The following is a 47,117-nucleotide window of genomic DNA, read 5'->3' as shown; positions in this document are numbered from 1 at the left end:
CTTACTGTTTGCTACCACCGAGGCAAACGCTAATGCTCGCTGGTATGTAGTGAATGATTCGGTGATGGGTGGCATTTCTAATAGTCAGGTTTTGCAGGATGATGGCAATTTAGTGTTTACAGGCAATGTATCGCTTGCAAACAATGGAGGGTTTGCTTCTATAAGAACACCATTGGATGTAAAAAACCAAAACATCACTAAAATAGTGCTGCATGTTAAGGGTGATGGTCAAACCTACCAACTACGCTTAAGAACTAATAAGTACATGGATGGAGCAGCTTATACACGCTCGTTTAGTACCACACAGAGCGAGTGGCTTAATATTGAGTTTTTACCTGAGGATTTCCAACTTACTTATCGCGGGCGATTACTTGAGCAACAGCCTACAATTAGCTTTGAAGATATAAAGCAGCTTGGGTTTATGATTGCAGGTAAACAGGCGGGGGAATTTAAGCTTACTATTGGACAAATTAAATTTGCGAGTGAATAGCTAACAATGTAATGACCGCTTAGTTATATAAGCGATCATTAGCTACAATTTTCTAGGATTCAATTGCTAATAATTCTACCTCAAAAATAAGCAATGACGCAGGCGGGATGCTGCCTACTCGCTTTTCACCATAGGCGAGCTGATGCGGTATATAAAACTGAAATTTATCGCCCGGACTCATCAGTTGTAGGCCTTCGGTCCAACCTTTAATAACTTGATGTAAGCCAAAGCTAATCGGAGTTTTACGCTCTACTGAGCTGTCAAATACAGTGCCGTCGATTAAAGTGCCATGATAATGCACTTTCACCATACTCGTTGGGCTAGGTGTATTTTCGCTCTGTCCTTTATGGATTATTTTATATTGCAAGCCAGACGCGGTTTCTTGAATGCCTTCTACCTTTGCATTAGCAATTAAATAATCACTTTCAATTTGCGCGTTTGCGATTGCTTGCTGCTTGGCTTTTTTACTGTTTTTAAAAATTAAAACACAAAAAATCGCAATAACAATCAGTAAAATTATATTGATCATAACTCCCCTTTTTCATCTTCTGAGTCGTGGTCTTTTTCGTCGCTGTTATCGCCATTAACAATATCAGCAATGTCTTTTAAACGCGCTAATGCAATGCCATTGACCGAGTCTTCTGGGTAGTGTTCATCAACCATATCACCCGCTTCAATATCCATTAATAAGTTTAGCGCTTGGTCAACGGTTTCCACAGCGAAAATATTAAATTTACCTAACTCAACGGCATTGAGTATCTCGTCATCAAGCACTAAATTAACTTGGTTTGATTTTGGAATAATAACGCCTTGCTCGCCCGTTAAGCCGCGCATTTTACATAGCTTAAAGAAGCCTTCTATTTTCTCGTTTACACCACCAATTGCCTGCACATCACCATGCTGGTTGATTGAACCAGTTAGTGCAATAGACTGACTAATGGGTAGGCTGGTGATTGCTGAAATTAGCGCACAAAGTTCGGCTAATGAGGCGCTATCACCATCTATGTAGCCATAACTTTGTTCAATAGCAATATTCGCACTGAGTGTTAAGCTAAAGTGCTGCGCGTATTTGTTACCTAAATAACCGGTAAGCAGCATTACCCCCTTTGAGTGAATTGCTTTACCCAGCTCGGCTTCGCGTTCCACATCAATAACGCCGTCAGCGCCAGCATAAACGGTAGCAGTAATGCGTGCAGGTGTGCCAAATGAGGTATCACCAATGTGCAGTACCGTTAAACCATTAACTTTACCTACAGCTTGCCCGTCGGTTGCTATTAAAGTGTGCCCTTCTTTTATATCGCTGAGCATGTTTTCGCTAATTTGCCCCGTACGGTACTGCTTGCCTTCTATGGCTTCGTCAATATGGCGAGCATCAATCACCGTCAACTTATCTTGCTTAGCGTAAAAACTGGCCTCAGCCACAAGCTCTAGCACATCAGCAAAACGGGCAGAAAGTTTATTATGGTGCTCAGCTTGGCGATAACTAAATTTAAGTAATCGCACCATTGCTGATTCGTTTAACGTGCACTTTAATGTCTGCTCACAGTAATCGCTTACTTTAGTAATAAACTGATACTGCAGCTTATCGCTACTTGGTAAGTAATAATCAAAATCGGCAAGTACTCTAAATAACTCGGCAAACTCTTCATCGTATTCACCAATGGTGTAATAAAGTTCACGTGAACCTAGCAAAATAATTTTTACATCAAGTGGTATTAACTGCGGGCGAAGCGTAAAGCTGCTGCCAACAACACTGTCTTGGTAAGGTAAATCATTTTTAATTTGATGGGTTTTTAGCGATAGTTTTAACCCATCCCACACTTGGGGTTGAGCCATTACTTTTTCAGCGTCCATAATTAAATAGCCGCCATTGGCGCGGTGCAGCGCACCAGGCTGAATTGAGCGATAACTAGTAATTAACGACCCTTGCGATGTGGCATATTCAATTTTGCCAAAAATATTACCAAAGGTTGGGTTTGGCTCGTAAACAACCGGTGCCGCATCGCCTTCTTTGTATTCAACTAAAATATTTGGCGCAAAAAAGTCGGTAAGCATGCCTTTACGGTCAAAGTCTTCTTTGTTTTCTTCGCTTTCGCCTTCATCATCAAGCCATTCGAGCACGGCATCAATAATTTCTACACGTATATCTTTTAAATAACGCAGCACACCAATATGGCTGGCGTATTTATGTTCTAAATCTTTTAATAACGGTTTAGTGGCTTGCTCAGCAGTAGACTTTTTAAGATTACGGAGCTTTTCTTTGGATTCACGTTTCCAGCGCGGTAACTCAATAAGCGCTTCAATGAGGGCATCTTCTAATTTTTCTATGCGCTCAAAAAACATTTCGCGTAAATCATCTTCCAAATCAGAAAATTCATTATCGGTAAGTTGCTTACCATCAATTAACGGTGCAAACCCGACCACGCCTTTTTCTTCAATTAATGCCACGCTTTGCTCAAGCGCAGCTATTTCTACCGCGGTAATTGCGCCGTCGTAAGCATCGTTAAATTCACGGTCTATCGATTTTTTCTTACGCTGATAAGCAGGGTTATCAAATGCAGCAGGAAAAGTGTCGAGCACTTCATCAATAAATGAGTCAATATCATCGGCTAATTGTTTGCTTTGCCCTGCATGCATAAATAACGCAATAGGCTCACGGTGATCGTCGTAGTTATTAACATATAACCATTCATGCGGTGTTGTGCGCTCTTTAGCGTGTTGTTTTAATTTGTCTTTTACTAAAGTAAAACGCCCGTGTGCCGCCTCTCCCATTACATAAACATTATAACCGGGTAGGTCCATTCCTAAAGAGAAGTCCAAGGCACTTTGCGCACGTTGTTGGCCTATAAAGGTAAGTTGCTCTGGGTATGGGTTGCTCATGCAGGTGTTTACATGGCTCGATGAAATACTCGGTGCAAGATTTGATACGGGTAGTGGCAGCAATTTTTTCGTCATTCTAACTTCTTTTTTTACCAGCATATTCGCTAGGTTTTGGACATATTTAGTGGCTATATAAGCCACTCAATATTCATATTTAAGGTTGTAAAGCCTGGCGGCTAAAGTAGATGCCATCACACTGTGTACACGGAATAATTTGCGTCGCATGATAAACATCGTAGCTATGGTTGCAATTCTTACATACTAATGTGCCCATGGCTATCCATTCGCCTGCGTGATAAACACCATTATGCTTAAAATCTTCACTTAACGACTGCCATTCTAGCTGTGTTTTATCTTCAATATGAGAAAGCTCAAACCACAATGACTCTTTAAGCTCCTGCCATGCAAGCGAATTATAGTAGTTGTTATTTTCTTGTAGATGAGAAATGTCACGCATTAAGTAATTACGATAAAGCTGATATTTTTCTTCACCTAAATCTTTAAGTGCCTGCTCAGATTCAATAAATCGCTTTACTGCGGCTTTCACTTCATGCTCTTTGACATCTTTTAACCAATCGGTTAAATCACTAAGCCATGTTCTGTAATCTGCCATTTTATACTCCTTCAAAACGTCTGCTGATTTACTCTATATCATAGATAAGTATAGGTTAACCTGTACTGAAAACTAATTTACTCGCAAATTTACAAAAAGCGCCGCTTTGACGCTGTGAATAGCGCTTTATTTGGGGTATCCTATCGACAATTTTTTATTAGTATGCAAGAAGTTTGGAAACGTAAATGCAAGAGCAATATAACCCACAAGACATAGAGTCAAAAGTCCAACGCTACTGGGAAGAAAACCAAGTATTTAAAGCCACAGAAGATGAGAGCAAAGAAAAATACTATTGCCTCTCAATGTTTCCTTATCCAAGTGGTCGACTGCATATGGGTCATGTGCGTAACTACACCATTGGTGACGTGGTTTCTCGCTTCCAGCGCTTGCAAGGAAAAAACGTAATGCAGCCTATGGGTTGGGATGCGTTTGGTTTACCAGCAGAAAACGCGGCTATTAAAAATAAAACAGCCCCTGCAAAGTGGACTTACGAAAATATTGACTACATGCGTAACCAACTTAAGCAATTAGGTTTTGGTTACGATTGGGATCGCGAGATTGCGACTTGCCACCCAGAATATTACAAATGGGAACAATGGTTTTTTACTAAGCTTTACGAAAAAGGCCTAGTGTACAAAAAAATGTCAACGGTTAACTGGGATCCGGTCGATCAAACTGTACTAGCTAACGAGCAAGTAATTGACGGCCGCGGTTGGCGCTCAGGTGCGGTAGTGGAACAAAAAGAAATTCCACAGTGGTTTATTAAAATTACCGACTACGCACAAGAGCTATTAGACGATTTAGACAAATTAGAAGACTGGCCTGAACAAGTTAAAACCATGCAGCGCAACTGGATTGGTCGCTCTGAAGGCTTAGACATAGAATTTACACGTACCGATAACAACGAAAAATTTAGCGTATATACTACGCGCCCAGATACATTTATGGGCGTAACATACCTAGCCGTTGCCGGTGGCCACCCTATTGCACAAGAAGCGGCGAAAAATAGCGACGCGATAGCAATGTTTGTTGAAGAATGCAAAAACACTAAAGTTGCCGAAGCAGACATGGCAACCATGGAGAAAAAAGGCATTGCAACGGGCTTTTACGCTACTCATCCATTAACGGGCGAGCAACTACCAATTTGGGTTGCTAACTTTGTATTAATGCATTACGGCTCAGGTGCGGTAATGGCAGTACCTGCTCATGACCAACGTGACTTTGAATTTGCAACAGCTTACGGCCTAGATATTAAACAAGTTATTGCCCCTGCTGAAGGCTCTGAGCTTGAAGTAAACCTAGCTCAAGAAGCATTCACCGAAAAAGGGGTATTAGTAAACTCAGGTGAATTTGATGGCCTTGATTTTGAAAACGCCTTTAACGCTGTTGCCGACAAGCTAGAAGCATTAGGTGTGGGAGAGCGTAAAGTAAACTTCCGTCTACGCGATTGGGGTGTAAGCCGTCAGCGTTACTGGGGTTCGCCAATTCCAATGCTGAGTGATGAGAATGGTAATGAGCTTGCTGCCACTGAAGATATGCTACCAGTGCGTTTACCAGAAGATGTGGTAATGAATGGCGTTACCTCACCAATTAAAGCTGACCCAGAATGGGCTAAAACAACTGTAAATGGTGTACCTGCCACTCATGAAACTGATACTTTTGACACCTTTATGGAGTCATCATGGTATTACGCTCGCTACTGTAGCCCGCGCCATGACGAGGGTATGTTAGATCCAGCGGCAGCTAACTATTGGTTACCAGTAAACCAATACATTGGTGGTATTGAGCACGCAATTTTACATTTATTGTATTCGCGCTTTTTCCACAAATTATTACGTGACTTTGGTTTAGTTAATTCAGACGAGCCATTCGACCGCTTACTTTGTCAAGGTATGGTATTAGCTGAAACGTTTTATCGTAAAGATGAAAAAGGCGGCGATATATGGATTTCGCCAAGCGATGTTAATACCGAAACCGACGAAAAAGGCCGCGTAACCAAGGCATGGCATAAAAAAGACGGTGATCCTGTGTTCTCATCTGGCATGAGCAAAATGTCTAAGTCGAAAAACAACGGCATAGACCCGCAAGAAGTCATTGCCCAATACGGCGCAGATACCGTGCGTTTGTTTATGATGTTTACTGCACCACCAGAGCAAACGCTTGAATGGTCAGATTCAGGGGTTGAAGGCGCGCACCGTTTCTTAAAACGTGTATGGAAATACGCGGTAGATGTTAAAACGGTTGGCTTCCAAGCACTTGATAAATCGGCGCTTACAAATCCGCAAAAAGTACTTCGCCGTGAGCTACATAAAGCGATTGCAAAAGTGAGCGATGATGTTGAACGTCGTCAAACATTCAATACGGCAATTGCCGCAATTATGGAGCTATCTAATAAGTTATTAAAAGCGCCATTAAACGATACTCAAGATGTCGCCATTGCTAACGAGGCATTAGAAGCATTGCTTATTATGCTAGCACCAATAACACCGCATTTATCGCATCAGTTATGGCAAGATCTAGGTAAAGAAGGTGATATTTTAGATGCAGCATGGCCAAAAGTTGACGAATCTGCCCTAGTTGAAGATGAAAAATTAATCATCGTACAAGTAAACGGTAAATTACGTGCAAAACTAACGGTTGCAGCTGATGCAACGCAAGAGCAAGTAGAAGCACTTGCGTTTGCAGAATCTAACGTCACTAAATTTACTGATGGTGCAACAATCCGCAAAGTTATTTATGTACCCGGTAAATTACTTAACGTGGTAGCTAACTAATATGGCTGCTTTAAATGCCATTAAAAACGGACTAGCCTTAGTGCTAGTCTGTTTTTTGTTATCGAGCTGTGGCTTTCACCTTAAAAAAGCATCAAGCCTACCCGATGATTTAAAACAGCTAACCTTGGTGGGTGATGATCAAAAATCAGCGTTGTTTAGCTATTTGCAAACAGAGTTGACTATGAGCGATGTTACTTTAGTCCCTGCGAGTAAACAATCAGCGCAACTTTACTTATTTAAAGAGCAGCTAGAGCGTCAAACCTTATCGTTATTTCAAAACGGACAAGTGGCTGAATATGAATTGGCATACAGTGTAAGTTATGTTGTAAAACGCCCAAAACAAGCAGCCATTGAAAAACGTTTTGAGCTTTACCGTAATTACCAAGATGACCCTGACAACGCACTAGCCAAAGCAAAAGAGCTTGAACTGCTGATCAGCGAAATTCGTCAACAAGCAAGTCGTCGAATTGTTAGAGAGTTGTCGCAACTATAATGCGTTGTTATGCAAATCAGCTGCCTAGCGAATTAAAAAAGGGGTTAAAACCTTTTTATTTGGTTTTTGGTGAAGAGCCTTTTCAAGAAGCGCAATGTGTACAGCTCATACGCGATAGCGCAAAAGCGCAAGGTTTTGATGAAGTAATTAAATTCACTTTAGCCCAAGGCTTTGATTGGCAAGAAATCATAGCGCAATACCAAAGTATGTCGTTATTTAGTGCGCGTACGATTATTGAGCTTGATTTAAACCAGCAAAAACCCGGTACCCCCGGCGCAAACACCTTTAAAAAGGTCGTTGAGCTTGAAAACCCTGACACCATTTTAATTGTTAAAGGCGCCAAGGCCAGCCAAGATGTGCAACGCGGAGCATGGTTTAAAGCACTCGATAAGCAAGGGCTATTTGTACCCTGCTATCCGCTTAGTGGTAATCACTTAAAACGTTGGCTAGATGAACAATGCCAACGCTTGTCACTCAATTTACAAAACGAGGCTAAGCTTAGTTTAATTAATGCCACTGAAGGCAATTTACTAGCTTGTTTTCAAGAATTGGAAAAACTGTCGCTAATACATGGTAACGCTCTCATTACCCAACAATTGGTGATGCAAGGGCTGCTAAACCAATCTAAATTCGATATTTTTGATTTAAGTGATGCCCTGTTAAACGGCCATACTACACAAGCAATAAAAGTATTAAATAAGCTTGCCAGTGATAATACTGAAGTAATGAGTATTTTGTGGGCCATCAATAAAGATCTAAATACCTTACTCAGTGTACAGCAAGGGTTACTGCAAGGTGAGTCGTTAGCCACCCTGTTTAAACAAAAAGCGATATGGAAAAATCACCAAGCGCCGGTACAAACAGCGATAAACAGACTTAACATTGACACCCTTGAAAGCATTAGCAGTGAACTGGCATTATTTGATGCAAGCTACAAACAAGGCGCATTAATTGCCCCCTATCAAGCATTGGCACATATTTGTATTAAGTTTTGCCAACCGCTCGATATTCCACTGCCGTGTCATACTAACCGTCAGTAAAGGGAAAATATCATGATTGCAATTTTTGGTGGCACTTTTGACCCCGTTCATTTGGGGCACCTTAATATGGCGCAGCAATGTGTGGCTACTTTTGAATTACACTCACTTTATTTTATGCCCTGTGCAATACCCACACACAAAGCGGCACCGGGGATCAGCACCGAGCATCGTATAGCAATGCTTAAAGCGGCAATTACAGCTTACCCAGAGTTTAAGCTTGATTTACGGGAGCTACAACGCAGCGGGCCTTCTTATTCTTTATTAAGCTTGCAAGAGTTAAGAGCTGAAAATCCCGATACCCCTATTTTATTTTTGATTGGTATGGACTCATTCAACAACCTTGATAAATGGTATCAGTGGCAAACAATAACTCGTCTTTGCCATATAGTGGTGTATCAACGCCCAGGTCAAAACTGTGACGTACAAGGTGAACTTAAAGGCTACAAACAGCAGGCTGTGACCAAAGATATTTCCCTACTGAACGAAAAAAATGCCGGACACCTTTACTTTTTAGAAGGAGAACAGCTAGATGCCGCATCCAGCACTATCCGTCAAGCGCTTAAAAAAAGCATTAAAAAGAGTGAACTATTACCCGACACCGTGAGTCACTATATTGAGCAGCACCAGCTTTATCAAGAGTGATTGGTATAAACCCCTCAGCGTGTTAAAATGACCGCTATTAAATTTTAAATTGAGACAAAACCTTGGATTCGAAACAACTACTCGCTTTTGCACTAGACAAAATTGACGATATGAAAGCACGTGATGTGATTCAACTTGACGTAACTGGCACCTCAGACGTAACCGATTACATGATTGTATGTTCAGGCACATCAAGACGTCATGTACTGTCAATTGCTGATAACTTAGCAAAAGAAGCTCGTCACGCTGGTGAAGAGCCTATTGGCTATGAAGGCCAAAGCGATGGCGAATGGGCACTCGTTGATTTAGGTGATGTGATTGTTCACGTTATGCAAGATCAAGCACGTAGCTATTACGATCTAGAAAAGCTTTGGGGCTAATAGCTCCCTATTTTAGACAACGCTTGGAAGTAACGTCGTGAAAATACAAATGATTGCTGTTGGTACAAAAATGCCAGCATGGGTAGAAACAGGTTTTGCAGAATATCAGCGCCGCTTTCCCAAAGATATGGCACTGGAACTAATCGAAATACCTGCTGGTAAACGTGGCAAAAACGCAGATATAAAGCGTATTTTACACACCGAAGGTGAAAAAACCTTAGCCGCCATACCTAAAGGCAATCGTATTGTCACACTAGAAGTAACCGGTAAAGCACTGGATACTCATCAGCTAGCGAAAAACATGGAAAAGTGGCAACTAGATGGTCGCGATGTCAGTTTACTGATTGGCGGACCTGAAGGATTAGCCCCCGAGTGTATTGCAGCCTCTGAGCAGAAGTGGTCGTTATCAAATTTAACGCTTCCGCATCCCTTAGTACGCATTATTGTAGCTGAAAGTCTTTACAGAGGCTGGAGCTTAAATAACAACCACCCTTATCATCGCGAGTAGTTTCTTGCCATGCTAAAACGAAGACCCACTATTCGCGACCACTCAGCAGAAGCTAATTTATTTGCTCGGCGTGCATTTGTGGGTTTTATTTTTATATTAGCCTTAGTAGCCATATTATTGTCTAACTTGTACACCATTCAAGTTGACGACCACCAAGATTATCAAACTCGCTCTAACGATAACCGTATAAAAGTAATCCCTATTGCACCTAATCGCGGACTTATTTACGACCGCAACGGTGTTTTACTGGCTGAAAACAAGCCCGTTTATAACCTTGAAGTGATCCCCGAAGAAGTTGACGATTTAACTGCCTCATTGAAATCAGTCAGTAAAATTATTGATATTACCGAGCAGCAGCAAGCTGATTTCCTTGATGATATAAAGCACACTCGCCGCTTTAAAAGCCAAGTTCTTAAAGCTCGCTTAAATGAAAACGAAGTAGCGATGTTTTCAGTAAACCAACATAAATTCCCAGGGTTTAGTATTGAAGCGCGTTTAGCCCGTTATTACCCGTTTGGAGACACCTTAACCCATGCCTTAGGCTATGTTGCTAAGCTCAATAAAAAAGAATTAAACAAGCTTGAGCAACAAGATGAAGCCACCAATTATAGAGCGACCCATGATATTGGCAAACTGGGTATCGAAAAATACTACGAGCCATTACTTCATGGCCAGGTCGGCTCACAGCGAGTTGAAGTAAATAACCGTGGTCGTATTATTCGCACCTTGAGTATGGATCCACCGCAGCCGGGGGACGATTTAGTACTTACTCTCGATATTGGTTTACAACAAATAGCCCAACATTCACTTAAAGATATGCGCGGCGCTATTGTGGTTATGGATGCAAAAGATGGCGGCGTTTTAGCGCTGTATTCAAACCCAAGCTATGATCCTAATTTATTTGTGCACGGTATTAGCAGTAAAGACTATAAAGCCCTGCTTAACCCTGATCGCCCGCTTATAAACCGTACCACCCAGGGGCGCTACGCACCAGCATCGACTATTAAACCGCACATGGCTATTTTGGCATTAGAAGAAAACATAGTACAAGAGACCACCACCATGTGGGATCCCGGTTTTTTTCAAATACCCAATGTAGAGCATAGATGGCGAGACTGGCGACGTTGGGGCCATGGCCATGTTGATGTTTACAAAGCAATAGAAGAGTCATGCGATACTTATTTTTACGATGCAGCCTATCGCATGGGGATCACCAAAATAAGTAACTTTATGGCACGTTTTGGTTTTGGTGAGCTATCAGGCATTGATATTCATGAAGAAACAACCGCTATTTTGCCCTCAAAAGAGTGGAAAGAAGATCGTTTCAAAGAGTCATGGTGGCGTGGTGATACTATTTCTGTAGGGATTGGCCAAGGTTATTGGACTGCCACCCCAATTCAAATAGCCAACGCGACTAATATTCTAGTTAACCGGGGAATAAATCATCCTCCTCACTTAGTGCAAGTGGCTAAAAAAGAAGACCAGATCACCCAGCTCAATAATGAAGAAAAGCCACCTGTTGTTCTCAATAATGAGGATAACTGGCGCATCGCTATTGATGCAATGCATAACACGGTTAAAAAGACCACCGGTACAGCACACCGTGCGTTTAAAGGGGCTACCTACGACCCTGCAGGTAAAACCGGTACAGCCCAAGTGGTCAGTATTGCTCAGGGCGAGCGTTACGATGCCGATGCACTCAAAGAGCGCCAACGCGATAACGCCATTTACGTCGGTTTTGCCCCTTACAACAATCCACAAATTATAGTCTCTATTGTTGTAGAGAATACCGGCGGGGGTAGCTCTGTAGGTGCCCCCATTGCGCGCCAATTAATGGATTATTATTTTGCAGCTAACCCAATTCAATCCTCAGGGAGTAAAGTACCATGACGGCTTTACATAATAAGCGTTCTATTTGGCTGCGCCTGCATATCGACTTGCCACTGTTAATTGCTTTATTACTGATGATGGCTGGCAGTATCACCATAGTTTATAGTGCCTCGGGCCAAGATTCGGCCATGATGATCCGCCATATAACCCGTATGGCTGGCGCAATTATTGGCATGTTTGTTTTAGCGCAAATCCCACCTACGACCCTAAAACGCTTAGTCATTCCCATGTATTGCTTGGGACTACTTATGCTGGTTGGGGTACTTCTATTTGGTGTAAGTTCTAAAGGGGCTCAACGCTGGTTAGATTTAGGTATTACCCGCTTTCAACCCTCAGAATTAATGAAACTAGCGGTTCCAATGATGGTTGCTTGGTATATTGGTCGTAACCACTTACCACCGCGTCCACTTCATTTAATTATTGGCTTTGCCATTGTTATGCTGCCTACCCTACTTATTAAGGAACAACCTGATTTGGGCACCTCAATTTTGATTGCCAGCTCGGGTGTGTTTGTATTGTTTTTATCTGGTTTGAGTTGGCGTTTAATTGGCTTTTTAAGCTCTATTGTGGCCTTAGCTGCATGGCCTTTTTGGCACTATGGTATGCACGATTATCAAAAACAACGCGTTTTAACTTTTTTAGATCCTGAGAGCGATCCGCTTGGTTCTGGCTATCATATTATTCAATCAAAAATTGCTATTGGCTCAGGCGGTATCGAAGGCAAAGGCTGGTTGCAAGGCACACAATCACAACTGGAATTTTTACCTGAACGACATACCGATTTTATTTTTTCTGTACTGAGTGAAGAGTTTGGTTTATTTGGTGTGTGTATTTTACTTAGCCTGTACTTATTCATCATTGGCCGTGGATTATTTATTGCAGTTAATGCACAAGAAGCTTTTGGCAAGTTACTCGCAGGCTCTCTGACACTCACATTTTTCGTTTATATTTTTGTAAACATTGGTATGGTCTCGGGTTTATTACCTGTTGTAGGTGTTCCCTTACCATTAATTAGTTATGGCGGCACCTCAATGGTGACCTTGATGGCTGCATTTGGCATTATTATGTCGATTGCCACAGATAAAAGGATGCTCTTAAAATAATGCGCCTTTATAAACAACTTATAATTATTACACTCGTTAGCCTCTTTTTAAGTGCATGTAGCAGTTCAAATAGCCGTTACAGCATGCGCCATGATGCAGCGCCTCTGCGAGCACCAACTGAATTAGAAATGCAAGATGCTATTGTCACTAAAGTTATAAAAAGCGCGAGCACCACACGCCCTTACGAAGTGTTGGGCAAACGTTATACCCCTATGCTCGATGAAACAGGTTATTCAGAAACGGGCATTGCCTCATGGTATGGCCGAAAATTTCATGGTTATCACACCTCTAACGGCGAAATTTACGATATGTTCGCTATGACGGCAGCTCACAAAACCTTGCCCTTACCGAGTTTTGTGCGCGTAACAAATACAGCCAATGGCCAATCTGTTATAGTACGGGTTAACGATCGCGGGCCTTTTCATGACGATAGAATCATTGATCTTTCTTATGCTGCAGCCTATAAACTTGGCTACCATAAATACGGTACAGCACAGGTTAAGCTTGAAGCGATTACCCTTGCAGATACCCATGCACGAAAAACCTATGTTCAAGTAGCTGCAGGTAGTACGTTAGCCAACATAGAAGCATTGGCACACACACTACGAGAGCAATATAAATTACCAACAAATATCGTCGAAAAAGACGGTATTTATAGATTGCACTTAGGGCCGATAAAAGATGCCCAACACGCGCAACAAGTACTAAAAACATTAAAACAAAATCAATTTCAAAACGCGTTCTTGCTTTACACTCAGTAAGCCCTTTAGAATAGGGAGAATGCATATTTTTAACTTTAACCATTAATGAGTATGATGAAATCTATTAAACATAAAATTCTTACTGGTGTTTGCGGCTTAGTCTGTTCTGCCGCCGTCTTTTCAGCCACCGCACAAATTATTCCAGCCCCTCCTCAAGTTAATGCTAAAGGTTACTTTTTGGTGGACTTCACCACAGGTAAAGTGATTGCAGAAGGTGAAGCTGATACAAAACTTGCTCCTGCTAGCTTAACTAAAATGATGACTAGTTATGTAATTGGTACTGAAATAAATGCAGGTAATATCGCACCCACCGATATGGTAACTATCAGTGAAAAAGCGTGGGCAAAAAACTTTCCTGAATCATCTAAAATGTTCATTGAAGTGGGTAAGCAAGTAAGTGTAGATGAACTTAATCACGGTATTATTGTGCAATCAGGTAATGATGCCTGTGTTGCCATGGCTGAGCATATTGCTGGCAGCGAAAGTGCCTTTGCAGATTTAATGAATGCCCATGCTGAAAAGATAGGCATGACAAATACTCACTTTATTAATAGTCACGGTCTTGATACAGACGAGCACTACACAACGCCACGCGATATGGCCACACTTGGTGCAGCCTTAATCAGAGACGTGCCGGACGAATATGCACTATATAAAGAAAAGTCATTTACATACAATGGTATAAAGCAATATAACCGTAACTCGTTGTTATGGGATGAAAGCTTAGATGTTGATGGTATTAAAACAGGCCATACATCTGATGCGGGTTACAGCTTAGTCACCTCGGCAACGAAAAACGACATGCGTTTAATTGCGGTAGTTATGGGTACTTCAAGTGAGCGTGCGCGTAAAGTTGAAAGTAAAAAACTGCTTAACTACGGTTTCCGCTTTTTTTGAAACAATTACGCCTTACAAAGCTGGCGATAGTTTTGCAGAGCAACGCATCTGGATGGGTAACAAAGAGAATGTCTCTTTAGGTATTTTAGAAGACACCCCTATTACAATCCCTCGTGGCCAACATAAAAACCTGAAAGCAAACTTTGAGCTTGACGATACGCTTGAAGCACCTTTAGCTAAAGGCACTAAAGTAGGCACGCTGTTTTTACAACTTGAAGGCGAAGATATTGCACAATATCCGCTAGTTACGCTTGAAGAAATACAAGAAGGTAGCTTCTTCAGCAAAATATATGACTACTTACGCTTACAAATAATGTAAGCACGAGTAAAGTAATATGAACGCCTCTTCTGTGAGGCGTTTTTTTTTGCTTGAAAAGTGCTAGAATGCGCCCCATATATACCAATCGTATTGAATGACTATCGTTGGCTTAGGTCAAAAGTAACATCATTTCAAGATTGTCATTAGCCTGTCAGTTTTAAGCTTAACGTATAAGTTGAGCCAACACTTTTGTTTGAGGAGTTCCCGTCGTGGTTGAACCTGTTAAAAACACTAAATTTGATGAGTACCTAGAGTACCCTTGCCCGTTTACATTTAAAATTATGGGTTTAGCAAACGTAAACTTAACTGATCAAATTTTAGAAAAGTTACAACCTATCGCTCCGGGTGATTATGCGCCAAAAGTAAAACCGAGCAGTAAAGGTAACTATGAGTCAGTCACTTTAGTAGCCACAGTAACAAGCGGCAAACACATTGAAGAAATTTACAACGTGATCAGCAATATCGATGACGTGCGCCATATGCTTTAAGCTATAGTTGAGATTTGTTGTGAGCGAAAACACCCTAATCGTACGCCAACTGGGTCGTCAGCGTTACATGCCGATTTGGCAAAAAATGCAAGACTTTACCGACACCCGTGATGAAAATACGCCAGATGAAATTTGGTTAGTAGAGCATGAAAGTGTATTTACCCAAGGCCAAGCCGGTAAAGATGAGCACTTACTCGCCCCAGGTGACATTGAAGTGATTAAAGTTGACCGCGGTGGACAGGTGACTTACCACGGCCCTGGTCAGCAAATGATGTATGTATTATTTAATTTACGTCGTTTAAAAATTGGGGTGCGAGAGCTAGTTACTTGGCTTGAAGAGTGCATCATTGAGTCCCTTGCAGAGTTCGCCATAGATGCATACGCGAAAGCGGATGCCCCTGGTGTTTACGTTAACGACAGTAAAATTGCCTCTTTAGGTTTACGAGTTCGTCGTGGCTGCTCATTTCATGGCTTGGCATTAAATGTTAATATGGATCTAAGTCCATTTTTACGCATTAACCCATGTGGTTATGCGGGCATGAATATGGTGCAAACTAAAGAACTAAATGGCCCTCAAAACCTTGAAGCTGCAGGTGAAGGGCTGGTAAAACACATGATCAAGAAGCTTAATGCAACACAGGTTAAGCATACTGAAGGGTTTGAAAACGAATGAATAAACCAGTCAAAATGGAACCAGGTGTAAAACTACGCGACGCAGAAAAAATGGCGTTGATCCCCGTTAAAGTTTTACCAACAGAAAAAACCGAAATGCTCCGTAAGCCAGAGTGGCTTAAAATTCGCTTACCTAAGTCAACCGAGCGGATTGACGGCATAAAACAAGCAATGCGTAAACATGGCCTTCACTCTGTATGTGAAGAAGCTTCGTGTCCTAACTTATCAGAGTGTTTTAACCACGGTACAGCGACCTTTATGATTTTAGGGGCTATTTGTACACGTCGTTGTCCATTTTGTGACGTTGCACATGGTCGCCCATTAAAACCTGATGCCGCTGAGCCTGAAAAGCTGGCACTGACCATTAAAGACATGAAGTTAAGCTATGTGGTTATTACTTCTGTAGACCGTGATGATTTACGTGACGGTGGTGCTCAGCACTTTGCTGATTGTATCCGCGAAATTCGTAAGCATAATCCAGAAATTACCATTGAGATTTTAGTGCCCGATTTTCGTGGCCGTATGGACAGAGCGTTAGAAATTTTAATTGAAACGCCGCCAGATGTATTTAATCACAACCTAGAAACGGCGCCACGTTTATACAAACTTGCGCGCCCAGGTGCTGACTATAAATGGTCTCTTGAATTATTACGTCGCTTTAAAGAAGCCCATCCTGAGGTTAAAACAAAATCAGGCTTAATGGTTGGCCTTGGTGAAGAAATTAGCGAAATCGAGGAAGTACTTCGCGATTTACGTGCTCATAACGTTGATATGCTTACTGTAGGGCAATACCTACAACCGTCTAAGCATCACTTACCCGTTAAGCGTTACGTGCCACCAGCTGAATTTGACGCATTAAAAGAATATGCTGATGAAATTGGCTTTACACACGCCGCTTCAGGCCCGTTTGTACGTTCAAGCTATCATGCAGATCAACAAGCAGCGGGTAAAGAAGTAAAGTAATCTCTCGCAATGTATAAAAAACCGCCATTAGGCGGTTTTTTTGTTTTTTAATAGTTATTTTTACTGTTTATAAAATAACGTTAGGTTAAAGCAAGGTTACTTGAGATAATTATGCTTGAACCCATTATTTAGGTTATATATGAAATTATTAGTTCGTAACTTATCACGTGCCACTACTGAGCATGAACTTCGTACGTTATTTACGGCTCACGGTAAAGTGACCACCTGTAACTTGGTACTCGATAAAGAAACAGGCCAATCTAAAGGCTTTGCCTTTGTAGAAATGCCTAATGACATTGAAGTTAAGGGCGCAATAAAAGCGCTTAATCAAACCACAGTAGACAAAAGCAAAATCCGTGTAAAACTAGCAGATGCTTAATAAGTAAAAAATTGAGATGTTGGAAGTTAACACATACTTTCAATGTTTAACCTCAATTTATATTGCTCAAAGTTTTAGTTATAACGCTTTGAGCAATATAATTAATTGGGTTTATACCTGAGTCAAAATCTCCTTTAAGACCTGCTGCTTACTTACTATATCCTTGTATAAGGCAAATTGGTTTTTTGCGCGATCTAAGTTGTGTCTCTTATGCTTAACGCTAAAGTAATTATCACCATCTATATAATCAGTTAAAAAGCGTAAGCCAATCATAAAGGGCATTACTTTAGCACCTAACCAAAAGCTTTGTTTCTCGGCGGGTGTTAATACCCCCTTTAGTGGCTCAACATAGCCTTTAACAATCGCTGCAAAAATATCTTCACGAACACCTACCTTTTCAAGCGCCGTTGAATCTTCTTGCTCTGCAGAGCAAAATGTTCTGACCATATCGCCAAAATCATTAAGCCAATAACCAGGCATACAGGTATCTAAATCTATCACCGCTTTTGCATTATTAGAGTCTAAGCAAAATAGCATGTTGTTTATTTTAGTATCGTTATGGCACACACGAATAGGCACTTTTCCCTCAAGGGCATTAAGCTCATCGATAAGTGAAAGCTGCGACAGGCAAAAATCAACCTCTTCCTGACAATGAGCCAAACGTTTATGAGGATCGGTGCTAACCACTTGCTTGAAGACTTCTGCACGCATGGCCAAGTTATGAAAATTAGGAATAACCGCATGTAAATTGTTCGCGTCAAAGTCTTGTAGCGCTTGCGCAAATTGGCCAAATGCATTGGCCGCTGTTTGTGCCTGGCTAGCAGTATTAACCACATCTTCACTGTAGCTGCCACCAATAAACTCAAGTGCTCGCCAAGTATCATCATCATTATTAACTAAATAGTCATTCTGAGTCGTCGCTACATGGCGTACTATTGCTAGATTGAATTCACCTGCTTGTTGTTTTTTACTTAAGTGTTGCTCTATTAATCGCGCATTATCAACAAGTAACTGTGGTTTTGGAAACACCACCGTATTGAGCTTTTGTACAACCAGTGACCGCTTCGAAGTACTTAATAACATAGTAGTATTTATATGCCCACTGCCTATGGGTTTTATGCTCGCATGCTTCTCGTCAAGGCCAAAACTCTCAGATAAATAAACTTCTATAGGAACTGTATTCATTTTCTACTTCACTCTTTTCGCCCAAGGCGACAATAATTTTTAACGCATGTAGCGGGTTATTTAACATGCTAGATTGATCATATTTATAATAAAATTGGTACTACCATCTTTATGCTTGACGTAATGCGCACAAAGTAGCCGCAATGTTTGTCAGTTCTGATTTATAGGTAACACCAAACCAAGGCTCTTTTGCAGTGTATACAAATACAGGCTTTGCTTTTACATTAATAGCTTTCTGGATTTGATCAGGTAAGTAGTACTCTTGCTGAGTATTCACGTTATATTGCTGTAAAAACGTTTCAAAGCCTTGTTGCAAATAGTCAAACAAGCAAGGGGTTATCCCCCAAAAGCTCATAGAGCCAAGCGCATTTGGGCTAACTTTTTCACGTAAACCCTGTGGGTTATCGCCAAAAATATGCTCAGATTCTTGTTGAATATTCAAATACTCGGTTACGGCAACAAGCTTTCCATTCGCAATATTACATACCCCACGATTTACACCACCGTGCTCAGAAAGAGTATCAATAATCGGATACCCTACCATTGCCCATTCAGCGCTTTTTTTGAAATGCTCACTAAGCAATAAAAATGAAGACGCGCCATAATAATCGTCTGCAGTGATCACAATAGCGGGGTTATTAATGTGGGCTTTGGCACACAACAGAGCATGACCTGTGCCCCAAGGCTTTACTCGCTGGCAAAGTGTTGCTTTAAATTGTTCGGGCACCTGTTCAATGTGTTGCTCCACCAGCACCACATCAAGATCACTAGGTAATCGTGGCAAAATAGTACGCTCTATTTCACTACGTACCGCTTGGTTTATGATCAGCACCACCTGCGTCACGCCTGCAGCATGCGCATCAATAATACTCAGCTCCATAATAGTGCAATTTAGCCCTGGAATTTCTGCAATTTGTTTATTGCCACCAAAGCGACTACCTAAGCCACCCGCAAGCACAATTAAACTCAGTTTATATTTTTTCATTTAGAGTCTGCGCATTTAAGAGGATAATTTATCAAGCCAAGTTTGTAACCACGGCTCGGTGACAGGCCAAGGCTCAAAGTCTTCACAGGCATCAATTTCTAATCGATTACCCACAGGTTTGGCTTGTAAGTCACGTAATAGTTCATCAAAGCTACGCCCTGCACCGCAAAACGTATCACCATAACTTCTATCACCCATAGCCACAATGCCAAATGGCTTATTAGTTAACATTGGAAAGGTGCTGTTAAGCTGATTATAAAGCTCTGCCAAGTTAGCGGGTATATCGCCTTGTCCTGTTGTTGAGGTGACAATTAAAATATGCGATGCATTTTTTAGATCTTCTAAACTTGGCGCTGCAAATACGCTTACCTGATGGCCGGCTTGCTCAATGGTATCACTTATTTGCTCACTTAAACGTTCAGCACCACCATACACGCTGCCTACAAAAATACTAATATGTGCCATTAATAATCCTTTTCTTCGCTTGGCCACCCTAACTGGTTGCAAATACTCAACATTGCATCACCTAGTGGCGCTTTAATTATTATCGATTCATTACTGTAAGGATGTACAAAACGCAGTTCTGTGGCGAATAACATTAATCGCCTAAGAGAAAAGTGTTCTCTAAAAAACTGATTGTGCTGGTTATCACCATGATTTACATCGCCAATTATCGGTAACGACAAATGCTTTAAATGGCGACGAATTTGATGTTTACGTCCTGTTTTAGGGAAACACTCTACCAAAGAATACCTAACTGTTGGGTATTTTCCTATAGGGATAGGCAACGCAGCTTGATGCAAACAATTAAACTGAGTTTGTGCTTCTTGAGCATCTTTATTCTGATCGGCAAATTTATCAGCAATTTTGTCTAGCTCCTCTTTTAACGGTTTATCTAAAAAAATAGATTCAGGCGCAAATCCGCGTACTAAAGCTAAATAACGCTTTGAGATCGTACCCTCAATAAACAGCTGATTCATATCACGCGCGGCTTCTGAGCTTAGAGCAAACAGCAACACACCCGATGTCGGCCTATCAAGACGGTGCACAGGAAACACATGCTGACCGAGTTGATCGCGTAGCATTTGCATTGCAAATTGAGTTTCATGCTTATCTAAAAAGGAGCGATGAACAAGTAAGCCTGATGGTTTATCAATCGCTACATAATTCTCATCTTGATAGAGAATGTTCAGTTCGCCGTATTCAACTGGCGCTGGACGTTCAGTCATCTGACTCTCCAAGCAATGAATCTAATTGCGTTAGCAAAGAAATAATCTCTTCGCTTCCGGATTTATCAATGAGTGTCATTTGCGCCATAGGAGCAATTGCAAAATTACGCGGTAACGGTTGTTTCATTGTAATAATCTGTTGAATTTTTTCTATAAATACAAACTGTAACCACTGTTCAAATGCAAGCGTATCATGGCAAAAAGGGACGCTTGAATGCAACAATGCAGGGTCAATCGGCTCATTCTGCCAAAGCTGATACTTTTTAAGTAGCGCAGTTAATTGTGTTAAATAGAGTTGGGTTTGCTCAGTCATAATCACCCTTTACTTTGTATATTGCACAATTATACCCTGTTCCCTCAACAGTCGCTATGGCGTATAATTAGCGTAATTTTGTAGTAAAAACAGTTGGAAATTCATGAGTGAACATATAGCCACATTAGGCCAGCTTTTAGACGGTGCAGGAACTCAATGGCGTGCTTTTGATATTGGCAGGCATATTACCAAGCTTGATAAACAACAATTTTTAGCTGTTGAACAAGCACAAGTTCCTTACCCTTACCCATTAGCAGGCCATGCATGGCTAGCAATTCAATTTTGGGACAGTAAAGCTAGCAAAGAACCCTATGTGTGGTTTTTAAAATTCCCACTTGATGAACAAAGTAAACTCGTTAGTGCCAGCCGCGACCACTTTGCAGACATGGTAATTCAAGCACTAGGAACAGAAATTACCGGCGAACAAGCCGATGGCAAACTCGATAACAACCCTTACGTATTTACTCCTAATGCTAATAAATTAGCGGCGTTTAATGCACAAGTTAAAGTGTTATTAAAACAACCAGCCTCACAGTATTATGAGCATGCCCAGCTTTATTTTAGTGGCCAGATTGGTTTTGATAATTGGCAAAGTGTGGCACTACAAGGTATTGCTGATTTTGCTTATCGCCTCAACAGTGCTGATAACTTAAAACACTTACACGCTGCGTGGCCTAATTTACCTGTTGAAGTATTACAACCATTAAGCGCAATGCTTGAACACATCGAAATACCACCCACGTTAAGTGAGTTAATGTTAAGTTATGGACAAACCGCTCTTAAGAATAATGATGTGGTTACGGCTTCTGCCGCGCTTCGCGCCATATCATCAGGGCAAGCAACAGGGCTTAGCGCACAACTGGTTGACTGCGCTTTAGAATCTACGCTTGGGCAAGACTCAGACATTTTATTAACTATTGCAGGTCGCAGCTTTAAACAATTAGAAGAGCCACAGCGTTTGCATGTATTTATGGATAACTGTGCGCACCATGAGAAAATAGCTGAGTTATTTCCTAGCATTTTTGCAGATTTAGTTGCAATTCCAACTATTCGCCCACATTTATTAGCATTACTACGTAAAGAAAACAGAAGCGAGACGTTAGCTCGCGCAATTGGAAGGTTATTCTCTTAAATGGCTAGTTTATGGACGTTCATACTTATTGGGGCTGTAATTTATTTTTTTTGGCTAAATCGTAAAATAGCCGAAGCAGCGAACGTTCATGCCAAACGCCAAAGTGAGCAATTGCAGGTACAACTAATGAGTGTGGCTTGTAGCAAGCGTCGGTTTGGCATTTTAAAAAGTGGTAAACCGGGCATGAAAAGCGAATTTATTTTTGAATTTTCAAGCGATGGTGAAAATGCTTATCAGGGAGTGTTAATCATGGAAGATGAAAAGCTAAAAAGTGTGGTTGTGCCACCACATAAGATATAATTTTTATAATACAAAAACCAAGGCGTAACCTCAGTTACGCCCCAATTGCCAACATCCTGTAAGGTATCCTTTACCTGATCCTTGTTTATCATCCACTGAACGAGCAAACTACCCTGTTAGCCCTCCATTGCATCCTGCAATATCCTCTTGCCGCCTTGGCCGTCCTGCGTAAACTAACGCTCCTGCAATATCCTATCGCATCATCCTTGGTATCCTTTAAATAGCTCCTAGCTATTTTAGTACTTCATGTACTTCCTGTTTCATCCTTGCATCCGTGTTAACTTGTCCTTTGCGCTTCCTGCTAGTCACTACTATGCTGCCTGATTCCATATCCATGGCATTAGCTCAGTCATTGAGCTATGTCGTCTTGACAAAGTAAAGTTTAAACCAAACGGCTGGGTATAATAGTGAGGAAAACTAAAAAATTTAATGTCACAAAATTGAAAAAACAAAAATAGCTATAAATAACAGAAGCTTGATGCTTATAAACGGATAAATAATGGATTTAAACTGACAAAGAGCACACTAATGTAGGATATATCTCACACTGGTGTGCCCGATTTGGAACATAGGCTTAAAGATACGCCATTATGAACAACTACCTTTATTGAGCATTAGCAACTTTAAATAGTAATTCACCCTTAACTTGGTTAAATGAAAGTTGTTTAAAGTGCTCAAAGCCTTGCGATTTAAAAAATTTCGTATGCTCGTCACGAGTCACAAATACCGCTATACCAGAAGACTCAGGATTATCGTGTATTAAGCCATCTAAACCTTTAAGTAAAGTGCGACCAAACCCTTGCCCGTGAAAGTGTGGATCAACCGCAATAAACGCTAAAAAGTAATAATTCCCTTGCGGCTTTAAGGCGTCACGAATGGTTTTTTCTTTTTCAATTAATTGATTCGTTTGTAAATAACCTGCACTTAGCATCAGCTTTAATCGCCAATGCCAATAACGCTCAGCTTGTAATTGGCTATTTGACTCAAACACACAGGCAACCGCTTTTAATTTATCATTACGGTAAAGGCCAATTAAAGGCTGCTTCTCTTGCCAAAAGCTACTGAGCTCTTCACGAATAAGTGCACGTAATTTTTTTTCATAATCGAGCGGGTTGTCTTCGTTATACCCTAGCAGAGTTTGTAAAATAGGATCGTTTTGATATGCCTGATATATCAGGCTGGCTGCTGTGCTTATATCCTCTGGTGCAATATGCTGAACACTAAAGGCGTCTGTCGATTCTGCTGTGGCTGTCATTTTATTTCCTTTATTATTTTATACCCGTTGTCATTACGCCGCGTAACTTGTTTGGGATTAATTTTGAACTACAACGATGACCAAATGCTTATATAACTATATACCTAAGTGAGACAAATAAGCGAATTTACATTTTAGTTAGTACGCTCATCCACTGCATTGAGCCAGATCATGCTTTAGCGACTTACTACTGAATAAATAAAGCGTAAATTCAGTAAGGGTTAAACTGGCTAGATATACCATTCCCCCCTAGAGTTAATAAGTACTAAGTATTAATTCATTTAGGAGCATTATTATGGATACAACAAAACATACTATTAATACCTTGTTCGCCCAACTAGGACTACCGGATTCAGAAGCGCAAATAGATGCATTTATTGCCTCGCACTCCATTGCCGATACAACCTTGTTGCAAGATGCTCCCTTTTGGGATGAAGCCCAACAACATTTTATTGCCGAATCGCTAGCGGTTGATGGCGATTGGAGTGAAGTAATTGATGAACTAGACGTACGGCTTCGTCAAAAATAATTAATTTAATGCGCATTTTAATGTGCCTTAGCCACTTTATTGATACCATACCCGCTCGCAGCGCCTATGTTGCGAGCTTACTTTATAAAAGAGTTATAATTGAATGAATGCTGCTGTATTTGAAGCTATTAAAGTCCTTCTTGATGAAGGCAAAGTTCCCACTGTTGCACTAACTAAAAGTCGTTTAACAACACCGACCCCAATGCCGGTTATTATTGCTGCGGTGAGTCAATATAAGAATAATCCTGATTCAATTTATAATTTAATGAAAACCCCAAAGCAAAGTGTCAGTAATGAAGATCAGAACAACTCTCAATTAGATAGAATTGAGCAAAAGTTAGATCAATTACTGACATTACTCGCGCCAAAATAATTTGAGACTATAAATGTTTGTTGTTGATTTAACATTTGACTGCTACCAAGACACCACCTTAGAGCAAGCCGAGCAAGCAATAAATCGCTTGGTAAATGCATTACGTTTTAATGGCCAAATCATTGGAGAAGAATTTCCGACGGTTTTGAAAGATGGCTATTTTATCACTCGCGTTATGTGTCCGACCGAGGATGCTATGCACCCACTTAACAACAGTGCATTTGTAAAGCACAGTGTTGAAAAGCTACATGATGCAGGCTTGTTAGCACCTAAAGTGAAAATAATAGGTCAAGACATTCATTCAAATGGAGCCGATGGCTGTAAAGAGCCCTCAAGCTATATTTTATATACTACGTATGTGCATACTTGCAGCCCACTGTATTGTGGCGATGATTTTTTACCCGTTCCGCTATTTAATATTCCGGCAATTGCCAATGGCGATTATAAAACCCTGATTAAATGGCAAGAAGATTGGCAAGCATGCGATCAAATTCAAATTAATGGTGCAACTCGCTGTGAATTTCCTGCGTTAGAGGAAATAGCCAGCACACAAAGTGATTTGTATCGCCGAGGTAAAGACATTAGCAAACGCATCAGCTTTTTAACTAAAAAGCCTGTTTACTATTACTTATACCGTGTAGGTGGGGTTGATAAAGCCTCAGAGCTTGAGCGAAAATGCCCAAGTTGCCAAGGTGAATGGAAATTACCTGAGCCGTGGTTTGGATTATTTGATTTTAGGTGCGAACCGTGTGGTTTAGTGTCTAATATTTCATGGGATTTTCAATAAATCCCATGAATAAACAAGCTAGGTGTGCATTAAATCAGCAACACCGAGCTAGTTTAAACTGTTAATGTAGCAATAAACTCACTGAGGTTATTAGCCAACACATGATGCGGCTTTTTACCTACATATTCTAAGCACACTTCCCCTGTTTCCACTAATACCGTAACAAGTAAATCATCTTGATCAGTTAAACCAATAAAAACGCTCGGCGCTTGCTTTAGCTTTCGCTTCATTAAAACATGACCCGTGATATTTTGTTGCAGTAAGTCAAAATCATCCTCATTCCACGCTTGTAATAATTCCACTTGATGACCATCAACGCTGGCTAAAATACTGCCAGCAAACATATGGCCATAAAACTGGCTAAGTTCATCAGGAAATTCAAGCTCTAATGCGTTAGCCAGGTTAATGAGTGAACCTACAGGCTCCCTCACTACCGCTTGCCATTGGATCATACCGTTCTCATCGGCTGTGCCTATTTCACAAGGGCTTGGCCATTGCTCATCGTGGGCAATGAGTGGCTGCTTTTGTGTATTTTTGATGGTTTTTTCACTAAAGCGTTGGTGAAGTTGGGCTAATTGCATTGCAACAGACATACTGTGAAACTCATTTAATTTAGATATAATGTTCCCATTGTAACTATTTAAGAGCAAACATGACAGATTACAGCAATTCTCCCGATCTTAAAGGCAGCGTACTTGGTCAATCTACTGAGTATGTAGATCAATACACGCCCAGCTTGCTTTTTCCTATTGCTCGCAAGCTTAATCGCGACGCGTTGAGTATTGATGAGGCCGCATTACCATTCAAAGGGCAAGATATTTGGACAGGTTATGAACTGTCTTGGTTAAATACCAAAGGCAAACCGCAAGTGGCAGTGGCGCTATTTACTTTCGAATGCCAAAGTAGTCATATTATAGAGTCAAAGTCGTTTAAGCTTTATTTAAACAGTTTTAACCAAAGCCGCTTTGGCAGTATTGACATTGTTAAACAACATTTAATTGATGACTTATCCAATGCGGTAAATAGCCCGGTAAAAGTGACCTTATACAGCGCTGATGATTATAATTGTATTCCTTGCACACCGCTTCCTGGTGAGTGTATTGATGAGTTAGATATTGAAATAGATAACTACCATATTGATGCACATTCTCTAAAATCACAAAGCGATAAAGTGGTTAGCGAAACCTTGCATAGTCACTTGCTTAAATCGAACTGTTTAATTACTTCACAGCCGGATTGGGCCAGCATTATTATTCGTTATACTGGTGAGCAAGTGTGCCGTGAGTCATTATTACGCTATTTAATTTCGTTTAGGACCCATAATGAGTTCCATGAGCAATGTGTGGAGCGTATTTATAGCGACTTAACCACTCAATTGAATATTAAAGAGCTTGAAGTGTATGCGCGCTATACGCGTCGTGGCGGCCTTGATATTAATCCATATCGCTCAACTCATCATAACGATACCCCTTTTGCGGTAAAGATAAACCGTCAATAAGCTAAACAAAAAAGGAGCCTCAGGCTCCTTTTTTAATCGTTAAGTTGCTTAGTTGGCACAGGCATTCCACACACATCAATGTAATTATGGCTATACGCAAACCACTCCTCGCTACGACTACCTCGTGCTGAAATTAACTGTTTAAATGCATCTGAGTCTGTTTTCATTACTTTAAATCGGCTGTTATCGCTGCTAACGTCGGCTAATACTTGTAAGTCTGTAATAGGGTTAAACTCGCTACCACCTTTAGGTGTGCGCGCTAGCTGATGAAAATGCGCCATACCTGTCAGTACTCGCCCAAATACGGTGATATTTTTATCTAAATAACGCGGACCTTGCCCTATGGTGACAAAAAACTCGGTGCTAGCACTATTTATATCGTTGTCCCGTGCCATTGCAAATACACCATGACAATGAATTTGCCATGTTTGATCACGTGTTTCATTTTGCGCTACCGCAAAACCATTTAAAAACCCGGTTATTGGTGCATAACCATCCTCACCCATCTCGGTGATCAAAAGTGGCTCTGTGGTGGTTAAATAAAACTCAGCTGGCACCGTGTTATGTTTAGTTTTGGCTAACTTTTTACCCGTACTATCGCCACCTTGAGCAACAAACCCCTCAACAAAACGATAAATATGAGTACCCTGATAAAAGCCCTGTCGTGCCAATTTTTTAATATTCGCAGTGTGTTTAGGCGCAAGTTTGGGGTTAAGCTCAATATAAGCGGCACCGGTAGGTAGCGTTAGTTTTAAAATATTCTCAGGGTTAACCCATCGCCATTGCTCATCCGTTGCAGATGCAATAATCTCACTACTGGTTAGGCTTTTAACCGGCGCTGATGGCAAAATGCTTTGCTGAGCACATCCGCCGAGCAAAGCCGATGCTAAAACAGTGATTACAAATTTTTTCATACCTTTTCCTTTTTTATTGTTATCTATTAGTCCCAATCAAACTTATACAGTATGTCTACGTTTTGATACAAGCCACTGGTTATTTCTATATATAACTTCGACATAAGCTGATAACGCACCGCCACTTCACTAAGCGACTCAAATACCCCTACGCTATATTTAACCTGCAAACTCGGTGCAAGATAACCTGATATTTCTACTTTTGTTTGCTCGCCACTGCCTTTAGAGCTTAAGCTCACATCTGACAAACCAAACGATTCACCCACTTTAGACACTAAACTTTCGCTTCTGCTCACTCCTTGAGAAAGTAATAATTGAGCTAACATCGCATCGGTTGAACTGTCGCCCTCTCCTAATGGTTGACCATTGAGTAAATACGCTAAGGCTTGCGCTTGGTCCATACCCGGCTCAGAAAACACTTTTAAATTTGGCTGCTCAACACTACCAGTTAAAGTCACACCGGCAATCACACCGTCAGCGGTATTGTTTGGGTTACGAATAGCTTTAATATTTAAATGAGGTTTATCTATTGCGCCACTAAAACCAATTTGCCCGGTTCTAATTATCAAGTCTTGGCCAAATGCCAAGTAAGTTCCTTCAATTAAATTAAGTTCACCAATGGCAATAATGGGTGAATCTTGGCTCATTTTTATATCCATATCACCCACTACTTTAGACTCAAGTCCGAATGAGGCTACTCTTACATCATTTTTAACTGTTACTTTTAAATCAATATCGTAGTCAAATGGCGCTTTTTTTGTACTTTGCGTAGTTTGATCTAGAATAATTTCATCATCACTAACCTGTACAGCCCCCTCTGGCAGCTCTTCAATTTCTATTCGCCCATAAGGCACCACAACATCACCTGCCAGCTTAAGTGCGTTGTCGGCTAAACTTATTTTTAACTCAGGCGATACTTTAAAAACAACGCCTTGTTGTGCCCTCACAAAAAACTCACTACCGACTAAATTCATGTTTACAGCTGGTTGCTCACCTTGCCAATCAACATTACCGGTTAATTTTACCTGTCCGCCTTCTGGATCATTTAAATCCCCTTTTATAGTGGCGGTGGATTTATTAAACACCACATTAATATTGGAGTTTTTAAGGGCAATAGGCAGTTGCTCGCCCTCTAGGTTAATATTCTCAATATTTAAATTCCCCTCTAACAAGGGTTCTTTGAGTGTGCCAGCTAAGGCAACTTGCCCACGAATGGCGCCATTAAGCTGCTCGAGAGTGTTTAAAAAAGGCTGTATATCCGACAATAATATTTTATCAATTTGAATATTACCGTTAAGCGTTTGCTTATTTTGAATATCATCAATATCAACTTTGGTTGTTACTTTACCCAAAACACTCGATTCTAAATTAGCTTCTATTTTGCCAATCTTAGCATCAGAAAAAGCGCTTATATTTAGCGTTTCAATAGGTAGCTTAAATCGGTCTTCTTCGTTAATAAGAACCGCGTTAAGCCCTGATGAATTTAAATTAGCGCGTAGAGTTTTAAGTGCGCCAGCTTGCCAATTAGCAGCAAAATCGCCAGCTATATCACCACGAGTTATTACATTATCTGGTAACCAATATTTTAGCTCTTGCAATGAAAGCTTGGTCAGTTTTACGTTAAGCTGACCTAATTCGCGGGTTTGATTTAACCTATCAATACATAACTTACTATTACTTGATTGCCAACAATGCGCACTCACATCAAAGTCGCCCGTTTTCGAATCTATTGTTACGGCTATATCTTTAGCGTTTTCAAAACTAAGCGTTTTATCGCTTATGCTAATGTTACTGAGCTCACCTTGCCATCTTGCGTTGGCTAGTTTGCCATTAAGCTCAAACGTAGCTGCCCCAGCATCAGCATCAATAGATGCACTTAGTTGATGATCAGTTTTATCACCACTACCAACTATATTCACTTTATTAATTAAGTGATGCATGACACGCGCTGAATCAAGAGTAACGCTAATATCTGTTTGCCAATCAGTAGCGGTGTCTAGCTGTGCTTTTAACGCCAACTTATTAATATTAATTTCGTCATAAATAAACTGCTCTAGCTTTAACGCTAAATCAACTGCAGGCGTCAACCGCTCGCCTCGTATACTTAAATCAGCTTTACCATTAGCAATAAACGGAAGCTTTGCATCATCATTACTTTGCAGCGCAATTGCCCCATTAATCTGCCATTGCTGATCAACTTCACCTGTTAAAGTTAATCTGTTTGTACCGCTACTAAGGCTAAATTTATTTACAGTGGCTTTAAGTTCATCATTTAAGTTAAATTGAGCAACAAAATTAAGCGGTACATCATTTAGTAACCCGCTTAATTGGGTATCATCCATACTTAACTGCCAGCTATTTGAACTGGCAACAAATGCCCCTTTAAACTGCCCTGAAATATCGCTAGTGAGTGTGTCAGTAAGGTATTGCGCTTTTAAACTCGATAGCCCGCCGCTAAAGTTAGCACTAACCCCATTTTGCCAATCGACATTCGCTTGGATAGTAGCCTGACTATCATTCGCTTTAAGGGCTAAGGTTTTTAAGTTTGCTTCGCTCAGTGAGCCATTAATTTGGCTGTGAAAATTCACACTTGGATACGCACCTAACTGACTATTACCAAATAATGCTAATTGGTAATCGTTGGCATTGCCTTGCGCGGTTAATTTTACGTCGGTTACCTTTAACTCTTTACTCGCTGTTTCAATAATCCACTGCTCTACAACGCCATTAATACTGAACGGATAATTTGATTGTTTAAGATTAGCCGTGGCTGCAAGTTGAAAAGGAAAAGATTCATTGCTTTTTATATCAACATTGAGCTTCTCTAAGTCTCCGCCTATTTGCATATTGGCATCATAACCATGCCCTTTTAGACTGATATCACCATTAATAGGTAAGCTGTCTTTGAGCTTTGCGCTAAGTGCTGTATTAAGCTGCCACTGCTGATAATTTGCAGACAATGAGGCAACGTTAATCTCAGAACCTATTAGCTTCATTTGTAGCGCAATATTATTTATTATATTTTGCTGTTCGCCTTTCTTTACCGTGAACTGCACAATATTAAACTGTTCTAGATAAATATTGAGTGGCGACATAAATGCGATATTAGGTAATGCTGGCAGCTCAGTAATTGGGGTAGAACTGGCTGTATTTTCTCCTGGTTGCTCTTTTAACGCGATTAAAACACTCGGAATATTCACGCTTTTAACTTGAATATCCGCACCTTGTGCCTTTGCAGCAATCTCCACATTATTTACAACTACGTTTGCACTTGTGTGATTTAACACAAACTCAGTGACCGATAAACGCTTAAGTGCAATATTAAATGGCAAACTGATTTGTTCCAGCGGTTCGCTAGGTGTATCAGGGGAATTAGATGACGATGCTGGTAAATTTAGTTTTATAGACCGAGCACTTAAGTTATCAATACACATACCATCGCAGTGCCACCAAAATAAATCTAGTTTAAGCTGCTGGGCATTAAGTAATAAACCTTCACGCTCAAAGCGCAAATTAAACGCATCATTATATAAAAAACGCCCATTTTTTATTTCAATTTTTAAGCCGTCAACTAACTTATTGGCGCTATAAGCAATTAGCTGATTACCTGGAGCTGTAAAAACAACACAAAACAATGTCACTAATAAAGCAACAATTAAGGTGCTAAGTGCTGCCGTGACTTTTTTAAATACAGACATTAAATTTCAGGCCCTATGGTAATACTTAAACGAGTGCTTTTACTTTCTTTAGTGAGCCCCCATGCATGATCGACTCTTATTGGCCCTATAGGCGTTAAATAACGAAAACCAAACCCTGCACCAACTTCAAATTGCTCAGAAAAATCATTCGTTGCGGTCCCTCCATCCACGAACAACGCTGCTCGCCAGTTTTTGGCAAATTGGTAATTATATTCAGCCGTCGTCGCAATTAAATATTTACCACCGATGCGATCGCCATTGTCATTTTCTGGTGAGATTGATTGATAAGCAAAGCCACGCACACTTTGATCGCCACCAGCATAAAATCTTAATGAATATGGAACATTGTTAATGTCGTCAACTAACATGGCCCCTACGTTTGCTTTTAAAAACACAAGGTGCTTATTAAGATAAGTGTGCAACCATGCATGCTGTAATTGAACCCTAACAATATTGGTACTAGATAGCACACTATCAAGCCCAAACTCTGCCGATATAGACCATTGCTCGCCCGAATAAGGGGTGGTGCCACCCTTTGATTGTTTTCGGGCATAACTGATACCTGGTAATAACATTTCAGTTGTTTTTTCTTCGTCATCCCCTATGCGGTAGGTTTCTTGCTCACGCCTTAAAAAAGCCGTTCGTACCCATTTATGCTCAGTTAACCATTGGCGCTGTAACTGACCTGTTAGTATTTCACTGTAAGTTTGATTGGTTAATTCATCTTCCAACTTATAACCGACAGAAAAGCGCCATAAATCATCGTTCGGATCATTCACCGGCACGGTGTAAGCCATGGAAATATCTTGCTGTTTTTGAGAAACATTTAAATTGCTTTCAAGATAGTGCCCGTTATCGGTGATCCATGGTTTACTCCATTTAAAACGTACTTTCGGCCCTAAATCTGTACTAAAGCCACCACCAATTTCATAACTATTTTCTGGTTTATGTAACACATCGACTTTTATAGGAACTTGCTTGTTTTTTCTCGCTGTAATATCGGCGTAAACACGCACGCTCTTAAAATAAGGGGTACTTGATAAATCAAGATTATAATCGGCAATATAGGATGCTTTGTACGACTGACCCATTTTAAATGGCGCCAAAGAGCGGATATATTTTTCGGCTGGAGTATTTCTGGCAATTAAAATATCACCAAATTGATAACGAACTCCGCTATCAATAGTAAAAGTAATGGTTGCGCTGTGTTTTTTGAGTGATACTTCAAATTTTCTAACAGGCCATTTAGCATCAAAGTAGCCATGTTCTAACAGAACTGATTCAATTCTTTTATAGGCTGCGCTATATACTCCATGATTTAAAATATCGCCTTGCTTTAACCCTATGCTTTCAATTACTTGCAGAATTGACGGGTCGTGTTTAGCTTCCCCGTTAACGCTAATATTAAGCGCCTCTATACGAGTTGCAGAGCCGCGATCAATAGTGGCAACAAGCTCTCGCTCATCTTTATTAAATTCAATAGTCACACTTGGGCTGTAATAACCTAATGCCTTTAAGCTATCTTCAACTTGCGTTTTAGCGTAACGACGCAGTGAGCGTGTTGATTTTTCACCCACTAAGGGTTTTAAATAAAGAGCAACGTTGTTTTTTAACTCTCCACTAATTCCTTTTATTTCATAATCTTCAATTGTATTGTCAGCTGCAATAGCGCAAAAGCTTACTAATAAGCAAAAAAAACAAAAAAACTTTAAAAGCTGATTGAACAAGTAAATATCCTTACTGTGGTATCCATAAAATAAACCGCTAGACAGAAATATAGTACCATAGCCACAATGAGCCTAACATTAACTTAATCGCAATTAACACTCAAAGATGCAGTCAAAATTTAGTACGCGTTAACGGTTTATTTTGGTTACAATAGCTATAACGAGTACAAAATAAAATTAATGAGTTTTTAATGCAATTCCCTGATGATGACAATGGCCAGCTACTTGCTGAAATTTCCGCCGCTGGTGTAGATTTAAGTAAAATGCAACAAATTGATTTTTACATTTTATTTGAACAACAGGTTGATGCCGAAAAATTTGCAACTGAGATTGTAAACGATGCATTAGTGCAAACTGCTGATGTTGAAAAATGCAAAGATACCGGCGTTTGGGAAGTAATTGCCCATGTACAAATGGTGCCTGAACATGCACTGTTAGGCCAAGCAGAACAATACATTGAAAGTATAGCGAACAGTTTTAATGGCTATGGCGATGGTTGGGGATTAGACGCAGAAGAAGCATAACCCTAATTTCATGATGAATGAGATACCCAGCTTAGTCTATCGACTTAGCTGGTTTGCTTTTCTAAAGCTGCCTTTATAATCAAAAAGTTTATCTGCTACTTTCCAGCCATATTTTTTACTTTTTCGAGCAATCACAAAATCCGGTGGTATTAAGTCAAACTGGGCTTTTATAACCTGATCTGCGCTGATAAATTTAGTTGGCGATTGACCCTGAGCAATACGTTTACCAAACTGTTGGTTAAAATAATACTGTGCCCCGTTGTTTGCTAAATTAAATACCTCATCACAACTGGCCCCGTCTTCATCAAAATAAGTAACTTTTAACAATTGCTCTTTAAGTTTAGTCACACTCAAGCCGCTACAACGTAGCACTAATGCATCTTTAAGGTTTAACGCATTACGTAGTTTATCATCAGGATCGGCCATCACAGCACCACAGTCATGGCATTTTCGAGCAGCAATATCATTTTGTGCGCCGCACTGCTCACACTCTTTAAAACGAAAACGATAATCGCACTGTTCGCTTGCCCCGTCATCATCTTCAAGCAAACCTTGGCAACGCCTGCCAAAGTGCTCGATCACTTTGCCATCAGCATCTGTTTTGCCCCAAAATATATTGGCAAAGCCACACCCAGGACACAGCACTTGCACGGGTTCATTATCGCTATCACCTTTTTTATCTCCAACTTCTGGGTAGAATAAATCAAAGCCATTGCCCGCATAGTCAATCACTAAACAATCATCTTTACCCTCAGCCAACCTCAAGCCTCTACCGACAATTTGCTGGTATAAACTTACCGACTCTGTGGGGCGTAAAATAGCAATAAAATCAACATGGGGGGCATCAAAGCCGGTAGTAAGAACCGATATATTCACTAAATACTTTAATTGTTTAGCTTTAAATTGTTTAATTATTTTATCGCGTTCGCTATTAGGAGTATCTCCGGTGATCAGCGCACTGTGATCCTCTGGTAAATAAGTCATTATCTCTTGTGCATGCATAACCGTAGCTGCAAATACCATCACCCCATGACGGTTCTCACTGTATTGAATAATCTGCTGTAAAATTGTTTGTGTTGCACGGGTCGATTTTTTTAACAGCGCATTCATATCCTCATTGCTATATTGCCCAAATGCATTACTACTTAAAGATGAAAAGTCATAATGGCTAATCGCAGCATCAACCTCTCTAGGGGGAGTTAAGTAGTTATGCTTAATCATATAGCGCAAAGGTAATTCAAAAATACAGTGTTTGAATGGGCTCTCTTTATTGCCTCTTACAAAGCCATGGTAATGATAATGATAAATCCAGCCTAACCCTAGGCGGTAAGGCGTCGCGGTTAAACCTAATACTTTTAATTCAGAGTTGTGAGATTTAAGTGCATCAATAACTTTTCCGTACTGGCTTTTCTTTTCGCCATTCACTCTGTGACACTCATCAATAATAAGTAGTGAGTAGTGCTCATTAAGTTTATCTAGATTACGCGATAACGACTGCACACTGGCAAAGGTAACTTGGTGGGTTAACGACTTCTCTTTGAGACCTGCGGAAAATATACTCGCTTGCAAGCCAAAACTTTTATATTTTTGAGCATTTTGCTCCACTAATTCTTTTACATGCGCTAGTACCAATATTTTTTGTTTAGCGATACGTGCAAGCTCAGCTATCACTAAACTTTTACCCGCCCCCGTAGGCAGCACAATAACGGCAGGTTCGTTAGTTTTTCTAAAATGCAAAACGGTGCGTTCAACCGCCTCTTGCTGGTAGGGTCTGAGGGTGTAGGTCATAAATCAACTGAATTAATTTCTCAGCTTTGATATTAACAAATAATTGCTCTAGCTTTTAGTGATAACTTAATTAGTCAAAAAAACTAAGTAAGTAATAATTTTTAAGTATAAAAAGCAGTAAGTATATACATGTTTAATTGTTCAACTTTTGTCAAATGAAATAAACTTTAAAAAGTTATCTAGAATTCTTTTAAGGTGCTAGCAATTAGCTAATAACGGAATACACTTTTAATTACTCCTATCATCAGAGACTTAACACTTTCGCAGCAACAATTTTGAATATATCTTCGTGTAATTATTTGCTTTAGAATTATAGTAAAAAAATTTAACCACATAAAACTTTATATAAATGAAAAAACTATATTTTTTAAAGTATTAAGTCAACTTTTGGCTATATATGTACCTTTTTTAAACACCCTTTACAATTAGCATTCAATATTATTTCTTCGATTTATACGGTTCATAGGAAGTTTATATTTACTTATATATTATAAATAATTATTAAAACGAACGTATAAAAAAAACTCTGCGATGAAATCGCAGAGTTTAGTCTCGTTAAAAGTTTAGCTTGATATTATAGCTTAAAACTTTTGCGTGAATCGCATGAACCAGCTACGACCAAATAATCTGTAGTTACTTTCATCAGTGTTGCCGTTGAAAGCAGGCTCTATGTATGGAGGTAACTCGTCAGTTAAGTTGGTAATACCAACAGAAACCGTCGTTTTAGATTCAAAGTTGTATGTAGCCGTTAAGTCATGGTACATGTATGAGTCTACGCCGTACTGCACTAGTGGGCTATTCTCATCATCTGGATTTACAGCTGTAGTTCCCCAGTAAAGAAGGTCATCGTACTCTGTACCGCTGATGTAATTCATTGTGTAAGCTAGGTTTAAGTTATCTAAAGTGTAAGAAACATTTAAGTTTACTTTATCAGTAGCATACGTAGTATCGTTTTCAAAACGACCATTCAAGTCTTTCATTTTGAAAGCAAAGTCTGCTGAATCATATACTTGATTCTCGCGTTCTAGGAAATGAGTCCAGCTTAATACTGAGCTCCAAGAACCGCTTAATGCTTCAAATGAATAACTAGCTTCAAAATCGATACCTTTAGCTGTCATACGGCTTAGGTTGGTTGCTTGAGCACTTAAACGTGAGATTTCGCCATTTGTACGGCCAACATTGTCACATAAAGAATCAATCCCACCTAAATAACAACCTTTCAGTGAATCTGAAGCACCTACAGAATCGATAACTTCTTCGACTTCAATTGCCCAGTAATCAAGAGTAATACCAAGGCCTTCGATGAACTCTGGAGACCATGCAACACCTACAGTAAGCGTGTCACCTTCTTCAGGTTGTAGGTCTACATTACCACCAACTTTAGCAAGCTGTTGGCTATCCAAGTTGTTACTACCACCTGCTGGAACACCATCAGCTGTACAATAACCTTGCTGCGCCGATGTTAAAGAACCCCAGTTAGCTGTGCTACATGGATCTGTTGCTGATGGGAATGAATCATTTTGAGGACCATACAAAGAAGAGATACCCGGTGCTCTGTAAACAGTACCATAAGTAGCACGAAGTAGAATGTCGTCATTTGCTTTCCACTCAAGACCTAATTGATAGGTAGTAGAAGAGTCAAATGCACTAAAATCATCATAACGAATCCCTATAGGCATCTCAACACGTTCAGCAAAAGGTAGACCTTCAAGTAAAGGAATACGGAATTCTGTAAACAAGCTGTGAACATAGAAGTCACCAATGGTGCCTTTACTCTTGTTACCTGTAACTTCACCCATAAATTTACCAGAGTCAACTTGGCTCTCTAGTTCTTCTTTACGGTATTCGTAACCAAAACCACCCGACACTATACCTGCTGGTAATTCAAAGAAATCACCGCCTACGAAACCGGTTAAAGTTTGTAGTGTATAGTTTGACGAATCAACAAGTGGTGCTGTTACATAGTTAAGCATTTCTTGAGTAACAGAACCCGGACCACCAAAAACATTCATCGAAACACAGTCTGAAACTGGAGCTGCTTCTGTACCACAAACTATATTTCCAGAATCATCTTGGAAAGAAGGTCCCATTGCTTTAGCTAAGTTTGGTCCATACAATTGACCAAAGTCAGTACTTACAGTCTGGCTATAACCATGGTTGTAGTTTACATCATAATACCAGCTATCGCCGAAATCACCTTCGATACCAATAACCTGTTGAAAACGTACAATATCTTGTTCAAAGCTACGTCCACCTTCAAGCATACGACGGCGTGAACGAGTAACATCATTTCCAAATGGGTTATAGTAGTTGTCTTTTGACACACCATTGAAAGCAACCATTACTGCGTTGCCGTCATCATCAAGCACAACGTTTCCGTCTTCATCCAGCTTTTCATAAGTACCGCTGTATGCTGGATCGAATCTAGTATCGTAAGGTACTGCTGCTAATTCTTGACGAGAAGTACGTTTGTTAACGCGTGTCTCTGTGTACATGCGCGTGTCGTCATTAAGTTCAAATCCACCTTCAACAAAGAAGTTTAACTTTTTATATGGAGTTTGAAGGTAGTTAACTGGAGCATAGTTGTAAGTGTCATTATTTGGACCACCACCAACAAATGGACGCATATCACCAGCAGCTGCAACGCCACCATCACACTTATCATTTGTGAAGCTTCCAGCAGTATTTGCTAGATAGAAATTACCACAAGGGATAGAACCAGAACCAACCTCGATAACATTTGCATTTTCATTAGGTGGTGCAATTAAGCCGTTCTTACGGAAAGACTCTTCCGCAGCGCCACCCCAAACCTGCCATGGGTAGTTAAAGAAGTTAACTTTATCAACATCACCCTGGTAAACTTCAGTCTGATCTACGTAATCGATACCAACAACGATATTACCAGCGTCGAAGTTTTTACCTGCAACGATACTAAAACCAACTTGTTTGTTCTCAGAAACATCAAACGAGTTAGAAGTTTGCGCTTTAAATTCAACGCCTTCAAAATCATTTCGAGTAATGATATTTACTACACCAGCAACAGCGTCAGCGCCGTAGGTAGCTGAGGCACCATCTTTAAGTACTTCAATTCTGTCGATCATTGAAGCCGGAATGCCCTGAAAGTCAGAAGAAACCGGGCGACGACCATTTACAAGTACTAACGTTCTTGTTGAACCCAAACCACGAAGCTCTACAAAAGTACCGCCATTACCACCATTATTAGTTGTGGTCATAGCTGGTGAACCTGACATCACTGCACTAGATTGTAAAAATTGGCCAACATCTTGAATACCTTGATTCTCAAGTTGGACTGAATCAATAATTGTTACTGGCGATGCCGTTTCTAAATCAGTACGTTTGATACGTGAACCTGTAACCTGAATTCTTTCAACTTTCTCTACACCTTCTTCTGCAGCAAATGAACTTGCTGAAAAAGCAGCAGTAGAAGCTGCACCAAAAGCGATCGCTAAGCGAACTGCTTTTGAAACTTTGTTATTTAACATTTGATTCTCCCTAGAATACTATTTGTTTTTTATTTTCGACCACTTTTTGTTAATTAATTTGTGATCACGTCACTGATGATAATACTATGAACACAAGGTGGTCAACATTAAATTAACTTTAAACATACTTTAAGCGACTTCTCGTTATCATTTTTACGTTTTTTTTGTGCGATTTTTAAATTTATCTTTGGGTTTAATTTAGAAACAACCTTAAAAACAAAAAACATACCACTGATTTAAAAGGGTATTATTTATTTTAGTTAGATTTTTATTTTGTAGTGCTTTTGAATAAATATGTAACCAAGTTCACAAATGTTAACTTTAAATTTTACAATTTTTATGCAAAGTAGGAACTTAAAATTGAAAAACAACCTATAAAATGCCTATTTTCCTTATGACTAAGTTAAAATAATGTAGCTTGGGTAGATTCAGTTGATGTGTTTAATGCGCTTAATATCATTTGCGCTACGGGTTCAAGCTGTCTTTGGATGTATAGGGGGTAATTAAGGGTGTTTTTACCGGTATAAAGTTCGGCGCCAGTTATTGCGTAAACATATTCGATTACTTGTCCGCGTTTTATTTCAAACTCAGGATGGCTCGCTTTGTGTTTTTTAACTGCTTGAACGTGAGGTGGGATATTTTTAATATAATCGCTCAGGTGCTGCCCTAAACGCTTCCTATAAACGAGCTTGTGGTCAAAGTCACCGCTGTATAATTTTTGCGTGTAGCTATTTATTATATTGTGCAGTTGCTGTATTTCGAAGTGACTAGAGAAAAGCGTTTCAAACAACTGTGTTTGAAACTCCTGCGCAAACTCAGTCCAATCACTGCGGACGGTTTCCATACCTTTAAAGACCAACTTTTTTTCATTCTTTTTGGTTACTTGACCAACATAACGTTTTTTAGAACCTGTTTTTTTACCTCGTATAGTTGGCATAAAAAACGGACTGTAATGGGTTTCAAATTCAATTTCTAAATAGCTTTGTAAGTCATAACGCTGCTTTAAGTCTACCTGCCACTTTTCGTTTATATGTCGAACAAGTTGGCAACCAATGTCGTTGCATTGCTCAGGACTGGTATCTTCACTAAGTTTTACAAACGTAGAGTCGGTATCACCATATATCACCTCAAAGCCTTGCTCTTCTATCCATTTACGAGTTGTTTGCATTATTTCATGGCCACGTAAAGTAATAGAACTCGATAAACGCGGGTCGTAAAACCGACAGCCTTTAGAGCCGAGTACGCCATATAAGCTATTCATAATAATTTTAATCGCTTGCGAGAGCATAGGTTGATTAGTGTCTTTTGCCTTTTGGCGAGTTTGTGTCAGGTGCTCAATTAATTTTGGCAGGTGGTGCTGCGTTCTTGAAAACAACGCCTGATTAAACCCCTCTACAGCATGCTCTGGTGCGTTTAACCCTGCGATTAAACCTAACGGGTCAATACAAAACGTACGCATAATTGACGGATATAAGCTTTTAAAATCAAGTACCAAAACGTTTTTGAAAAGCCCCGGAGTCGACTCCATCACATAGCCACCAGGGCTTTCAAAAGATAGCCCATGATCGCCTAAGTTGGGAGCAACATAACCACTGCGATGTAACAGCGGTAAATATAAGTTTGTAAATGCGGCAACTGAGCCACCCATGCGCTCAAGTTCGAGGCCGGTGATTTGAGTTCTGACTATGGCAAATTCAAACAGCTTTAGTTTTTCGAAAATTTGATTAACTAAAATACAATCTTGGCGGTTGTAGGCAGCAAGAGCGAGCTTGTCTTCATTAAATTGGCGTACAATTTCAGATAATCGGTTATCAGCTTTTATTAATTTAGACTCGTTAAGCACACGCTCTGCAACATTAGCTAACGAAAAGCTATCAAATCGATAAGTGGCATTTTTTAAAGTATCAATGCCATCAATGACGCATCGTCCTGGGAGCGTTAATCGGGTGTAATGGCCTTTATTAATATATAAAGGTTGATTATCTCGGCCAATACTCAGGGTAAGTCCTAACGCCTCAGCGCGCTCTTGCAATAAACTAAAATCAAAATCAATAACATTCCAACCAACAATAACATCGGGGTCGTTATTTATAATGTACTGCTGCAGCTTGGTGAGCAGATTAATTTCGTCATAGCACCAATCTATTTCAAATGTCGGATCGCCCTGCTGCTGTGGCTCACCTATCATTAATACACAATCTAGGCCATTTCCCACCAGTGCAACACTAAATAGCACGCCATCGGCATTGCATTCTATATCCAAAGAAACAGACTTAAGCGTTGGTGTGTAATCTTCGTTTGCTTTAAGCTTTGCCTCACTAATTTCAATAAAGCCGTTTTGAGCTTTGGCATTACCGGTTACCCATACGCCCCCTTTAATAAAGCGCTCCATTAAAAAGCGGTCACTGTGGCGCACATCGGCTTCATAAATTGGCATTACTTGCTCTAAAAGAGCTCGTGCAGTGTATACACTTTTTATATCATTAAAGTAACAGGCCACACATTCACTACCACTAAAGTGACAAAGTTCAACGTTATTAAACTGCGCTTTTATGTTTGCCTGAGCCAGTAAAGCACTTGCAGTATCTTGCTCTGCCAATGGGATGAAAAACAGCGCTTGCTGATTTTCAATCGTCACTTTTATCGGGCCTTGCTCAGAGCTTAGCCAATAGCACAAAGTAATACCTTGTGCATTTTTAGCAGTGTATTGTTGCCTTGATAAAATAAAGCCCTGATAGATTGCTTGTGTCAATGTTCGATCCCACTTAATATATACACTGTAATTATATACATATTTTAGGTTAATCATCACATGCTATCGAGCTCACTAAAAAAAACAATTAGACAAGTACACCAGCATGTTGCAAATAACCTAACCGATTACCGCCCTCGTAGTAGTCAAAACTACCTAGTTGCTGAAATAGCAAAAACATTAGCCGGTGAATACCATAAAAAACAACGTATTTGTGTTATTGAAGCTGGTACTGGCACCGGCAAGTCATTAGCTTACTGTCTAGGCGCTCTACCTCTGGCATTAGCGCAAAAAAAGAAATTGGTTATTTCTACGGCTACTGTGGCTTTGCAAGAGCAATTAATTGCTAAAGAGCTGCCGTTTTTTAAAAAGCACTCAGGGCTCGATTTTAAATTTGATTTAGTAAAAGGCCGCCAACGTTATATTTGTGCACACAAACTTCATAATGCGCTAAACAGCGATAGCCAAACTCAAATGGAGTTTATGCCTACCCTTACATCGCCACTAAGTGATATGGAAACTAAGTGCTTAAAGCAACTTTACGATGCCTATATCAATAAAAAATGGCAAGGCGATAGAGATAGCTGGGCTGATACCATCCCTGATAGAGTATGGGGGCTCATTGCTTGTGATAAGCATGCCTGCCAACGCCAGATGAAAGCACACCAAACATGTCCTTTTCAACTCGCCCGCCAGCAGTTAATGCAAATGGATGTTTTAGTTATAAACCATTCGTTACTATTAGCCGATTTAGATTTAGGGGGCGGAAAAATTTTACCCGAGCCCGACAATACCATTTATGTAATCGATGAAGCGCACCACCTTGCACATATTACCCGCGATTTTTCATCTGCTGCAGCTACAATAAAAGGCACGATAGATTGGCTCGACAAACTTACTAAATTCAGTGGCAAAATGGCCAAAGTGTTAGTGGGTCAAAAAGGTATTGGGCAAAACTTTAAGTTATGCGATAGCGTTAACGATGCTAACAAAGATTTAAAAGTGGTGCGCGATATACTCGACAACGCTGATTTTGAATATTCAAAAGACGATACCTATCGCTTTGAACATGGTGAAATCCCTAAATCGTTACACGCAAAAGCAAAAGATATTAGCGAAGCCACGCTTGATGCTTTACGGTGTTTGAATAAAATGCACGATACCCTCACCCAAGATGTAAGCGACGGTGATATTAAACCTTATGTCGCCGACCCCATTCTGGCTGAAAGTGGGCAATACATAAACCGATTAGAACAACTTAATAAATTATGGTTTAGTTACGCCACTAAAGGCGAAGGCACACCGCATGCGCGTTGGATAAAGCGACTTGAATATAAAAGCCATCATGATCACTTGCTTAGCGACTGCCCTATTGAGGTCGGTTACTATTTAAAAGATAAGCTGTGGAGCGAATGTGCTGGAGCCGTGTTATGCTCAGCTACCTTGAGCGCACTAGGTTCATTTGATCACTTTGCCTATGAAAGCGGTCTTGCTAAAGAAGAAGGGGTAAAGTTCATTAAAGTCCCCTCTCCGTTTGACTACCCAAAACAGGCCACTCTGCGAATTCCTGCATCGAGCATAGAGCCAACAGATAAAGAATTTAGCGATCATATTGCGAAAACATTACCCGAGTATCTAAACACTAAAAAAGCCAATTTAGTGTTGTTTGCCTCTTACTGGCAAATGGACCATGTAAGTAAGTTTCTTAGAACAAAAGGATTTAACTTATTAGTACAAGGTGAAATGTCACGAGAAGCTTTACTTAAATTACATACTAAAAATATTGATGAAGGCAAGGGCAGTATTTTATTTGGCACCCAAAGCCTCTCTGAAGGGCTTGATTTACCTGGTAAATATTTAGAAAATCTAATTATTACAAAAATTCCATTTGCGGTGCCTACCTCGCCTATCGAAGAAGCACAAGCGGAGTTTGTGCAAAGTAAAGGCGGTAATCCGTTTTTATCGATAACCGTGCCAGACGCAGCAAAGAAATTGGTACAAAGCTGTGGTAGACTGCTGCGCAAAGAAAGTGATATTGGCACAATTACTATTTTAGATAGACGCTTAATCACCAAACGATATGGCAAAGCCATGCTCGACACCTTACCACCTTTTAAAAGACAAATAGATTACTGATGTTTGAACTTGCACTCGACCCAACGACTTGGGCTATTTTATGTGGCGTTGCACTTTTAGCTGGCTTTATTGATGCTATTGCTGGCGGTGGTGGTTTACTCACTGTACCGGCACTGTTAACGGCGGGATTACCTCCTCATTTAACGCTTGGCACTAATAAATTAGCCGCCAGTTTTGGCTCGTTAACCGCCAGTATTACCTATTATAAAAAACAATTATTTAACCCGAAGTTCTGGCTCGCCTCTATTTTGGCCACCGCTATAGGCGCTTTACTGGGCACTCTGCTTGTTGATCATTTAAGCATCGACTTTTTAAACAAGTTGCTGCCTGTAATCATTATCCTAGTGGCTTGTTACAGTTTGTTTGGTAACTTAAGCACCACACAAAGTGATGCGCTCCCTAAGCTCACTCCCGCTTTAAAAGTAAAACAATGGTTACAGGGACTCAGTTTAGGTTTTTTTGATGGTTTAGCCGGCCCTGGTGCAGGTACCTTTTGGACTGCCTCAAACGGTATGCTTTATAAAATGAGTTTGTTACTCAATTGTGGTTTGGCGCGTTCAATGAACTTTGTTTCTAACTTTATCTCGCTGATCACCTTTGTTGTACTTGGCCATGTTAACTTTTTACTGGGAATTACAATGGGCTTCTTTATCATGCTTGGTGCATGGTTTGGCGCACATTCAGCTATTCGTTTTGGTAGTAAATTTATTCGCCCAGTATTTAATACGATGGTTATACTTTTAGCATTAAAACTAATTTACGAGGCGTACTTTTAACATGCAACCTGCCGCTTTAGATAAACTACGCCAACAAGTTGCCACGCTTAAGCAACAGGCAGAGCAATTTGACAAAGCAAAGCTCTTTTCTAAAAACCGGTATATGCAGGCACAGCCGAGCTTATTTGACAGAGCCGTATTTAGTACCAAAAGCATGAACTTAGCCGACTATGTAGTAGAAATAGAAGATGAAATAGCCAGCCTACCACCGAGCGAACACCGTCATGCTTACACCTATGCACTTGAGCGTATTGCCAGTCAGGTACAAGCAGTATTTAATGTTATTAAATCGACCCCTATTTGGGTGAAAGAAAACAAAAGCCATTATAAGCCTCGTGCTAAACAGCCTGTTTATAAACAAGCGGTGCAAAAAATCATGCAATCATCTCATGAGTTATATGACGAACTTAAACAAAACCATGAATTTGAACGCCGCCTGGTATTAATGATTGAAGAGCGTAAATTGCAAATGGAAAAAGCATCGCCTGCGCAAGCACAAAAGCTTAACCAGGAAATTTTAACCACTCATGCACGACTCGGCCGTTGTAGAAAAGCGATTTCTGCCACCGAAGACAAAATTCAACAAGTAGAAAAACAACAGCTACGCTAATGCAGCTTTATTACCACGAACTGTACTCGCAGCTAGAATTACCTGACCGCCATCGATTTCCAATTAAAAAGTATCAGCAGCTCAAGCATGAAGTTGAATGTCTAGGGTCTGTTGACCTTTGCAGATTAAAATTTGTTCAAACTAGGGGCGATTTAATCGCGGCGCGAGGTTTGTAACCTAGTGGGCTAAGTAAAAACCGAGCAACAAAGAGTAAATCGCCCCTAGGCAGAACCCGAAGGGCAGCGCCTGTTTGGCATTAATGCTGCGTTATCACCTATTTATGGGGAATAACCACACCACATAGGCTCTGCCTTGCCTAAATACCAAACAGACTGCTGCAAATTCAACCTTGAAAGGTCAACAGACCCTGGGCTACACCCAATTTATATCGCCTTCGCCTGCAACTACAGCGCAGTTAAGCTTATGCCATAGCTCAGATTATATTGCTAACTTTTTAAACGGGTCGTTGACTGACAAAGCGGTGAAGAAAATGGGGTTTCCTCACTCTCCTGAACTTGTTGAGCGAACACTTTACTCTGTTGGTGCCAGTATTCAAGCCGCTGAAAGTGCACTTAAAAATGGTTTAGCGGCTAATTTAAGTGGCGGCTACCACCATGCTTATAGCAATTACGGTAGTGGCTTTTGTATTTTTAATGATTTAGCTATTGCGGCAGCGCATCTTATTACAACTGAGCAAGCCGACACCGTATTAATATTTGATTGTGACGTACACCAAGGTGACGGTACCGCGCAAATAACCCAACAGCACGAGCAGATAGTTAGTTGTTCAATTCACTGTGAACAAAATTTTCCTCGGCAAAAACAGCTCTCAAACTATGACTTTGGCTTACCTGCAAACACCACAGATGCAGAGTATTTAACAACACTAGAGCAAGCTCTTGAGTTATGTGTTCGTCTCCACCAGCCCGATATTATTTTATATAATGCGGGCGCCGATATTTATACCAAAGACGAACTCGGCTTATTTGATGTTTCTCTAGCTGGTGTGTATAAACGCGACTTTGCTGTTCTTAACTTTTGTAAGCAGCGAAACATACCACTGATGTGCGCTTTAGGTGGCGGTTATCAACGTAACATCAACAATTTAGTTAGTGTCCATAAGCAACTATTTAAAGCGGCTCTCGATTTATAACAATCCTTGGTATAGACTCATTACAGACAATAAAAAAGAGTGACAGGAATATGCGATTAGATGACGACATACACAATTTTTACGAAAAACTCGTTTTAGAAGAAATAGAAAAACGTAAACTTAATGAACGTTACAACGACGATGTAATGGCTGACTTTTGCTGCACCGTACTCAATCAATTACCCCCACGTTATATTAGATACGATGTAGATATGGCGTTTTATTTAACTCAAACAGATCGTTTAGATATGCAGCAACGCGTAGAAGTTGCCATTAATTTTGCGATTGATCAAATAGCTAAAAAGAAAGAGCTCCATGAGTAACCCGTTAGAAGAAGCTCCTACACACGTGAAACTGGCTGTTGATTTAATTATGATTTTAGAGCAACACGATGTAGAGCCAGAAGAAGTATTAAAAGCGCTCGATATCGTAAAAAGTGACTTTGAGAAAAAGCTAGTTAACCTGAACTCTGGTTAAGAGATTTACTAACGTATTGAATCAAAAAATGATATTTATGTTTATTTTTCTCTAGCCAGAGATTTCCAGTGAAAACAAGGCGAAATTACGCGTCAATAGCTAGCCTATTGCAAGTAAATTCAACGCAGTTAGCGCTGAAAATAGCTGCTTGAGATAGATTTATTATCCAGAGTTCAGGTTA

The 47,117-nt window shown here is 40.2% G+C and carries 43 protein-coding genes and 1 pseudogene; 28 read left to right on the top strand and 16 right to left on the bottom strand.

What is annotated here, in order from left to right; genetic code table 11:
- The coding region (locus P20311_RS02880; protein ID WP_036984699.1) for a CIA30 family protein at positions 1 to 490 on the top strand (490 nt) is incomplete at its 5' end.
- Positions 491 to 542: 52 nt separating this feature from the next.
- Here P20311_RS02880 and P20311_RS02875 read toward each other — a convergent pair.
- The 3 genes from P20311_RS02875 to P20311_RS02865 all read right to left on the bottom strand — a co-directional run bounded on the left by P20311_RS02875 (position 543) and on the right by P20311_RS02865 (position 3,983).
- Positions 543 to 1,019 carry an FKBP-type peptidyl-prolyl cis-trans isomerase gene (locus P20311_RS02875; RefSeq protein WP_008109476.1) on the bottom strand — a complete coding sequence of 159 codons (477 nt, stop codon included), beginning with the start codon at positions 1,017 to 1,019 and terminating at the stop codon, positions 543 to 545.
- Positions 1,016 to 3,445, bottom strand: a complete 2,430-nt coding sequence (locus tag P20311_RS02870) for a Lon protease family protein (protein WP_193371758.1) — start codon at positions 3,443 to 3,445, stop codon at positions 1,016 to 1,018. The genes P20311_RS02875 and P20311_RS02870 overlap by 4 nt, the downstream gene beginning before the upstream one ends.
- A gap of 79 nt (positions 3,446 to 3,524) precedes the next feature.
- Positions 3,525 to 3,983 (bottom strand): hypothetical protein, encoded by a 459-nt coding sequence (locus P20311_RS02865; RefSeq protein WP_008109466.1) that lies wholly within the window; start codon positions 3,981 to 3,983, stop codon positions 3,525 to 3,527.
- A 185-nt stretch (positions 3,984 to 4,168) separates the two neighbouring features.
- On the opposite strand from P20311_RS02865, the gene leuS reads away from it, so the two are divergent.
- The 14 genes and pseudogenes from leuS (at position 4,169) to P20311_RS02795 (ending at position 17,292) form a co-directional block, all read left to right on the top strand.
- Positions 4,169 to 6,757: a leucine--tRNA ligase gene (leuS, locus tag P20311_RS02860; protein WP_008109464.1), complete on the top strand. Its 2,589-nt coding sequence runs from the start codon at positions 4,169 to 4,171 to the stop codon at positions 6,755 to 6,757.
- A 1-nt stretch (position 6,758) separates the two neighbouring features.
- Entirely contained in the window at positions 6,759 to 7,250 is a 492-nt protein-coding gene (gene lptE / locus P20311_RS02855) for an LPS assembly lipoprotein LptE (RefSeq protein ID WP_008109462.1), read from the top strand.
- On the top strand, positions 7,250 to 8,290 hold the full coding sequence (gene holA / locus P20311_RS02850; protein WP_008109460.1) for a DNA polymerase III subunit delta: 1,041 nt from the start codon (positions 7,250 to 7,252) through the stop codon (positions 8,288 to 8,290). The genes lptE and holA overlap by 1 nt, the downstream gene beginning before the upstream one ends.
- Positions 8,291 to 8,302: 12 nt before the next feature.
- A complete protein-coding gene (nadD, locus tag P20311_RS02845; protein ID WP_008109459.1) occupies positions 8,303 to 8,932 on the top strand; it encodes a nicotinate-nucleotide adenylyltransferase in 630 nt (209 codons plus the stop codon).
- Between the two features lie 62 nt (positions 8,933 to 8,994).
- On the top strand, positions 8,995 to 9,312 hold the full coding sequence (rsfS, locus tag P20311_RS02840) for a ribosome silencing factor (RefSeq protein WP_008109457.1): 318 nt from the start codon (positions 8,995 to 8,997) through the stop codon (positions 9,310 to 9,312).
- A 37-nt stretch (positions 9,313 to 9,349) separates the two neighbouring features.
- Positions 9,350 to 9,820 (top strand): 23S rRNA (pseudouridine(1915)-N(3))-methyltransferase RlmH, encoded by a 471-nt coding sequence (gene rlmH / locus P20311_RS02835; protein ID WP_008109455.1) that lies wholly within the window; start codon positions 9,350 to 9,352, stop codon positions 9,818 to 9,820.
- 9 nt (positions 9,821 to 9,829) lie between these two features.
- Entirely contained in the window at positions 9,830 to 11,710 is a 1,881-nt protein-coding gene (gene mrdA, locus P20311_RS02830) for a penicillin-binding protein 2 (RefSeq protein WP_008109445.1), read from the top strand.
- The gene (gene rodA / locus P20311_RS02825) at positions 11,707 to 12,813 is read left to right on the top strand and encodes a rod shape-determining protein RodA (RefSeq protein ID WP_008109444.1); all 1,107 of its coding nucleotides are present in this window, start codon (positions 11,707 to 11,709) and stop codon (positions 12,811 to 12,813) included. The genes mrdA and rodA overlap by 4 nt, the downstream gene beginning before the upstream one ends.
- Complete coding sequence (locus tag P20311_RS02820) at positions 12,813 to 13,574, top strand: septal ring lytic transglycosylase RlpA family protein (RefSeq protein ID WP_008109442.1); 762 nt, start codon at positions 12,813 to 12,815, stop codon at positions 13,572 to 13,574. Before rodA ends, P20311_RS02820 begins: the two co-directional genes overlap by 1 nt.
- Positions 13,575 to 13,628: 54 nt before the next feature.
- A pseudogene (locus P20311_RS02815) lies at positions 13,629 to 14,790 on the top strand (serine hydrolase).
- A 209-nt stretch (positions 14,791 to 14,999) separates the two neighbouring features.
- Positions 15,000 to 15,278, top strand: a complete 279-nt coding sequence (gene ybeD / locus P20311_RS02810; protein ID WP_008109437.1) for a DUF493 family protein YbeD — start codon at positions 15,000 to 15,002, stop codon at positions 15,276 to 15,278.
- A 19-nt stretch (positions 15,279 to 15,297) separates the two neighbouring features.
- Positions 15,298 to 15,951: a lipoyl(octanoyl) transferase LipB gene (gene lipB / locus P20311_RS02805; RefSeq protein WP_008109436.1), complete on the top strand. Its 654-nt coding sequence runs from the start codon at positions 15,298 to 15,300 to the stop codon at positions 15,949 to 15,951.
- Complete coding sequence (lipA, locus tag P20311_RS02800; RefSeq protein WP_008109434.1) at positions 15,948 to 16,913, top strand: lipoyl synthase; 966 nt, start codon at positions 15,948 to 15,950, stop codon at positions 16,911 to 16,913. The genes lipB and lipA overlap by 4 nt, the downstream gene beginning before the upstream one ends.
- Positions 16,914 to 17,052: 139 nt before the next feature.
- Positions 17,053 to 17,292: a hypothetical protein gene (locus P20311_RS02795; protein ID WP_008109433.1), complete on the top strand. Its 240-nt coding sequence runs from the start codon at positions 17,053 to 17,055 to the stop codon at positions 17,290 to 17,292.
- Positions 17,293 to 17,403: 111 nt separating this feature from the next.
- Here P20311_RS02795 and P20311_RS02790 read toward each other — a convergent pair whose 3' ends face one another.
- The 5 genes from P20311_RS02790 to P20311_RS02770 form a co-directional block, all read right to left on the bottom strand.
- Positions 17,404 to 18,477 (bottom strand): phosphotransferase enzyme family protein, encoded by a 1,074-nt coding sequence (locus P20311_RS02790; RefSeq protein ID WP_008109430.1) that lies wholly within the window; start codon positions 18,475 to 18,477, stop codon positions 17,404 to 17,406.
- A gap of 109 nt (positions 18,478 to 18,586) precedes the next feature.
- Entirely contained in the window at positions 18,587 to 19,462 is an 876-nt protein-coding gene (locus P20311_RS02785) for an NTP transferase domain-containing protein (RefSeq protein ID WP_008109423.1), read from the bottom strand.
- Between the two features lie 15 nt (positions 19,463 to 19,477).
- Positions 19,478 to 19,927 (bottom strand): flavodoxin, encoded by a 450-nt coding sequence (locus P20311_RS02780; RefSeq protein ID WP_008109422.1) that lies wholly within the window; start codon positions 19,925 to 19,927, stop codon positions 19,478 to 19,480.
- A complete protein-coding gene (truC, locus tag P20311_RS02775) occupies positions 19,927 to 20,691 on the bottom strand; it encodes a tRNA pseudouridine(65) synthase TruC (RefSeq protein ID WP_008109421.1) in 765 nt (254 codons plus the stop codon). The genes P20311_RS02780 and truC overlap by 1 nt, the downstream gene beginning before the upstream one ends.
- Positions 20,684 to 21,004, bottom strand: coding sequence for a YqcC family protein (locus tag P20311_RS02770; RefSeq protein WP_008109420.1), 321 nt, complete (start codon positions 21,002 to 21,004; stop codon positions 20,684 to 20,686). Before P20311_RS02770 ends, truC begins: the two co-directional genes overlap by 8 nt.
- 103 nt (positions 21,005 to 21,107) lie before the next feature.
- Here P20311_RS02770 and P20311_RS02765 point away from each other — a divergent pair, with 103 nt between their 5' ends.
- Both P20311_RS02765 and P20311_RS02760 read left to right on the top strand, forming a co-directional pair.
- Positions 21,108 to 22,136 (top strand): DUF3549 family protein, encoded by a 1,029-nt coding sequence (locus P20311_RS02765; protein WP_008109418.1) that lies wholly within the window; start codon positions 21,108 to 21,110, stop codon positions 22,134 to 22,136.
- Positions 22,137 to 22,436 (top strand): DUF3301 domain-containing protein, encoded by a 300-nt coding sequence (locus P20311_RS02760; protein ID WP_008109417.1) that lies wholly within the window; start codon positions 22,137 to 22,139, stop codon positions 22,434 to 22,436. It begins immediately after the preceding gene.
- Positions 22,437 to 23,040: 604 nt separating this feature from the next.
- On the opposite strand, the gene P20311_RS02755 is transcribed toward P20311_RS02760, so the two are convergent.
- On the bottom strand, positions 23,041 to 23,691 hold the full coding sequence (locus P20311_RS02755; RefSeq protein ID WP_008109415.1) for a GNAT family N-acetyltransferase: 651 nt from the start codon (positions 23,689 to 23,691) through the stop codon (positions 23,041 to 23,043).
- Positions 23,692 to 23,986: 295 nt separating this feature from the next.
- Here P20311_RS02755 and P20311_RS02750 point away from each other — a divergent pair, with 295 nt between their 5' ends.
- The 3 genes from P20311_RS02750 (at position 23,987) to P20311_RS02740 (ending at position 25,380) form a co-directional block, all read left to right on the top strand.
- Complete coding sequence (locus P20311_RS02750; protein WP_008109413.1) at positions 23,987 to 24,220, top strand: DUF2789 domain-containing protein; 234 nt, start codon at positions 23,987 to 23,989, stop codon at positions 24,218 to 24,220.
- Between the two features lie 103 nt (positions 24,221 to 24,323).
- On the top strand, positions 24,324 to 24,593 hold the full coding sequence (locus P20311_RS02745) for a hypothetical protein (protein ID WP_008109411.1): 270 nt from the start codon (positions 24,324 to 24,326) through the stop codon (positions 24,591 to 24,593).
- Between the two features lie 13 nt (positions 24,594 to 24,606).
- Entirely contained in the window at positions 24,607 to 25,380 is a 774-nt protein-coding gene (locus P20311_RS02740; protein ID WP_008109410.1) for a Zn-ribbon-containing protein, read from the top strand.
- 53 nt (positions 25,381 to 25,433) lie between these two features.
- On the opposite strand, the gene syd is transcribed toward P20311_RS02740, so the two are convergent.
- Positions 25,434 to 25,973 (bottom strand): SecY-interacting protein, encoded by a 540-nt coding sequence (gene syd, locus P20311_RS02735; protein ID WP_008109408.1) that lies wholly within the window; start codon positions 25,971 to 25,973, stop codon positions 25,434 to 25,436.
- A 59-nt stretch (positions 25,974 to 26,032) separates the two neighbouring features.
- On the opposite strand from syd, the gene queF reads away from it, so the two are divergent.
- Positions 26,033 to 26,878 (top strand): NADPH-dependent 7-cyano-7-deazaguanine reductase QueF, encoded by an 846-nt coding sequence (gene queF, locus P20311_RS02730; protein WP_008109406.1) that lies wholly within the window; start codon positions 26,033 to 26,035, stop codon positions 26,876 to 26,878.
- Between the two features lie 32 nt (positions 26,879 to 26,910).
- Here queF and P20311_RS02725 read toward each other — a convergent pair whose 3' ends face one another.
- The 3 genes from P20311_RS02725 to P20311_RS02715 are packed head-to-tail and all read right to left on the bottom strand — an operon-like array spanning position 26,911 to position 33,217.
- Positions 26,911 to 27,792: a peptidylprolyl isomerase gene (locus P20311_RS02725; RefSeq protein WP_008109403.1), complete on the bottom strand. Its 882-nt coding sequence runs from the start codon at positions 27,790 to 27,792 to the stop codon at positions 26,911 to 26,913.
- 26 nt (positions 27,793 to 27,818) lie between these two features.
- Complete coding sequence (locus P20311_RS02720; RefSeq protein WP_008109400.1) at positions 27,819 to 31,490, bottom strand: translocation/assembly module TamB domain-containing protein; 3,672 nt, start codon at positions 31,488 to 31,490, stop codon at positions 27,819 to 27,821.
- On the bottom strand, positions 31,490 to 33,217 hold the full coding sequence (locus P20311_RS02715; protein ID WP_008109399.1) for an autotransporter assembly complex family protein: 1,728 nt from the start codon (positions 33,215 to 33,217) through the stop codon (positions 31,490 to 31,492). The genes P20311_RS02720 and P20311_RS02715 overlap by 1 nt, the downstream gene beginning before the upstream one ends.
- Before the next feature lie 191 nt (positions 33,218 to 33,408).
- Between P20311_RS02715 and P20311_RS02710 the strand changes: the two genes are divergently transcribed.
- The gene (locus P20311_RS02710) at positions 33,409 to 33,741 is read left to right on the top strand and encodes a ribonuclease E inhibitor RraB (RefSeq protein WP_008109396.1); all 333 of its coding nucleotides are present in this window, start codon (positions 33,409 to 33,411) and stop codon (positions 33,739 to 33,741) included.
- 36 nt (positions 33,742 to 33,777) lie between these two features.
- Here the strand turns inward: P20311_RS02710 and P20311_RS02705 are convergent, their stop codons facing one another.
- The 3 genes from P20311_RS02705 to P20311_RS02695 all read right to left on the bottom strand — a co-directional run bounded on the left by P20311_RS02705 (position 33,778) and on the right by P20311_RS02695 (position 41,784).
- The gene (locus P20311_RS02705; protein ID WP_008109394.1) at positions 33,778 to 35,529 is read right to left on the bottom strand and encodes a DEAD/DEAH box helicase; all 1,752 of its coding nucleotides are present in this window, start codon (positions 35,527 to 35,529) and stop codon (positions 33,778 to 33,780) included.
- Positions 35,530 to 36,110: 581 nt separating this feature from the next.
- The gene (locus P20311_RS02700; protein ID WP_008109392.1) at positions 36,111 to 39,032 is read right to left on the bottom strand and encodes a TonB-dependent receptor domain-containing protein; all 2,922 of its coding nucleotides are present in this window, start codon (positions 39,030 to 39,032) and stop codon (positions 36,111 to 36,113) included.
- 403 nt (positions 39,033 to 39,435) lie between these two features.
- A complete protein-coding gene (locus P20311_RS02695) occupies positions 39,436 to 41,784 on the bottom strand; it encodes a DNA polymerase II (RefSeq protein ID WP_008109388.1) in 2,349 nt (782 codons plus the stop codon).
- Between the two features lie 60 nt (positions 41,785 to 41,844).
- On the opposite strand from P20311_RS02695, the gene dinG reads away from it, so the two are divergent.
- The 6 genes from dinG to P20311_RS18585 all read left to right on the top strand — a co-directional run bounded on the left by dinG (position 41,845) and on the right by P20311_RS18585 (position 46,936).
- Positions 41,845 to 43,920 carry an ATP-dependent DNA helicase DinG gene (dinG, locus tag P20311_RS02690; RefSeq protein ID WP_008109386.1) on the top strand — a complete coding sequence of 692 codons (2,076 nt, stop codon included), beginning with the start codon at positions 41,845 to 41,847 and terminating at the stop codon, positions 43,918 to 43,920.
- Positions 43,920 to 44,696, top strand: coding sequence for a TSUP family transporter (locus P20311_RS02685; RefSeq protein ID WP_008109385.1), 777 nt, complete (start codon positions 43,920 to 43,922; stop codon positions 44,694 to 44,696). The genes dinG and P20311_RS02685 overlap by 1 nt, the downstream gene beginning before the upstream one ends.
- 1 nt (position 44,697) lies before the next feature.
- Complete coding sequence (locus tag P20311_RS02680) at positions 44,698 to 45,306, top strand: primosomal replication protein (RefSeq protein WP_008109383.1); 609 nt, start codon at positions 44,698 to 44,700, stop codon at positions 45,304 to 45,306.
- A gap of 349 nt (positions 45,307 to 45,655) precedes the next feature.
- A complete protein-coding gene (locus P20311_RS02675; RefSeq protein WP_008109381.1) occupies positions 45,656 to 46,459 on the top strand; it encodes a histone deacetylase in 804 nt (267 codons plus the stop codon).
- A 50-nt stretch (positions 46,460 to 46,509) separates the two neighbouring features.
- Positions 46,510 to 46,782: a late competence development ComFB family protein gene (locus P20311_RS02670; RefSeq protein ID WP_008109379.1), complete on the top strand. Its 273-nt coding sequence runs from the start codon at positions 46,510 to 46,512 to the stop codon at positions 46,780 to 46,782.
- Positions 46,775 to 46,936, top strand: coding sequence for a YbaM family protein (locus P20311_RS18585; protein ID WP_008109377.1), 162 nt, complete (start codon positions 46,775 to 46,777; stop codon positions 46,934 to 46,936). Before P20311_RS02670 ends, P20311_RS18585 begins: the two co-directional genes overlap by 8 nt.
- Positions 46,937 to 47,117 lie beyond the last annotated feature (181 nt).

It is taken from the genome of Pseudoalteromonas sp. BSi20311 (genome assembly GCF_000239875.1).
Taxonomy (GTDB): domain Bacteria; phylum Pseudomonadota; class Gammaproteobacteria; order Enterobacterales; family Alteromonadaceae; genus Pseudoalteromonas.
Note: the sequence above shows the minus strand (reverse complement) of the source record. Positions and strands in the feature narration are given on the sequence as shown.

What these genes read in the sequence shown, in the direction of transcription:
- P20311_RS02790 (WP_008109430.1), bottom strand. Translation starts at nt 18,477, where the DNA reads ATGAATACAGTTCCTATAGAAGTTTATTTATCTGAGAGTTTTGGCCTT.
- syd (WP_008109408.1), bottom strand. Translation starts at nt 25,973, where the DNA reads ATGTCTGTTGCAATGCAATTAGCCCAACTTCACCAACGCTTTAGTGAA.
- queF (WP_008109406.1), top strand. Translation starts at nt 26,033, where the DNA reads ATGACAGATTACAGCAATTCTCCCGATCTTAAAGGCAGCGTACTTGGT.
- P20311_RS02700 (WP_008109392.1), bottom strand. Translation starts at nt 39,032, where the DNA reads ATGTTAAATAACAAAGTTTCAAAAGCAGTTCGCTTAGCGATCGCTTTT.
- P20311_RS02870 (WP_193371758.1), bottom strand. Translation starts at nt 3,445, where the DNA reads ATGACGAAAAAATTGCTGCCACTACCCGTATCAAATCTTGCACCGAGT.
- P20311_RS02685 (WP_008109385.1), top strand. Translation starts at nt 43,920, where the DNA reads ATGTTTGAACTTGCACTCGACCCAACGACTTGGGCTATTTTATGTGGC.
- P20311_RS02875 (WP_008109476.1), bottom strand. Translation starts at nt 1,019, where the DNA reads ATGATCAATATAATTTTACTGATTGTTATTGCGATTTTTTGTGTTTTA.
- P20311_RS02750 (WP_008109413.1), top strand. Translation starts at nt 23,987, where the DNA reads ATGGATACAACAAAACATACTATTAATACCTTGTTCGCCCAACTAGGA.
- P20311_RS02770 (WP_008109420.1), bottom strand. Translation starts at nt 21,004, where the DNA reads ATGACTGAGCAAACCCAACTCTATTTAACACAATTAACTGCGCTACTT.
- nadD (WP_008109459.1), top strand. Translation starts at nt 8,303, where the DNA reads ATGATTGCAATTTTTGGTGGCACTTTTGACCCCGTTCATTTGGGGCAC.
- mrdA (WP_008109445.1), top strand. Translation starts at nt 9,830, where the DNA reads ATGCTAAAACGAAGACCCACTATTCGCGACCACTCAGCAGAAGCTAAT.
- lptE (WP_008109462.1), top strand. Translation starts at nt 6,759, where the DNA reads ATGGCTGCTTTAAATGCCATTAAAAACGGACTAGCCTTAGTGCTAGTC.
- truC (WP_008109421.1), bottom strand. Translation starts at nt 20,691, where the DNA reads ATGACTGAACGTCCAGCGCCAGTTGAATACGGCGAACTGAACATTCTC.
- P20311_RS02710 (WP_008109396.1), top strand. Translation starts at nt 33,409, where the DNA reads ATGCAATTCCCTGATGATGACAATGGCCAGCTACTTGCTGAAATTTCC.
- P20311_RS02785 (WP_008109423.1), bottom strand. Translation starts at nt 19,462, where the DNA reads ATGAAAAAATATAAACTGAGTTTAATTGTGCTTGCGGGTGGCTTAGGT.
- P20311_RS02760 (WP_008109417.1), top strand. Translation starts at nt 22,137, where the DNA reads ATGGCTAGTTTATGGACGTTCATACTTATTGGGGCTGTAATTTATTTT.
- P20311_RS02720 (WP_008109400.1), bottom strand. Translation starts at nt 31,490, where the DNA reads ATGTCTGTATTTAAAAAAGTCACGGCAGCACTTAGCACCTTAATTGTT.
- P20311_RS02725 (WP_008109403.1), bottom strand. Translation starts at nt 27,792, where the DNA reads ATGAAAAAATTTGTAATCACTGTTTTAGCATCGGCTTTGCTCGGCGGA.
- dinG (WP_008109386.1), top strand. Translation starts at nt 41,845, where the DNA reads ATGCTATCGAGCTCACTAAAAAAAACAATTAGACAAGTACACCAGCAT.
- P20311_RS02780 (WP_008109422.1), bottom strand. Translation starts at nt 19,927, where the DNA reads ATGGCACATATTAGTATTTTTGTAGGCAGCGTGTATGGTGGTGCTGAA.
- P20311_RS02820 (WP_008109442.1), top strand. Translation starts at nt 12,813, where the DNA reads ATGCGCCTTTATAAACAACTTATAATTATTACACTCGTTAGCCTCTTT.
- lipA (WP_008109434.1), top strand. Translation starts at nt 15,948, where the DNA reads ATGAATAAACCAGTCAAAATGGAACCAGGTGTAAAACTACGCGACGCA.
- P20311_RS02755 (WP_008109415.1), bottom strand. Translation starts at nt 23,691, where the DNA reads ATGACAGCCACAGCAGAATCGACAGACGCCTTTAGTGTTCAGCATATT.
- P20311_RS02740 (WP_008109410.1), top strand. Translation starts at nt 24,607, where the DNA reads ATGTTTGTTGTTGATTTAACATTTGACTGCTACCAAGACACCACCTTA.
- P20311_RS02680 (WP_008109383.1), top strand. Translation starts at nt 44,698, where the DNA reads ATGCAACCTGCCGCTTTAGATAAACTACGCCAACAAGTTGCCACGCTT.
- P20311_RS02795 (WP_008109433.1), top strand. Translation starts at nt 17,053, where the DNA reads ATGAAATTATTAGTTCGTAACTTATCACGTGCCACTACTGAGCATGAA.
- P20311_RS18585 (WP_008109377.1), top strand. Translation starts at nt 46,775, where the DNA reads ATGAGTAACCCGTTAGAAGAAGCTCCTACACACGTGAAACTGGCTGTT.
- P20311_RS02705 (WP_008109394.1), bottom strand. Translation starts at nt 35,529, where the DNA reads ATGACCTACACCCTCAGACCCTACCAGCAAGAGGCGGTTGAACGCACC.
- P20311_RS02765 (WP_008109418.1), top strand. Translation starts at nt 21,108, where the DNA reads ATGAGTGAACATATAGCCACATTAGGCCAGCTTTTAGACGGTGCAGGA.
- leuS (WP_008109464.1), top strand. Translation starts at nt 4,169, where the DNA reads ATGCAAGAGCAATATAACCCACAAGACATAGAGTCAAAAGTCCAACGC.
- holA (WP_008109460.1), top strand. Translation starts at nt 7,250, where the DNA reads ATGCGTTGTTATGCAAATCAGCTGCCTAGCGAATTAAAAAAGGGGTTA.
- P20311_RS02745 (WP_008109411.1), top strand. Translation starts at nt 24,324, where the DNA reads ATGAATGCTGCTGTATTTGAAGCTATTAAAGTCCTTCTTGATGAAGGC.
- P20311_RS02670 (WP_008109379.1), top strand. Translation starts at nt 46,510, where the DNA reads ATGCGATTAGATGACGACATACACAATTTTTACGAAAAACTCGTTTTA.
- rodA (WP_008109444.1), top strand. Translation starts at nt 11,707, where the DNA reads ATGACGGCTTTACATAATAAGCGTTCTATTTGGCTGCGCCTGCATATC.
- P20311_RS02865 (WP_008109466.1), bottom strand. Translation starts at nt 3,983, where the DNA reads ATGGCAGATTACAGAACATGGCTTAGTGATTTAACCGATTGGTTAAAA.